This is a genomic window from Amycolatopsis sp. M39 (assembly GCF_001651785.1).
Lineage (GTDB): Bacteria > Actinomycetota > Actinomycetes > Mycobacteriales > Pseudonocardiaceae > Amycolatopsis > Amycolatopsis rubida.
This window is the reverse complement of the sequence record NZ_LWSF01000019.1, coordinates 1-50,890: the sequence shown is the minus strand read 5'-3', so window position 1 is coordinate 50,890 and position 50,890 is coordinate 1. Positions and strand designations below refer to the sequence as shown.

Here is a 50,890-nt window from a genome sequence, read left to right as displayed (position 1 = left end):
CGACCGATCTTGGCATTCCGCTCGACTGGGTGCCCGGCTATCAGCCGCCCGATCCGGGACGCCGCCGCGGCCGTGCGCGCCGGACCGATCCGGACGCGCTCGCGTGGCTGCCGTGGTGCCTGCGCAACGGGTTCACTTCGTTCGCCGACGTCCGGGTGGAGCACGTCGAGCAGTGGCTGGACGAGCTGGCGCGGGCCGGGTACCGAGACGCGACGCGCGGGCGGATGCTGTCGGCGGTGTCCGCGTTCTACCGCAAGTACCTGCTGCGCGAAGGCTTGGCCGGGCACAATCCGGCGGCGCTCGTGGACCGGCGGGCGCAGCATCTCAACCGGCCGTCCGGCGTTCCGTCGCAGACCGCGCGCTGGTCGTTCGACGCGTGCCGGGCGTTGCTGCTCGCGGCGTGGCTGCTGGCCGACCTCAGCCGGAACGGCCCGCGCGACCGGGCGATGGTCGAGATCCTGGTCGGCACCGGGGTGCGCGCGGAGGAACTCGTCGGCGTCGATCTGGGCGACTACCGGCGGCCGGCCGCGGGCGGCATCGGCGTGCTTCGCGTGCACGGCAAGGGATCCAAGGACCGCGAGGTCGCGCTGGCCGCACCAGTGGCCGACGCGCTCGACGCCTACCTGGCCGAGCGGTCTGCGCCGCAGGTCCCGGCGCTGCGCGGGCAGGTAGGCGCGAAGCGAGCGGAGCCGCTGTTCGTCACAAGCACCGGCGCGCGCGTGCACGTTTCGCATGTGACGGCGTTGCTGCGCCGGTTGTGTGCGACGTTCTGCCAGCCGCCCAAGACCGCGCGTCTGCAGGAGGTGCTCGACACCGCCGAGGCCCGGTTCGTCGCGACGCACCTGCAACCGTTGTGCGACACCATCCATCCGCATTCGGCGCGCCATTCTTATGCGACGCACGCGATCGAGCGAGGGGTCCCGCCGCGCCAGGTGCAGCGCGACCTCGGGCACGCCGCGTTGTCGACCACCGAGGGCTATCTGCACGACGAGAACGCCATCCGCGATTCGGCCGCGCACGAACTGGCCCCGGCGCTGCATCGCGGCTGGCTCGGCTGATCAGCCGAGCCAGGCGGCCTGTCCCCGGTGCAGATCGCCTGGCCGTTCCCAGCCGGGCTTGGCCGACGGGCCGATCCGCGGGTCGTCGCGCAGGGCGTGCACGTACGCGCGGTCCAGGTCGATCCGCGCGCGAATCTGATCCGCCCCGACGGACCCGTGGCCGGGGACTTCGACGTCGCCCGCCACGGCTTCGAGCGCCCGCAATCCGGCGGGATAATCCCCGATCGGGCCGGCGGCGTCGCCGAACATCGGGACGAGCACGTCGGAAAGCATGTCTCCGGCGACGAGAACCCCGCGTTCCTCGATGAGCAGCGCCGCGTGTCCCGGGGCGTGCGCCGGATGTTCGGCGATCCGGGCGCGCGGGCCCTCCCAGGGGAGGTACTCCGTTCCAGCGGGCAGGCCGGTGATGCGGGCGAACAGTTCCATCGGCACGTCGTCGGCGAGCTCCGGCGGCAATCCTTCGACAACCAGGGTTTTCCAGTCCGCCTTCGCCAGCAGGTCCCGCGAGGAGGCCGCGCACCGGGCCGTGCCGTAGCGGGGAGCGTCGCCGAATTCCGCGTGCCAGAGCACGTGATCCCCATCCGGGTGCGTCGCGAAGCCGGCCACGACCGGCTGGCCGAGTTCGCGCAGATCGGGGGCGAGGCAGGCCAGTTCGCCGGTGGTGAGCCCGGGATCGACGAGCAGTCACCATCCCCGCCCCGCACGACGACCGCGTTGTTCTCCAGCACCTCGCTCCGGTGGACCAGCACGCCCTCCGCCGCCTGGCTCAGCACGGCGACGCCCTTCGCTCGTGATGCGCGACCGCAGCCCGAAGTGATAGCAAAGTGCAAGCACTTGGCATTTCCGGAGCAGCGGTCAGGCTTCGATGAACGGCTCGGCGCACAGCGTGCAGGTGATCGGCCCCAGCTCCAGGATCGACCGGGCAGCGCGGATCCGGCGCGGGGGTTCGCAGCGGCAGATCGCCGCGACGTAATTCGGTCCGCCGCGGTGCGCGCCGCGGCCGTCGACCGGGGCGATCACCACCGGCGGCGCGAGCGGTTCGGCCGCCTCGTCCGGCGCATCGGGATCGTCCGGCGGGGCCGCGACGGCGAGTCGGGCGACCTCCTGTTCGGTGTGCCGCCACACGGTCAGCGCGGCTTCGAGCCGGGAGAGTTCTCCTTGATAGGCATCGAGAGTCGCGGGAAGCGCGGTGGTCGAGGACCAGCCGATCCGGTCCGCCTGTTCGGCCCGCAGGCCGAGTTCGGCGGCGAGCGCGGCGAAGCGTTTGTTGTGGTAGCGGCCGTCGCTGACGTCGACGATGTCGCGGGTGGCGGCGAGCCCGTGCGCGGCCTCGTGAAGCGTGGTGGAGAGGATCTCGGCCGCACTGCGCCGGAGGCCTTCGGCGCCGAGGAAGAACTCGGCGCGCGGTTCGACGCCGGTGCCGACGTGCCAGCGGGACCGGGCGAAGTGGCCGTGGATCTCGGTGGTGGTGCCCATCGTTCCCGACGCCAGCACCAGGATCGCTTCGGGAACGTCCGCGTGCCGCCGCCGGATTTCGGCCCAGAGCTGTTCCATCGCGTGCATGACCCGGGTCGTCGGCCCGAGCGCGGCGGTGTCCATGCGGCCATCTTGCCGCTTAAGCGGTAACTAGCCGAGGGTGAGTCCGGAAAGCACCCGCTCGAGGCCGGCGGCGAAGACGGCGTCGCCGTCCGGGTGGACAGCGTCGCGGGCGGTGCGGAACAGGGTGGGGTAGCGGCCGGAGTCGAACATCCGCTGGAGGTAGGGGCCGGCCGCGCGCTGCCAGGCTTCCTCGTCGAGACCGGTGTCGCTGATGAGCCGGCGCTCGCGGATCTCGCTGCGCACCGCGCCGGTGACGTAGGAGTGGACGGTGAACACGGTGATCATGGCGTCCTCGATCGGGCCCGGACCGGCCGCGGCGGCGAGCGACGCCTCCAGGTACGCGAGCGCGTTCGGGCCGAGGCCGGGCCGTCCGCCGATCAGGTCGGCGAACCATTCGTGCCGCTGGACGGCGGCGCGGCAGCCGTGGGCGAGCGCGCGCAGCGCGGCCACGCCTTCGGTGTCCGGGTCCGGCAGCGGGATCTCGCCGTAGACGGCGTCGGTCATCAGGTCGAGCAGTTCTTCTTTGGTGTCGAGGTAGCCGTACAGCCGCATCGGCCCGGCGCCGAGAGCGGCCGCGACTTTGCGCAGCGACACCGCTTCCAGTCCGCCTTCGTCGGCGAGCGCACAGGCGGTCTCGACGATGCGGGCGCGGCTCAGCGGCGCCGGTGCCGCGCGCGCCGGCGGTTCGGGCCGTTCCCACACCAGTTCGTCCATGCTCGCTCCTTTTCGGGTGACAGTACCGGGGCGGTTCCGATACAGTGTATTTTGTCAATACAGTGTATCGAGGGGATGGCATCATGCGAATCGTGATCGCCGGTGGCGGGCTCGGCGGGCTCACCTGTGCGCGGGTGTTGCGCGCGCACGACATCGACGCCGTGGTCTGCGAACGCGACGCAAGCCGGGAAGCGCGAGTCCAAGGCGGCACGCTGGACCTGACCGTCGACGAGGGCCAGTGGGCGCTGCGCCAGGCCGGTCTGGAGGCCGGTTATCGCGCGATCGCCCGTCCGGAGGGCCAGGACATGGTCCTTTACGATTCCGCGGGAACCTTGCTGCGGCGGGAAGCCACCCCGGACGAGGGCGAAGAACGCTGGGGCCGTCCCGAGGCGGACCGGCCCGCGTTGCGGAAACTGCTGCTCGACGCGCTTCCGGAGGAGACTGTCCGCTGGGGACACGCGGTGACCCGGGCGGAGCCGCTCGGCGACGGACGCCACCGCGTTCACCTCTCCGGCGGCGAAACCCTGGACTGCGATTTCCTCGTCGGCGCGGACGGCGCCCGGTCGAGGATCCGGCCGCTGCTCACCGACACGGAACCGGCGTACTGCGGCGTGCACGGGATGGAGCTGGTCATCCATGACGCGGACCGGGCGCATCCGGCGGCGTCGGCGCTGGTCGGGCGCGGCAGCTTCTCCGCGATCGGGAATCAGCAGACGCTTTCCGCGCAACGCAACGGAGACGGCACGATCCGGGTCCACCTGGCGCTGCGGTGCGACGAAGACTGGCCGAGCGCCTCGGGGATTCCGTTCGACCAGCCGGATCGTGCTCGCGCCGCACTGAAGGAGCTGTACGCCGCGTGGCCGGCGGAATTCCTGGCCCTGGTGGATGCCGCGTCCGGGCCGGTGCTGGTTTATCCGTTGAACGCGTTGCCGGTCGGCTTGCGGTGGGACGCCGCTCCTGGCGTGACGCTGATCGGGGACGCGGCGCACTTGATGTCGCCCTTCGCCGGGCAGGGCGCGAACCTCGCGATGCGCGACGGGGCCGAGCTTGCGCTGGTTCTGGCTGAAGGCGGGGACGTGCGGAAGTTCGAGCAGGCGATGCTCGAACGCGCGGAACCGGCGGCGCGGATGTCGGCGGACAACCTGGAGCTGTTCCTGTCCGACGGCGCGGCGGAGAAGGTGCGGCACCTGTTCGCGAAGATGTTCGGGGAGGAGGACTGACGCTTCCAGCGGGCGCGCCGGATGTTCAGGCGGGTTCGCGCAGGCGGTAGTGCTGCGGGCTGCGCCCGTACTCCCGTTTGAACGCGGCGCTCAGCGTGAAGGGGCTGCGGTAGCCGACCTGCCGGGCGATCGCGGTGAGCGTCGCGTCCGGCTGCTGGCGCAGGAGATCGGCGGCGAGGGCGAGCCGCCAGGTGGCGAGGTAGGTCATCGGCGGTTCGCCGACCGCGTCGGTGAACCGCCTCGCGAGCGCGGCGCGGGAAACACCGGTCGCGCTCGCGAGACCGGCGACCGTCCACGGGTGCTCGGGCTGGTCCTGCAGCAAGCGCAGCGCCTGCCCGGCCACCGGATCGCCGTGGGCGCGGTACCAGGCCGGCGCGGCGGGGCGGTCGAGCCATTCCCGCAGGACGCGGACGAGCAGGAGGTCCAGCACCCGGTCCAGGACGGCTTCCTGCCCGGGGACGTCGCGCTCGATTTCGTCGGCGAGCATCGCGACGAGCGGATCCGGGCTGGACCCGGCGCGAGCGGTGACGACGCTCGGCACGGCGGCGAGCAAGCGGCGCGAAACCTCGCCCACCGTCGGGTAGGTGCCGGTGAGCAGCACAGTCGGACCGTCGGCGGCGCCGCCCCAGGTGCGCACGCCGAACTCGGTCAGGTCGGTGAGATGCCCGCCCTCCGGCGTGACGCACTCCTGTCCCGGGCGGATCACGGCCTGCGGCGGCGTCCCCGGATCGTCGGCGACGAGATACGGAGCGGGTCCTCGCACGACGGCCACGTCGCCCGCGTCCAGCCGGACGGCTTCGGCGCCGCCGGGCACCAGCCAGGCGTCGCCGCGGACCACGGCGAGCACGGTCAGCGGCGCTTCGTCCTCGATCCGCAACGACCACGGCGGGCGCAGCACGGACCGGAGCAGGAACGCGCCGTGCGCGCGGGGTCCTTCGAGCAACGCGGTGAGCGGGTCCACCTGGCCGAGACTAGCGCCGAGGCAAGGGAAAACCTGGTGTTTTCGGGTTTCCCTTGCCTCGCCGAGCTTCCTTCCGCCCGGCGGCGCGCACAGTCGTCCGAGTGCCGACCCGGTGCCGAGGAGCCCGCTGTTTCCCCGCTGCCAAGGAAATCCCGCGAGGCCGAGCAACCGTTGAGTGCGGGCCCTGGCGCGCCCGGGAATCAGTCCGGCACGGCGAGAAAACCGGCCTACCGTCCCGCGGCGCTCGGTGTCAGGCGGCGAGCATCGCCGCGGCGACCTCTTCGGCGGCAGCGTCCGGAATCGCGCTCGCGGCGTCGTCCAGGACGACCAGCCGCGCTCCGGGGATCTCGCGGGCGAGGGCTTCGCCGTTGCCCGCCGGGAAAAACACGTCCCGGCGGCCGTGCAGCACCACCGTCGGGACCGCGAGCTCCGGCAGGCGTTCACGCCAGCGCGGCGTGCAGTCGAGTTTGGAGAACACCATGCCCAGCTGGTTGGCCATCTGCACGACCGGTTCCGTGCTGGCCGCGCGGTCGAAGACGCGGGCCGCGACGATTCGGGCCGTATCGGGGTCGTTGCCGAGGATTGCGGCGCCGGCGGCGGCCCAGTCGGCGACGGCGGCGCGGTCCGACCAGTCCGGCATCGGCAGCGCGAACAGCTCGCGCATGGCTTTCGCGTCGTGATCGGGCAGGTCCGCGTCGACGGGACCGGGGGCGACGGGGCGGGTTCCGTACAGCGTGAGGGCGGAGAACGCCTCGGGGTGGTCGAGGGCGGCGACTTGGGCGACCATCCCGCTGACGCCGACGCCGGCCAGGTGGGCGGGCCGGTCGTCGAGTTCGCGGGCGAGCGCGGCCGCGTCTGCGGCGAGGTCGCGCAGGGTGTAGGCCGGGGCGTTCGGGTCAATCGTGGTCGAGGTGCCTGCGTCGCGGAGGTCGTAGCGCACGACATGCCGGCCGCCGCGCGAAAGGGCTTCGCACAAGGCGTCGGGCCAGGACAGCATCGTGGTGCCGCCGGCGAGCAGGACCAGCGGCGCGGCCGGGTCGCCGAAGTGCTCGGCGCCGAGAGCGACGCCGTGGGGGAGCGTGTGCTGCATGAGGTCTCCTAGCGAGACGATGACGTATGGCTTCGAGCGGACAAGCGATGGATCGTCTCGTTGTCTGCGGGTTGACTGGGGTGCGTTGGGGACAAGACGAAAGGCAAGACGATGGTGATCGTTTCCAAGGCGGTGCTCGTGGCGGCGGTGGTCGCGGCCGGGCTGATCGCGGGGTTGTTCTACGCGTACACGGTGTCGGTGATGCCCGGCCTCGCCCATGCCGACGACCACACGTTCGTGACCGCGATGCGCCGCATCAACGAGGCCATCCTCAACGGCTGGTTCATGCTGTCGTTCCTGGGCGCGCCGCTGCTCGCCGTCGCGGCCGTGGTCCTGCACTTCACCAGCGGCGCGCAAGGCGGGCTGCTCTGGCTCGTCGCGGGCGCCGCGCTCCTGGTGGCGATGATGCTGGTGACCGGCGCGATCAACGTGCCGATGAACAACGCCCTCACCGCGGATACGGTCGACTTCGCCGCGTTGCGGGCCCGGTTCGAGCAGCCGTGGGTGCGCTGGAACCTGGTGCGGACGGTGCTGTCCGCGACCGGGTTCGGGTGCCTGGTCGGTGCCGTGGTGTCCCGGGGCGCGTGACCCCGGGACCACCGGCGGGTCAGTCGGCGAGCCGGAAGCAGAGGTCTGTGTCCCAGTTGTTCGCGTCCGGCTCGATCCGCGGGTTGGTGCGGTAGATCTCGAGCCGGGCGGCCCAGTGCTCGCCGTCGGCCTCGACGGTGCGGTCCCAGCGCACGTCCTCCTTTTCGCCCCAGGCGAGCAGGTCGGCGGTGGCGGCGAAGAGACCGCTCGGCGCTCCGTGGTGGGTGACCTGCGCCTATTTCCCGGCGGGCAGGACGCCGTTGGAGTATTCGTCGCCGAGGTCGAGGGGCTCCGCGACCGGGACTCCGACCTCGACGGTGACGGTCTTCATGTCCGTGCCGAGCACCAGGTACCGGAAGAACGGCGCGCAGGCGGGTTCGAGCCCGCGTTCGGCGAGAGCTCCGATGATCGCGGCGATCCGGTGCGCGACCTCGGCCATGCTGTCGGGTCCGACCGTCGCGCGGCAGCCGACGTAGCGCTGTTCGTTTCTGTCCACAATGGAGGGCAAGGGCGTTCCTTTCCGGGGCGGATGCGGGAGTCAGCCGAGCAGCGGGCGGACTTCGATGGTGCCGTAGGAGGCGGCCGGATGCCGGGACGCGTGTTCGACGGCCTCGTCGAGGTCGGCGCATTCGAGCACGGCGTAGCCGCCGATCTGGTCTTTGGTCTCGGCGAAGGGCCCGTCGGTGAGCAGGACCTCGCCGTCGCGCACGCGCACGGTGGTTGCTGTCGCGGGCGGGTGCAGTCCGCCGCCGCCGACGAGGATGCCGCGGTGGAGCAGGTCCTCGGACCAGCCGCCGCAGCCGATCGCGAGCTGTTCGGCGGTCGGCTCTTCGGATCCGGCGATCATCAGCAGGTAGCGCATCAGTTCTCCGCGTTGAGGGTTTCGGCGAGGCGGACGGCGAACGCCTCGGGTTCGGCGGCGAAGCCACCGTGGTCGCCCGGGAAGAGGACCGGCTCGCTGCCGAGCGCGCGGGCCAGGCCGACGCCCGCCTCGTAGGCCGGGGTCCCGGCCGCGTCGCCGACCGCGACGACGATCCGGGTATCCGCGGCGGCGAGCGCTTCGAGATCGGGTTCCCATGCGCCGATGGCGCCCATCAGCCTGCCGAAGAACACTTCGAAGTTGCCGCGCATCCGCTTGCCCTGCTCGATCTCCTCGGCGGTGGGGTGCTCGGGCGGCGGGGGGATCTCGAATCCGCTGGCGGCCATGAACGCTCCGACCGCCGCGTCGACGCCCTGCTCCCGGTAGATCGCCGGGATGTCCGGGAAATCGGCCAGCAGGTCGCCGAGGTAGCGGCTGACCGGCGGTTCGTGCGCGACGAGCGTCCGCACCGCACCCGGGTAGCGGGTGGCGTGTTCGAGCATGGTGATCGCGCCGCCGCTGTTGGCCAGCACCGAGACCGGTCCGGCGTCCAGTTCGGTCAGCAGCCGCTGGACGTCCTCGGCGTGCTGGCCGACCAGGTCGTCGTCGAGATCGGTGGTCCGGCTGCGGGAGATGCCGCGCGGGTCGAAGGTGACGACGGTGTAGCGGCCGGCAAGGCACGGGCGCAGTGCGGCGAACGCGGTGGCGTCCGCGGGGCCGCCGGGCACCAGGAGCAGCAGCGGTCCGGAGCCGGCGACGTCGTAGTGGATCTGTGCGCCGGGCGCGCGGAGGGTTTTGGTGATCATGGCTGTCCTTCCGGAGTCGGTTGTGCCTTCCCGACGAACGGAGGAGGCGGAGACAGACACCTCCGGCGAAGAAATTTCCGAAAGCCTTCTCCGGAGGTAGCTGCGTTCGGCTCCGGTGGGGGCCAGTGCGAGCGCCTCGGTGTAGGCGACCTGGGCTTCTTCGGTGCGGCCGAGCCTGCGGAGGAAGTCCGCGCGGGTGGCGGGCAGCAGGTGGTAGCCCGTCAGGTCTTCGGCCAGCCGGTCGGCGAGGGCGAGCCCGGCTTCCGGTCCGACGGCCATGCCGACCGCGACCGCGCGGTTCAGTTCGGCCACCGGCCCCGGCCGGTAACGCCGCAACTGGAGGTAGAGCCCGGCGATCTGCGCCCAGTCGGTGTCCTCGGCGCGCGCGGCGCCGGCGTGGCACGCGGCGATCGCGGCCTGCACTTGGTACGGCCCGGGGCTGCGCCGCCGCAACGCGCCTTCCAGCAGCGCGGTGCCCTCGGTGATCGCCGCGGCGTCCCACTGGCCGCGGTCTTGTTCTTCGAGCGGGATCAACTCGCCATCAGAGCCGTTTCGCGTGCCGCGGCGGGCGTGCTGTAGCAGGAGCAGCGCGAGCAGGCCGGTTGCCTCGGATTCGTCCGGCATCAAGGAATGCAGCAGCCGGGCCAGCCGGATCGCTTCGGCCGCCAGGCCGGGACGCTGGAGGTCGTCTCCTTCGCTGGCCGAGTAGCCCTCGTTGAACAGCAGGTACAGCACGCCGAGCACGGCGGCGGTGCGCTCGGGCAGCAGCTGCGCGGGCGGCACGCGGTACGGGATCCCGGCGGCGCGGATCTTGCGTTTCACCCGGACGAGGCGCTGCGACATCGTCGATTCGGACACGAGGAACGCGCGGGCGATCTCCGCGGTGCTGAGCCCGACGAGCGTGCGCAGCGCGAGCGCCACCTGCGCTTCGAAGGCGAGCGCGGGATGGCAGCAGGTGAAGATGAGCCGGAGCCGGTCGTCGTCGAGTGCGCCGACTCCGCTGTGTCCGGCTGCCGGTTCGTCCGGGACGGCCAGCAGTGCGGCCTCCCGGACCTTGTCCGCTCCCGCCGACGCGCGCCGGAGCCGGTCGACGGCACGGTTGCGGGCGGCGGTGGTGAGCCACGCTCCGGGCCGGTCGGGAACGCCGTCGCGCGGCCAGGTGCGCACGGCGAGCGCGAACGCCTCCTGGGCGCATTCCTCGGCAAGGTCCCAGTCGCCGGTGACGCGGATGAGCGTGGCCACGACGGCACTCCACTCGTCGCGGAACGCCTGCGCGAGCGCGGCTTCGGCCGCGTCGTGCTGCCCGGCCGCGTCGTGCTGCCCGGTCACTGCGTGCCCCTCCCGGTCCGTGCCGGCGAACGGTTTCCGCCGGGACTCTCCGAACGGTAGACCGGGGCCCCGACAATTTCGCGCGGTCAGGCTCCGGCGAGCTGGCCGATCCCGTCGAGGATGCGGTCGAGCCCGAACCGGAAATGGTGTTCGGGATCCGAGGAACCCCCGTAGGTCTGTCCCGCGGTGGTGCCGACCCGGCTCGCGCGCGGGAAGTGCGCCGGATCGGCCGCCGGGATCCCGGCGAGCACCGGCGCGGAGCGGTTCCACCAGTCGACGTCGCTCATCCCGCTGCGCCGCGCGGCGCGGGCCGCGTCCACCGAACCGCGCGCCGCGCCGGCGACCAGTCCGTTGAGCAGGCTGACGATCGCGTCGAGCTGGACGTCGTCGAGATCGAGTTCGTCCATCGCGGCCAGTTCGCGCTCGTATTTGGCGAAGGTGTGCGGGCCCAGCGTCGGGCGGCCGGCGCGGATCTCCAGCAGCCACGGATGCCGGTGGTAGAGCCGCCACAGGTCCCCGGCGACCGCGGCGAGCCCGGCCCGCCAGCCCTCCGGCAGCTCGCCGGGGAGTTCGCCGTGCGCGTGGTCGAGCATCAGCTCCAGCAGCTCGTCGCGGCCGGGCACGTAGGTGTAGAGCGACATCGTCGCGACGCCCAGTTCGTCGGCGATCCGGCGCATGGTGACCGCGTCCAGCCCGTCCGCGTCCGCGACCCGGACCCCGGCGAACACCACGTGCTCGACCGACAGCTTCGGCTTCGGGCCGCGGCGCGGGGGACCGGGCACGCCCCACAGCAGTTCGATGGTCCGCCGCGGATCGCCCGGCTCCTCGGTGTCCATTTCGCTCCTTGTACGCAGTACAGAGTTTTCCGGTAGACTATCTCGCAGAGGCCAGCCAGGGGAGGGCGGAGCACTGAATTCAGTTGTGGTGGAGCCGGGCCGGGTCGTGTTCTGGAGACCCGACGGCGCGGAGCCGGACGGCCCCGGGGCGCCCGGGACCGTCGAGGTCGTGCTGCCGGACGGGGCGCGCACGGTGCCCGCGCTGCGGTTGCCGGCCGCGGACGCGGTGCCGGTGCTGCGGGCGCTGGCTGATCCGTCCGCGCGGTTCTGGGCGCTGGCCGCCGAAGCCGCGGAACGGCTCGCGTCGGCCGGGTGGACCGGGCCTCTCGACCCCGGCGAGGAAGCCTGGCTGCGCCGGCTCGCCGACGCGATGCCGCCGCACGCCCACGCCACGCCGATCCCGGGCGATCCGGCGCGGGTGCCGGAGCCGTATCCGCTGCTGATGCGGTTCCTCGGCGACGTCGCCGGAGTGGAGCCCGCGCTGCGGGTGTCGCTGCGGATCGAGTCCGACGACCTGGCGGGCGGCCGGTTCCGCGCGGTCGTCCAGGTGCACGGCGGGACCGAGCCGCTGGTCGACGCGGAAGAGCTGTGGCGCACCGGCGGCCAGGAGGCGCGGCACGAGGTCCTGCTCACCTTGCGGCACGGGGCCGAGGTGTGGCCCGCGCTGGCTCCGCTGCTGTCGGCGGCGGTTCCGTCGTCGGTCGCGCTGGGAGACCGCGAGATCGCCGAACTGCTCGCCGGCGCGCTCGACGCCGCGGAGCTGGCGGTGCATTGGCCCGCGGAGCTGACCGGCCTGGCCGCGCGAGCGGTCGTCCGGCCGGGCGACGCGCCGTCCGAGGAGCGGTCGTTCTTCGGCGGGTACCGGGTGCTGCAGTTCGACTGGCAGCTCGCGCTCGGCGACAGCGAGCTGAGCGTCGCGGAGCTCGACGCGCTCGCCGAGGCCCAGCGTCCGGTCGTCCGCCTGCGCGACCGGTGGGTGCTGCTGGACCGCAAGACCGCCGACCGCGCCCGGGACCGCACGCTCAAGCCGCTCACCGCGATCGAAGCGCTGGGCGTCGCGCTCACCGGCCGCACCGAGGTCGACGGCGACCGGGTGGAGGTTCGCACCGACGGCTGGCTGGAGGAGCTGCGCGAGCGGCTGTCGGCCGATCCGGTGCCGGCGCCGCAGCCGGCCGGGCTGGCCGCGACCCTGCGCGACTACCAGTTGCGCGGCCTGCACTGGCTCGGCACCGTCACCGGCCTTGGTCTCGGCGGCTGCCTCGCCGACGACATGGGGCTTGGCAAAACCGTCACGCTCATCGCCCTGCACCTGCACCGCGGCACCGGGCCGACGCTGGTCGTGTGCCCGGCTTCGCTGCTGGGCACGTGGGAAACCGAGATCCGCCGGTTCGCGCCCGGGACGCCGGTGCGGCGGTTCCACGGCACGGCGCGGTCGCTGGACGATCTGGCCGGCGGGTTCGTCCTGACCACCTACGGCACGCTGCGCACCGACCCCGCGCCGCTGGCCGGGGTCAGCTGGGATCTGCTGGTCGCCGACGAGGCCCAGCACGTGAAGAACCACCGCTCCGACACGGCGAAAGCGTTGCGGCTGCTGCCTTCCGCGGCGAAGGTCGCGCTCACCGGCACGCCGGTGGAGAACACGCTCACCGAACTGTGGGCGATCCTCGACTGGACCACGCCCGGACTGCTCGGCCCGCTCGCCGATTTCCGCCGTCACTGGGGGAAACCGGTCGAATCCGGGGGCGACCCGGCGGTCGCCGAGCAGCTGTCCCGGCTGCTGCGGCCGTTTCTGTTGCGCCGCCGCAAATCCGACCCGGGCATCGCGCCCGAGCTGCCCGCCAAGACCGAGACCGATCGGCCGGTGTCGCTCACCGCCGAGCAGGCCGCGCTGTACGAGGCGACCGTGCGCGAGCTGATGGCGGACATCGCCGCGAGCGACGGCATGGCCCGCCGCGGCCGCGTGGTCAAACTGCTCACCGCGCTCAAACAGATCTGCAACCACCCCGCGCAGTTCCTCGGCGAGCCCGAGGACGGCACGCTCGCCGGCCGGTCCGGCAAACTCGAGCTGCTCGACGAACTGCTCGACACGATCCTCGCCGAGGACGGCGCGGTGCTGGTGTTCACCCAGTACGTGGTGATGGCGCGGCTGCTCGAACGGCACCTCGCCGCGCGCGGCATCCCCTCGCGGCTGCTGCACGGCGGCACCCCGGTCGCCCGGCGCGAGGAACTCGTCCGCGGCTTCCAGAACGGCGACGTGCCGGTGTTCCTGCTGTCGCTCAAGGCCGCGGGCACCGGGCTCACCCTCACGCGCGCCGACCACGTCGTGCACTACGACCGGTGGTGGAACCCGGCAGTCGAGGACCAGGCGACCGACCGCGCGTACCGGATCGGGCAGACCCGGCCGGTGCAGGTCCACCGGCTGGTCGCGGAAGGCACGGTCGAGGACCGGATCGCCGCGATGCTGCGGGAGAAACGCGCGCTCGCCGACGCGGTGCTCGCCTCGGGCGAGGCCGCGCTCACCGAACTCACCGACGCCGAGCTGGCCGAGCTCGTGACCCTCCGGAGGCAGCGATGACCGACCGGGTCCGCGGATTCCCCGCGTTCCCCGCCCGCACCGGCCGCGGCCCGTTCGCCCGCACCTGGTGGGGCCGCGCGTGGCTGCAGGCGATGGAGGACACCGCGCTCGACCTGCGGCAGCTGAAGAAAGGCCGGAGCTACGCCGCGGCCGGCCTGGTCGGCCCGATCACGGTCAGCCCGGGCCTGATCACCGCGACCACCGAGGACGCCGACGACGGCCCGTACCGCACCGGCGTGCACCTGGCCGAACTGTCCGCAACGGACTGGGAACTGCTGCTCGACCGCGCCGCCGACCACTCCGGCCACCTCGCCGCGCTGCTCGACCGGCACCTGCCGCCCGAGCTGGCCGAGGTCGTCCCGCTGCTGCCCGGCATCGGCGACCTCGACCCGGACTGCGACTGCCCCGGCTGGGAACTCCCGTGCCGGCACGCCGCCGCGCTGTCGTTCCAGGTCGCGTGGCTGCTCGACGCCGACCCGTTCCTGCTGCTGCTCGCCCGCGGCCGGACCGAGCAGGAGATCCTCGACGAGCTCGGCCGCCGCACCGCCACCCGGGTCACCACCGGAGTGCTGGCCGCGGACGCGTATGCCCGCGAGGTGCCGCCGCTGCCGGACCTCGCGGAGTTCACGCCGCGCGTCCGCTGACCCGCGCTCGCGGAGCCGGGGTTCCTGCCGCACGCGGGAAAGCTACAGCTGACCAGCCGAACTCGCGAGACCGGCCGATGCCCTGCCCGCACGGGTCACAGGGCGCCTCAGAGGGCGTCTGGGAACTGATGTCACTGGTGTGGGTTGCGGGTGAGTCGTTGGGGCATGGTCATGATCATGGCGATGTGGATCATGGCTTCGTGGTGTTCGGGGAGGGTTTCGTAGTCGCGGGCGCAGCGGCGGTGTTTGACGATCCAGCCGAGTGTGCGTTCGACGACCCGTCTGCGGGGCAGGAGGACGAATCCGGTGGTCTTGTCGGTGCGTGTGACGATCTCGACGGTGAGGGCGAGGACCTGCTGGGCCCAGGCGGCCAGGCGTCCGGTGTAGCCGCCGTCGGCCCAGACGCAGGCGACGGCGGAGAAGCGGGCGCGCAGTGCTGTCAGCAGCCGGTGGGCGCCGTCGCGGTCCTGGATGTCGGCCCGGGTGACCACGACGGCCGGCAGCGGCCCGAGGGTGTCCACCGCGATGTGGCGTTTGCGTCCCCTGGTTTTCTTCCCGGCGTCGTAGCCCGCGCCGGCGGGGGGCACGGTGTCGGCCCCGCGCACGGTCTGGGCGTCGATGACCGCGGCGGTGGGCAGCGGGTCACGACCGGCGCGCGCTCGGACCCGGTCGCGCAAAGCGTCGTGAACCCGTTGCCACGCACCTTTTCTGGCCCAGCGGCGGAATTGTCGTAGACCGTCATCGCGGGCGGGAAGTCGCTGGGCATCTGACGCCACGCGATCCCGCCACGGGCCAGATAGAACATCGCGTCCAGCACGAGACGCCGCGGATGCTTCTCGGGCCGGCCGCCCTTGTCCGTGGCGTTGCCCGGCGGCAGCAGCGGCCCGGCGAGCGCCCACTGGGCGTCGGTCATCGAGGAAGACGGGTAGAACGGGCACGACGAGCAGCTTGCCGTGGGCCGGGCACGACAAACACTGGCACGTAGGCGACACTGACACACGGACTCCTGGTGAGGACCGGTTGGCGTAGGAACCACCAGTCCTACCGGGAGCCCACCCCATTCCAGGACATCACCACGCCCACCGCCCTACCCAGTTCTCAGACGCCCTCTCAGGAGAGCCGGGACCTCGGCGGTCCGTCGGCGGCCGGGAGCAGGCCGTGGAGGAGGGCGTCGACGATGCGTGCGGGCAGGTCCGGATCGAGCGGCTCGCGGGTGAGCACGATTCTGAAGTGCGGCGGCGCGACAAGCAGCTCCAGCACGAAACGCGGATCGGTGGCCTCGGGCAGCTCTCCGCGCTTGACCGCCCACGCGGCGATCTGGCCGGGCTGGGCGTAGCGGGCGTCCCAGTACTGGTCGCGCAGCTGCTGGGTGATCGGGTCGTCGCCGGCGGAGGCCAACGTTCGATCGAGGGCGTTGCCTGCGGGCGAGGTCAGGTATTTCGCGAGCGAGGTGGCGTAGGCGAGCAGATCGTCGCGCAAAGTCCCGCTGTCGGGCACCGGAAGCTGTTCGGCACTCTCGGCCCCGTGCTGGTCACCCCGGACGAACTGGCCGACCGCGAAAGCGACGGCCGGTACGACCTCGCCATGGAGGTCTTCGTCAACGACACCCGCGTCGGCGGCGACACGCTCGCCACCATGGCCTGGACCTTCGCCTACGCCAGCCGCGGCACCTGGGTCCGGCCTGGCGACGTGCTCGGCTCCGGAATCTGCGGCAGCGGCTGCCTCGCCGAACTGTGGGGATGGCACGGCGACCGGCAACCGCCGCCGCTGCGCATCGGCGACACCGTCCGCATGACCGTGCACGGGATCGGCACCGTCCGCAACACCGTGGTCGCGGGCCCGCCTTCCCCCTGCACGCCGGGGGAGCAGCCCGGCTTGAGGCATTCGCGGCGGGTCACCCGATCCGGTGGACTCGGATCCGGTGCCGATGCCGCCCGGCCAGCGGCATCGGCGAACGCCCGGCTCGTGGGCGATCATGCTTTCAGCAGGATTTCATCGCTCCTCCGTAGCGTTCCGAACGCGTTCAGTAACGTGCTGACCATTCGACGCGGAGGGGACCCGATGAGGAAGAAAGCCAGAAGGATCGCGCTGATCGGCGCGGTCGTCGCCACGCTCGGCGCGGGATTCGCCAGCGCCACACCGGCATCCGCCGACGGCGCGCACTACTACCTCCTGATCGGCGGCACCTGCGACGGGAAGGCGTCGGTCTACCGTCCGGAGTGGCTGCGAGGCGGCATCGCCCGGATCGTGGACTATCCCGCCGGAGCGGCCGGCGCGCCCAACTGCGACCAGACGCCGATGGACCAGAGCGTCGCGATCGGACACGACCGCGGCCGCCAGGTCGTCCAGGACGCCTACCGCGAGAACCCGGACGCCGAGCTCACCGTCGTCGGCTACTCCCAGGGCGCGATCGTGGCGAACCTGGTCCTCAACGACATCGCCGACGGCCGGCTCGGCGTCGACAAGGCCAGGTTCAGCGCCAAACTCTTCGCCGACCCGATGCAGCCGCCCGGCCCGGCCGGAACCGGGATCAGCGCGACGCTCCCGCCGGGCACCGGCCTGCCCTCGCCGTTCGGCGGATACGTGTCCTTCGGCGCGGGCCGCCCGGACTTCGCCGGCGTCCGGTCCATCCGCTACTGCATCCAGACCGACGGGATCTGCGATTTCGACCCGATCCAGGCGGCGGGCGGCTACTTCGCCCAGCACTGGTGCTACCAGTGGCCGCGCCCGACGGACCAGCGGTCGATCATGCAGGACACCATCGCCGACGGCGTCTACACCAGCACGTCCGTGCGGCTGGGCAAACAGGACTGCTGGGGCGGCCCGGTGCATCCCTGACCGCGGCGGGTTTCCCGGCACCCCCAGGGCAGCCGGGAAACCCGCCCGGCTACGTCCTCATCGCTTCGCGCCGAACCAGTGCAACAAGTGCTGCTCCAGCTCCCGCTGATCCTCGCCGGTCCAGACCACGTGCCCGTCCGGTCGCAGCAGCGCGGCCGGCACGTCGAGGTCCTCGCTCACGTCCACGACCCGGTCGACCCGGTCCGCCCAGCCTTCGGCCGAAAGCCGCCCGTTCTGGTCCAGCAGCAGCCCGCGGCCCTGGTGCGTCAGCTCGTACAGCCGTCCTCGCCGCCTGAGCGCCAGGTCCGGCATCCGCCGCCCCAGCAGCCGGTGCCCGTCGCCGAAGTCGTAGCGGATGTCGAGCGCGAGCACCTTCTCCAGCAGCAGCCGGTTGACCTCCTCGAAGGCCATCAGCTCGGTCATCAGCCGCCGCACGGCGCGCCCGTCCGGGTCGGGCGACATCACCACGGCCTGCGCGCGGACGTTGTCCAGCACTGCGTCCGCGACCGGGTGCCGTTCGGCCTCGTAGGTGTCGAGCAGTCCCTCCGGAGCCCAGCCGTTGACCTCGGCGGCGAGCTTCCAGCCGAGGTTGAACGCGTCCTGGATCCCGAGGTTGAGCCCCTGCCCGCCCAGCGGCGGGTGGACGTGCGCCGCGTCCCCGGCGAGCAGCACCCGGCCGACGCGGTAGTGCTCGGCCTGCCGGGTCGCGTCCCCGAACCGCGAGAGCCAGCGAGGGGAGTGGACGCCGAAGTCCGTTCCGGCGTACTCGCGCAGCTGGTGTTTGACCTCGTCCAGCGTCGGCGCCCGCGGGTGTCGGTCCTCGACGACTCCGGCCGCGGGCACGACCACGCGGAACATCCCGTCGCGCAGCGGCCCGACCCCGAACCACAGCTGCGTTTTGCGGATTTCCATCACCAGCGCGGTGATTTCGGCGGGATCCGCGGTCGCCTCCATTTCGCCCAGCAGCACTTCACGCCGTGCGGGCTCGCCCGGGAACGCGACGCCGAGCGCCTTGCGCACCGTGCTCCGCCCGCCGTCGCAGCCGACCAGGTAGCGCGCCCGCAGTTCGCTGCCGTCGGCCAGCGCGACCGTCACCCCGTCCTCGTCCTGGCTCAGCCCCACGACCTCGCATCCGCGCCGGATCTCCGCGCCCGCCTTGACCGCGTGCTCGGCCAGCAGCCGGTCGGTGATCGGCTGCGGAAGCCCCAGCACGTACGGATGCGAGGTGTCCAGCCGTTCCGGAGCGGGGCGCGTGATCCCCGCGAAGAAACCCCCGGCCGGGTGCGTCGAACCGGCGGCGAGGAACGGCTCCAGCATCCCCCGCTGGTCCAAGACCTCCATGCTGCGCGAGTGCATCCCCAGCGCGCGCACGTACTCCGGCGGTTCCGCGTCCTTTTCCAGCACGACCACGCGCACCCCGTGCAGCCGCAGCTCCGCGGCCAGCATGACGCCCGCCGGCCCGGCCCCCACCACGATCACGTCCACCATGAACTTTTCGTCCCCTGTACCGGAGCCGACTCCCGCCGGCGGCGTTTCCGCAGGCAGAGGCTCCGGCGGACGATTGTGGAGCACCACCCGGGCCTTGCCGCAAGCCCCGGGGTGCGCTATAAGGTGAAGGGGGCGGGGAGAAGTCCTTGCCCCCTTCTGTCCCCAGTGGACTTTCCTCAGCCCTCCTTGCGGGCCATCAGGTACGCCTGGTCCGTCGCCTCGTAGCTCGGGCCCGGCTTGCGCACCAGACGCGCGTCCACCACGAAACCGGCGTCGGCCAGCAACCGCGCGACGAAGTCCGGATCCAGCCGGTACGCGTCGGCCGCGATGTCGTGGCCGTAGGCGTTTTCGATGCGGCGACGCTGGTTGTCGCCCACCTGGAACGCGGTCAGCAGCCAGCCCCCGGGCCGCAGCACCCGTGCGAGTTCCTTGGCCAGCACCGGAAGTTCCTCAGGCGGCGTGTGGATCAGCGAATACCACGCGAGCGCCCCGGCGAGCGAGCCGTCGGCGATGTCCAGCGCGGCGAGCGAGTCGACCGCGAAGCGCAGGTGCGGATGCGTCCGGCGGGCGACCTCGACCATCGTGGGCGACAGGTCGACGCCGAAGACGTCCAAGCCCAGCGAGGCGAGGTACCCGGTGAGACGGCCGGGCCCGCAGCCGAGGTCGCCCACCGGTCCCTCGCCGGTCAGCTCCGCGAACGCGCCGAGCATCGTCCGGTCCCACGTGCTCGACTCGAGGAAATCCTTCAGCATTTCGGCGTACGACTCGGCGACGGTGTCGTACGCGCTGCGCGTCTCGGTTACGTAAACAGGTTCGGTCACGGGCAGGGACAGTAGCCCTCGCCGCCGCGGCCTGTCCGGCGAAACGCGCGGACTAGCCGCGAGCGCGGGCGATGATCGCGGAAGTGTCGGTTCCAGCGGGCAAAGTGCCGAAAGCCAGGCCCCAGTCGCCGCCGAACCGCGTGCCGCAGAACGCGTCCGCCACCGCGCGCGGCGCGTGCCGCACGAGCAGCGAACCCTGCAGCACCAACGCCATCGTCTCGACGACGCGGCGCGCCCTGAACTCCAGATCGTCCACATCGGACAGATCCTTCTTGAGCCGGTCGACCGCGTCGTCGAGCCGCGCGTCCGCGCCCGCGGCCTGCTCGACCTCGGCGAAGAACGCGGCCACCGACTCCGGCTGCCGCCCCATCGCGCGCAACGCGTCGAGCGCGGCGACGTTGCCCGACCCCTCCCAGATCGACATCAGCGGTGCCTCCCGGTACAGCCGCGGCATGCCCGATTCCTCGACGTACCCGTTGCCGCCCAAGCATTCCAGCGCCTCGGCCGCGTGCGTCGGAGCCCGCTTGCACACCCAGTACTTGGTCACCGCGAGCCCGAGACGGCGGAACGCCTGCTCCTGCTCGTCGTCGCGCCGGTCGCCCGCCGCCGCGAGCCGCATCGACGCCGCCACCGCCGCTTCCGCCTCGATCACCAGGTCCGCCAGCACATTCGCCATCAGCGGCTGGTCCACGAGCGCCTTGCCGAACGCGTACCGGTGCGTCGCGTGGTGCACCGCGCGGACCGCGCCCAGCCGCATCCCCGACGAACTGCCGAGCGCGCAGTCGAGCCGGGTGTTGTTGACCATCTCGATGATCGTCTGGACCCCGCGGCCCTCCTCGCCGACGAGCCAGCCCACCGCGTCGTCGTACTCGATCTCCGACGACGCGTTCGACCGGTTGCCGAGCTTGTCCTTCAACCGCTGCAACCGGATCGGGTTCCGGCTGCCGTCCGGGAGCACCCGGGGGAGCAGGAAGCAGGACAGCCCGCCGGGCGCCTGCGCGAGCGTGAGGAACAGGTCCGACATCGGCGCGCTGGTGAACCACTTGTGCCCGACCAGCCGATAGCTGCCGTCACCGGCGGGCCGCGCCGCGGTGGTGTTGGCGCGGACATCCGAACCGCCCTGCTTCTCGGTCATCGACATGCCCGCGATCAGCCCGCGCTTCGTGCCCGGCTCGCGCAACCCGAAGTCGTACTCGGTCGACGCCAGCAGCGGCTCGTACTTCTCGGTCAGCTCCGGATTGGCGCGCAACGCCGGAACCGCCGCGTACGTCATCGAAATCGGGCAGGTGTGCCCGGCCTCGGACTGGCTCCAGACATAGAACTTCGCCGCCCGCGCCGCGTGCGCCCCCGGCCGCTCGTCCCGCCACGGCGCGGCCTGCAGCCCGTGCGACACCGCGACATTCATCAGGTCGTGCCAATGCGGATGGAACTCGACCTCGTCGACCCGGTGCCCGAAACGGTCGTGCGTGCGCAGCACCGGCTCGTTCTCGTTGACCAGCCGGCTCCACTCCTGCACCTGCTCGCTGCCCGCCAGCCGCCCCAGCTCGTGCAGCTCGCCGACGACCCACGACGCCTCGGTGCGCCCGACCGCCTCCGCCAGCGCCGGATCGGCCGCGACGTCGTGCTCCAGCGGCGGAACCTGATTGACGACCTCATGCGTTGCGGGCATCCGAACCTCCCAGTGACCGCACGACGAACGTGCTCAACTCGCTGACCTCCGCCGACCCGCCGCTGGTCAGCGGGCCGATCAACACCTCTGCCGCGGCGCCGACCAAGGCCGCCGCACTGACCGACGCGTCCTGCGCGGGCAACACCCCGGTCCGCACGCCTTCGGCGACGTGCTCGGCCACGACGTCACGGAACACCCGCCGGAACTCGAGCCGCTCGGCGTCGATCACCGCGTCCACCGGCTCGGCCAGCAGCGCATACGCCAGCCGCGGCGCCTTCAACGCCCGCACCGCGAACGTCTCGAACACCGCCACGACGCGCGCCACCGGATCGGCCGGCCCCGCCGCCGCCGACCGCACGGCCTCGACCTCGCGCGAGACGACCTGCCGGAAGACCCGCACGACCAGATCCGCCTTGGTGGGGAAGTGCCGGTACACCGTGCCCACGGCAACGCCCGCCCTCTCCGCGACGGCGGCTACCGAGCAGCCGGAGTAGCCGTGCTCGGCGAGCTGCTGCACGGTGGCGTCGAGGATGGTGTCCCGGAGCGCGTCGAGCCGCTCCTGGACTTTGGGCGTTCTGCGGTAGGCCACGGCAAGAAGTGAACCACCGATTCACAACTTGAGTCAACGGTGGGGATCCGGGCGCGCCGGGTGCGAAGCGGATGAACTGGACGGCCGCGCGTCTCCGAGGCGTGCGCTGCGGTAGGTTCGGAACCTTGGTGCCGGGCGGTATTTCTGCCGTCCCTCAAAGCAGCGACCCTCAAATTGGCGACAAGTACGAGGCCGAAATGTCTCGTAGACTGGCATCCATTGGCTGATCCGTGGTAGCCGGCCCGGCGGGCAAACCGGGAAACCAGACAAATCGCGGGATGCGCCGATATCACACACTGGGGCAGGGGGACACGCCGGTCGTCTGCCGTGTTTCAAGCTGCGGATCGTCTTTTTCTCGACGCCGGCCGGGTTTCCGGCCGACGGGACAGTGCCCGCTCGCCGGGAGTGGGGGAACCTGACGCAGAGTGGAGGCATGCCCGATGCGGGTCAACATCCTGGGGCCGATGGTAGTCGAGCGGGGATCCAGCATTGTCACTCCGACCGCGCCGAAAGTTCGGCAGGTGCTCGCATTGCTGGCGTTGAAGGCCAACAGCATCGTCCGCACCGATCAGCTCGTCGAAGAGCTGTGGGGCGAACGTCCGCCGCGCAGTGCGGCCACGACCTTGCAGACCTACATCTACCAGCTGCGCGAGCGATACCTGCTGCGGGACCGGGCGGCTGCTTCGTTGCGGACGGTGTCGAGCGGCTACGTCCTGGATCTCGACGAGGACTGCGTCGACGTCGAGAGGTTCGCGCGGGCGGCTGAGCGCGGACGGGCCGAGTACGACGCGGGGGAGGTCGAGTCGGCGGCCGAAACGCTCCGCGAGGCCTTGCGCTTGTGGCGCGGGCCCGCCCTTTTCGACGTCAGCGTCGGGCCGGTGTTGCGGGTGTTCTCAGTGTGGCTGCAGGAGCTGGGCCGCAACACCCTCGAGCTAAGGATAGACGTCGACCTGACGCTCGGCCTGCACGCGGATCTCGTAGGCGAACTGGCCGCGCTGGTCGCGGACGGCCCGACGCACGAAGGGTTCCAAGCCCGGCTGATCCTCGCCCTCTACCGTTCCGGTCGCCGGGCGGACGCGCTTCGGGCGTTCGAGCTGGCACGCGAGGCGCTCGACCGGGAACTGGGCGTCGACCCGTCGCCGCGTCTGTGGGAACTGCGGCGCGGCATTCTCAACACCGATCCCAAGCTGGACACCGTGGCTGAGCTGCCGGCGCGGGCCAGGACCAGTCATGGGGTGGTGACGAGTTCCGCGCGGCTGCGATGACCGGCCGGCGCGATCTGCCGGGTCGCAGGTCGCGCCGGCCGGAAGCGCCCGGGGCCAACGCTAGATCTGCCAGCAGCTCGCGACGCCGACCGGCAGCTGGCGCTTGTCCTGACGGCCGGCGTCGCGGGCGGGCGGCTCCGGAACGTCCGCCGGACCGCGGGCGTGGCGAGAAGGCTCGCCGAGGTCTGCTTCGACGTGACCGAGAATGGTCGCCCGGGTCAAATCGGCTTTGTTTCCGAGCCGGAATTTGGAGCGGGCTCGTTTCACATAGGTGTTCACCGTGTGCACGCTGATGCCGAGTGCGCTGGCGATCTGCGCATGGGTGTCTCCCATCGAGATGTGTTCGAGCACCTGCCGTTCCCGAGGGGACAGTGCCGCAACGTTATGCCGTCCCGGACAGCCGGCGACGTGCGCGTTTGCCCAATAGCATCCGCCGGAGGATATCTTGTGCACGGCGGTCACTATTTCCGCGGGTTCCGACAGAGCGCTCAGCATGCCGCGCACGCTCAATTCCGCCAGGTTCGGCAGGGGGCTCGCGCGAGCAGCGTGGTCGAGCAACAGAACAGGTGTTTTCCCGACGCATCTCTGCGTGAGGCGCACGTCGTTGCTCGCGGTTTCCTGATCGATGATGAACAGATCCACCGAGGCCTTCGTATTCCGTTTTCGCATGGATCGCGTGGCAGTCACCTCGAATCCGGCGCTGGCGAGGACGCTGGTGAGCCCGAGCAGGAACACCGGTCTGCTCTCGATGATTTCGAGCGGCGTCATCAACACCCTCCCTGCATGACGAATCGCGGTCCGGGTGGAGGGCGACGATGAAGGCCCGCGGTTCGTGCGCGGCGCGCTGCTTTCGCCGGGAAGTCTCCGAACGCGACCGTGAATTGCGCCGCCTCCGGATGGTCCGTTTTGCCCCAGTCGCGGAAATAGCTCCGCGAAAATTCGTAATGGCCGTTTCGTCCAGTCCGTGTCCAAGAATCCCGCCGGTCGGCTGCCGGCTGGTGCGACTAGAGCATGACCAGCGAGTTTACCCTCCTCTAACCCATCACCAGATGATGCCCTGGCCGGGGACGGCGACGCAAGTTTCTTGAAATGCGGAGCCCGCGCTGCGTTTGCCGCCGGATCGGTGCCGTGCTTCGTTCCGCGACCAGGTGGCGGATATCCCGTTGCTCCCGCCGGAGCGGGCTCGCCTCAAGGGCGAGTCGAGGTGGTGCGGCCATTGTTTGCGGACGACGCCGGAAATGCGGAGCACTGCCGGTGCTGAAGGAGGGGACCCTGTGGCGAGAGACGAGTACGGCGACCGACGCGTGGCGATCACGGGTATCGGGGTGGTCGCCCCTGGCGACCCGGGGAGAAAAGCGTTCTGGGAGCTAATGACCGCGGGGCGCTCGGCCACCCGCCCGATTTCTCTGTTCGACGCGTCGAGGTTCCGGTCGCAGATCGCCGCGGAATGCGACTTCGACCCGATCGCGGCCGGGCTGAGCCGGCAGCAGGTCCGCAAATGGGACCGGACGACCCAGATCGCGATGACGGCGACCGGCGAAGCGCTGGAGGACAGCGGCATCGCGGGAGAAGCGGACCCGCTGCGCACTGGCGCGATGGTCGGCACGGCGTGCGGCATGACGATCAGCCTGGACAGCGAGTACGCGGTGGTCAGCGACGAGGGCGCGCACTGGCTGGTCGACCAGGCCCACGCGGCGCCGTACCTGTACGACTACTTCGTTCCCTCCTCCATGGCGGCGGAGATTGCCTTGGCCGCCGAGGCTTTGGGTCCGGTGGGCGTCATCTCGAGCGGCTGCACGTCCGGCATCGACGTCCTCGGCCACGCGGCTTCCCTCATCGAGGACGGTTCAGCCGACGTAATGGTGGCGGGCGCCTCCGACGCCGCGATCTCGCCGATCACGGTGGCTTGTTTCGACGCCATCAAGGCGACGTCGCCGCGCAACGACTCGCCGGAGACGGCATCCCGGCCCTTCGATCGCACCCGCGACGGCTTCGTGCTGGGCGAAGGGGCGGCGATGCTGGTCCTGGAGGAAGAGCGACATGCCCGGCGGCGGGGAGCGCACATCTACGCGCGCGTCGCCGCACACGCTTCGCGGTGCAACGCCTATCACATGACCGGCTTGCGCTCGGACGGCGCGGAGATGGCCGACGCGATCCGGGCGGCGCTGGACCGGGCGCGGCTGGACCCGAGCGCGGTCGACTATGTCAACGCGCACGGATCGTCCACGACGCAGAACGACCGGCACGAAACCGCGGCGTACAAGGCGAGTCTCGGCCATCACGCCTACCGGACCCCGGTCAGCTCGATCAAGTCCATGATCGGGCATTCCCTCGGCGCGATCTGCGCGCTCGAGGTCGCGGCGTGCGCGCTGGCGATCGAGCATTCGGTGGTCCCGCCGACGGCGAATCTGCACCACCGGGATCCCGAATGCGATCTCGACTACGTGCCGCTGACCGCCCGGGAGCAGCCGTTGTCCACGGTGCTGAGCGTGGCCAGCGGCTTCGGCGGCTTCCAGAGCGCCATGATCCTGACGAAACCGAACTGATGACCGCGCGGACGCGGACAAACCGGCCGGTCGTCACCGGGCTCGGGATCGTCGCGCCGACCGGGCTGGACGCCGGGGCCTACTGGGCGGCGACGACTCACGGGCGCAGCGGGATCGCGAGGATCACCCGGTTCGACCCGTCGGCCTACACCGCGACGGTGGCGGGGCAGACCGATCTCGACGCCGCGTCGCGGGTGCCGAACCGGCTGCTGCCGCAAACGGATCCGATGACCAGGCTCGCGCTGGTGGCGGCTGAGGAGGCGCTCGCCGACGCCGAGGTCGATCCCCGGGCTCTGCCCGCCTTCTCGGCGGGAGTGTTCACCGCCGCCTCGGCCGGCGGATTCGATTTCGGCCAGCGCGAACTGGAGGCGCTGTGGAGCAAGGGCGGCGAGTACGTCAGCGCCTATCAGTCGTTCGCGTGGTTCTATCCGGTCAACACGGGGCAGATCTCGATCCGCCACCAGCTGCGCGGACCCGGCGGCGCGGTGGTCGCCGATCAGGCGGGCGGGCTCGACGCGGTGGCGAAGGCGAGCCGCACCGTGCAGAACGGCACTCCCCTCATGGTCACCGGCGGAGTCGACGGCTCGTTGTGCCCGTGGGCGTGGATCTGCCTGATCGCCTCGGGGCGGGTCAGCCGCGAGGACCGTCCCGAGCTTGCCTATCTGCCGTTCGACGCGGCCGCTTCCGGCCACGTGCCCGGCGAAGGGGGCGCGATCCTGATCGTCGAGGACCCGGTCGCCGCCGCGGATCGCGGAGCCAGGGCATACGGCGAGATCTCCGGGCACGCGTCGACGTTCGACGGCAAGGCCGGTCCCGGCGGCGACGGTCTGCGGCGGGCGATTCTGGGCGCGCTCGACCAGGCAGAGGCACGGCCCGGCGAAATCGACGTGGTGTTCGCCGACGCCGCCGGGGTGCCCGAGCTCGACGCGGTCGAGTCGGCGGTGCTCGCGGAGATCTTCGGACGGCGCGCGGTTCCGGTGACCGCGCCCAAGAGCATGGTCGGGCGGCTGCTCGCCGGCGCGGGTCCGCTGGACCTCGCGGCCGCCCTGCTTTCCCTGCGGGACGGCGTGATCCCTCCGACGGTGAACGTCACCCAGCCCGCCTACGCGCACGCGATCGACCTGGTCCGTGAGGCTCCGCGCGCCGCGGACCTCGCCAGCGCGCTGGTCGTGGCGCGCGGGCACGGCGGATTCAACTCCGCGATGGTCCTGCACGCCGTCGGAGGGGGACCGGAGCGCACAGCCAGTGATTCCCCGAACGGAAGGGATTACCGATGACCGACCAGCTGACCCTCGCTCGTCTCGCCGACCTGCTGCGCGAATGCGCCGGCGTCGACGAGGAGGTGGACTTGTCCGGCGACATCAGCGAGGTCGCGTTCGACGACCTCGGCTACGACTCGCTGGCGCTGCTGAACACCGCGGGCCGGATCGAGCGCGAACTGTCGATCAAGCTGCCCGACGGGGCGCTGCCCGAGGCCAAGACCCCCGGCCAGTTGCTCGAGACCGTCAACGCCCTGGTGAACCAGGGCTCCCGGAACGGAAGGTAGCGCGGAAGTGTGCGGAATTTGCGGGTGGGCAGACTTCGGCCGCGACCTGTCCGGCGAGTCCGCGATCGCCGACGCGATGACTGACACCCTGTGCTGCAGAGGCCCGGACGCGCGGGGCACGTGGCTCGACCCGCACGCCGTGCTCGGGCATCGCCGCCTCGCTGTCATCGATCTCGAGGGCGGTCGTCAGCCGATGGCCCGCGTCCGCGGCGGCCGGACCCAGGCCGTGCTGAGTTTCTGCGGCGAGGTCTACAACTTCCAGGAATTGCGCCGGGAGCTGGCCGCTCGCGGACACGTCTTCGACACCCGCAGCGACACCGAGGTCGTGCTTGCCTCGTATCTGGAGTGGGGAGCCGGCTTCCCCGGACACCTGCGGGGGATGTTCGCCGTCGCGGTCTGGGACCCACGCCGCCGCGAACTGCTGCTCGCCCGGGACCGCCTGGGCGTCAAGCCGCTCTACTACCAGCGCACCGCCGAGGGGCTGGTGTTCGGGTCCGAGCCGAAGGCGATCCTCGCCCATCCGCTCGGCTCGCGCCGCGTGTCGGCGGAGGGGCTGTGCGAGATCCTGGAAATGGTGAAGACTCCGGAGCGCACCGCTTACTCCGGGATGAACGAGGTGCGTCCCGGGCAGCTCGTCCGGCTGACCGAGTCCGGACTGCGGACGAGCCGGTACTGGGAACTGACGGCTCACGAGCACGTCGACGATCTGCCCGCGACCGTCGACACGGTCCGGGGGCTGCTGGAGCAGACCGTCTCCGAGCAGATGGTCACCGACGTCCCGTTGTGCTCGCTGTTGTCGGGCGGCCTCGATTCGTCGGTCATCACGGCGCTGGCAGCGAGCCGGACCGGCCTGGCCGGACTCGGCCCGCTGCGGACGTTCTCGGTCGATTTCGGGAATCCGTCGGCCGGCTTCAGCCCGGACGCGGTGCGCGGCGAGCCGGACACCCCGTTCGCCCGCGACCTCGTCGCCAAGGTCGGAGCCCGGCATGCCGAGGTCGTCCTGGACAGCGCGGAGTTGTCGCGTCCCGGCGTGCGCGCCGCTGTGCTCGGCGCGGTCGACCAGCCCCCGGGCTACTGGGGCGACATGTGGGCGTCGCTGTACCTGCTGTTCCGCGAGGTGCGCCGCACGTCCACGGTCGCGCTGTCGGGAGAGTCGGCCGACGAGCTTTTCGGCGGGTACCAGTGGTTCCGGAACCCCAGCGCGGTCACCGCGCACACGTTTCCCTGGCTGACCTCGGGGTCGGTCCGCTACTTCGGCGGCGCCGGGCTGCTGGACCGGGGCCTGCTGGAGAAGCTCGACCTCGCCGGCTACCGCGCGGACCGGTACCAGGAGGCGGTGTCCGAGGCTCCGGAGCTGCCCGGCGAATCCGCGGTCGAGCGCCGGATGCGGCAGATCACCTACCTCAACCTGACCCGTTTCGTGCAGACCCTGCTCGATCGCAAGGACCGGATGAGCATGGCCGTCGGGCTGGAGGTGCGGGTGCCGTTCTGCGATCACCGGCTGGTCGACTACGTCTTCAACGTGCCGTGGGCGATGAAGAGTTTCGACGGCCGGGAGAAGAGCCTGCTCCGCGCGGCGTTCGAGGACATCCTGCCCGCGTCGATCGTCCGGCGGGTCAAGACCCCGTATCCGGCGGTCCAGGACCCGGGCTACGAACGGGCACTGCGCGCGGGTCTGGCGGAAGTGGTCGCCGACCGGGCCGCACCGGTGCGGCCGCTGCTCGACATGGACCGCGCCCGGCGAGCCGCGGCCCGGCGCGTGGGCGAGGTCAGCAGGCCCTACGACCGCGGCGGGCTGGAAATGGCGTTGTGGCTCAACGACTGGCTCGCCCGGTACGACATCGCCCTGGACCTGTGATCAGCCGGGTCCTTCCTCAGCGCGACGAAAGGAAACTTCTCATGCGCGGCAGTGCGGATTACCAGGTGCTCGTGGTCGGTGCGGGCCCGGTCGGGATGACGGCGGCGCACGAACTGGTCCGCCGCGGGGTGGCGGTCCGCCTGATCGACAAGGCGGCCGGGCCCGCGACGACGAGCCGCGCGACCGCGAACCACGCTCGCAACCTCGAGGTCTATCACCAGATGGGCTTGCTCGACCGGGCACTGGAACGAGGACAGCGGGCGGAGAATTTCTCGATCCACCGCAACGGGCGCATGCTGGTGCGGTTCGGCACCGACTACACGCGGCTGCCGACGCGGTTTCCGTTCACGTTGCAGCTCGACCAGATCCACACCGAGGAGATCCTGCGCGACCGGCTGGCGGATTTCGGGGTCCGCGTCGAATGGGGCGTCGAAATCGGCGGGCTGACGCAGGATCCGCGGCGGGTGCGGGCCGAGCTGCGCGCACGCGGCGAGACGGAACGGGTCGAGGTGCCGTGGCTGATCGGCGCGGACGGCGCGCACAGCTTCGTGCGCAAGAGCCTCGGCCTGTCGATGATCGGCGATTCGATGGAGGAGTGGACGGTCGCCGACGCCCGGCTCGACGTCGATCTCAGCCGCGACAGCCTGCACCTGGTCCACGTGGACGGGGGCACCGTGCTGCTCGTGCCGTTCCCCACGCCGCGCAAGTGGCGGCTGCTGGACACCTCCGAGGTGCACGAGGCGGACGGTGAGGAGGACTACGCGCGGGTCGGCGAGAGATTCGAGCGCAAGCTCGGCAAAGCCCTGCGCAGGAAGGTCGCGGTGGAGACGCCGAGCTGGGTGTCCACCTTCACGATCCAGCAGCGGATGATCCCGCGGATGCAGGTGGCCCGGTGCTTCGTCGCGGGCGACGCGGCGCACGTCCACAGCCCGGCCTCGGGACAGGGCATGAACACGGGGATGCAGGACGCGCACAATCTGGGCTGGAAACTCGCTGACGTGATCCGCGGGGTCGCGTCGCCGGAACTGCTGGAGAGCTACAGCGCCGAGCGTGTGCCGGTCGGGGAGACCCTGCTCGGCTCGACCAAGCGGGCGACCGCGCTGATCGCGTTGCGCAACCTTGCCGCCCCGGTGGTGCTGCCGATCGGGCTGGGCCTGGTGAACGCGGTCAAACCGGTGAAGAAGAAGATCGAACGCAAGATCCTTCGGGGGATGTCCGGGCTGGCGCTGCATTACGAGAGCAGCCCGCTCGCCTTGCCCGCGCGCGACGGAACGGCGGGGATCCGGCCCGGCCACCGCGTCGGGTGCTCCGCCGAGCAGGAGCGGGCCTTCCCCGGCTGGCGGGAGCTGGTGGGCGAACTGACCGACCCGCGGTGGACCTTGCTCGGTTTCGCCGGGCCGGGCGAGCGCGGGGACCGGATCCGCGAAGCGCTGCGGTTCGCGGAGAAGCACTACGGGCGCGCAGTCTCCGTTCGCACGGTGTCGGCGAACGCCGACGATGCCCAGATCGGCGTTCTGGTGGACTCCGCCGGCGTCCTGGCCGAAGGATTCGGCGCCCGGGAAGGCGACTACGTCCTGGTCCGCCCGGACGGCTACCTGGCCGGGAAGGGAAGCGCCGGGGAATGCACGGTTTCGCTTTTCGAGCGGCTTTTCTTTCGCGCCGGCGAGCGGGAAAACAATCCGGGCGAGCAGCCGGATGAGCGATCGTAGGCATGGGCAGGCTCAAGGTCTTTTCGAGGCAAGGCTGTTTCACTTCGACGCTATGAAAACAAACAGCCCGCAGGGCGCGGAAAGGGTCGGCGCCTACCAGCCGTTGATGTCGGCGGAACGCGCGGAACGCATGTGGAAGCTGCACCTGGACCTGCTGGACCTCACCACGGCCACGGAAACCGAGACGTCGGCGCTGCTCGGCCTGACCTTCGTGGTTCCGCCCGAGGTGAAGCGGATCGGACCGCTCGCCCAGTTGCTCGGCGAAGCGGTGCTGGACGAGGTCGAAGCAGGAGACCGGGTACTGGAAATGGGCGCCGGCTGCGGCGTGAACGCCCTGATCGCCGCGACCAAAGCCAGCGAAGTGCTCGCCGTCGACATCAATCCGGCCGCGGTGGAGAACGCGAAGGACAATGCGCTTCGCAACGGTCTCGACGACCGGGTCGAGGTGCGCCGCAGCGATATTTTCAGCGACGTCGACGGCGTGTTCGACCTGATCGTCTTCAATCCGCCGTTCAGCTGGTTCACCCCGCGGAACATGCTGGAAGCGGCGACGGCGGACGAAAACTACGGTGCGCTGACGAGGTTCTTCCGCGAAGCCCGCGAACACCTGTCGGAGAAGGGCCGGTTGATCGTTTTCTTCGGCAACGCGGGCGACCTCGCCTACCTGCAGCAGCTCATCGACGACGAGGGATTCCGCCAGGAGGTTGTTGCCCAGCACAGCCGCCTCGTCGCGGGCACGGCGGTCAACTTCTTCGTGTACCGCCTGTCGTAGGCCGTTCCCGGCGCGCACATCCGTGAGACCGCCAACCGACTGACAGGGGAGCGAATGCCATGATGGGAGCGGGAATCGCAGAGGTCGCCCTCGACCTGGACGCACTGCACGCCAGCGTCGGGAACCCGGTGCTGGACTCGATGCGGCTGCTGAGCGAGACGTCGTTCCGGTATCCGGAAGCGATTTCGTTCGCCTCCGGCCGGCCGTACGAGGGGCTTTTCCGGATCGACAGCCTGCACCGCTATCTGGACCGCTACGTGGCCGATCTGCGCGCGAAGGGGCAGTCCGAGGAGCGGATCACGAAGGCGGTCTTCCAATACGGGCCGACCCACGGGCTGCTGCGCGACGCGGTCGCGCGAATGCTGGCGAACGACGAAGACATCCGCGTGGCGCCGGAGTCGGTGCTCATCACGCACGGGGCGCAGGAAGCGATGCTGATCGCCTTGCGCGGGCTGTTCGCGGGTCCGGACGACGTCCTGCTCACCGTGTCGCCCTGCTACGTAGGCATTTCCGGTGCGGCGACGCTGCTCGGAATCCCGCTCGAACCGGTTCCTGAGCGCGAGGACGGGCTGCGGCCCGCTGACGTCGCCGAAGCCGCGCGGCGCGTGCGTTCCTCCGGGCGACGGCCGGTGGCCTGCTATGTGACGGCCGACTTCGCCAATCCGTCCGGCTGCTCGATGTCGCTCGCGGCGCGCAGGGACCTGCTGAAGGTCGCCGCCGAGGAGGACCTGCTGCTGTTGGAGGACAATCCTTACGGCCTCTTCGGCCGTGCGGGCGAGGAACTGCCGACGATGAAATCGCTCGACTCCGCTCGCCGGGTGATTTATCTGGGCACCTTCGCCAAGAGCGCGTTCCCCGGAGCGAGAGTCGGCTACCTCGTGGCCGACCAGCCGGTGACCGGCGGCGCGGGCGAGATACGCCCGCTGGCCGAGGAACTGGCGAAAGTGAAGAGCATGGTCACCGTGCACACCGCGGGGATTTCCCAGGCGGTGATCGGCGGCCTGCTCGCCGAGCACGACTACAGCCTGCGCCGCGCGAACCGGGATCTCGCGGATCTCTACGTCCGGCACTTGGAGCTGACCCTGTGCTGCCTGGAGGAACACTTCCCCCGGAGTCGCGTCGCCGACCACGGCGTGCGCTGGAACAACCCGGGCGGGGGCTTCTTCCTTCTGGTGGAAGTTCCGTTCCGGGTCGACCTCGCCGAGCTTGAGCGGTGCGCGCGCGACTACGGCGTCGCCTGGGCTCCGATGAGCATGTTCTACGTCGGCGACGGCGGCCACAACGTGCTCCGGCTCGGTTTCAGTTCCCTGACGGCGGAGGAACTCGCCGAAGGAATCAGGCGGCTCGCCGACTACATCAGGGCAACACCGGCAGTTTCCGCGCCGCGCGGGTGAGTGCGGCCCGGCGGTCTCGTTCGCAATCGCGGTGCGAATGCGACGCACCGCACGACATTCCTGTGGGAGGTCCTCGGTGAAAGAAGAGCATGAACCCGGTGCCGCGGTCGTCGCCGGCCCGCCGCTCGCGGTGCTCGACGACCTCCACAACGGACCGCGGTTCGACGATCTCCTGCGTCGGGCCGCGGCTGGAGCCCCGGGGCGGATCGCGCTGCGCACGCCGGAGGAGGAGCTGACCTACGGGGAATTCGACCGGCGGGTCAGCGGTTTCGCCGCAGCGCTGCGGCAGCTGGCCGGAGCGGACGCAGTGGTCGCGCTGGCGATGGAATTGTCCCTGTCCTATCCGGTCGCGCTGTACGGGATCTCGCGCGCCGGAGCGGTCAGTGCCCTGATCAACCCGCTGCTCCCCGCCGACCGGCTCGTCGCCTTGCTGCACCGCGCGGACGCCGCGGCGGTCGTCGTCGCCCCGGATCTCGCCGTCGAGCTGCGCGACCAGTTTCCCGCCCAGTACGTCCTGACCCACCGCGACCCGGACATCGACACCGGCGCGCTGCCGACCGTGCACGAGATGACCGTCCGCGCTGACGACCCGGTTCCGGCGGCGTCCGAGGGGGTGTTCGACACGGCGGCCTGCCTGCAGTTCACCAGCGGCACGACCGGGGACCCGAAGATCTGCCGGCTCAGCCACCGAAACCTCGTCGTCAACGCGGCGCAGACCGCCTACGCGCACCGGCTCGGCGGGTCTTCGGTCGTTTTCAATTTCCTGCCGACGTTCCACTCCATGCACCTGCACATCAGTGTCACCGCGGCCGCGACCCACGTGCTCTGGCCGGACCCGGACATCCTCGGCGCCGTCGCCGGGGCGCACCGGAACAGCGCCACGCACTTCTACAGCCTTCCGGTGCGGTTGATGCGGCTGGCCGCCGACCCGGCGCTCGGCGAGACGAAGGCGGATGCGCTGCGAGCGATCCTCTCCGGAGGCTCGGCCATGTCGGCCGGCGCGATCGCGGACCTGTCGGCGCACTTCGGCGTGCCGGTCGTGCAGGGCTACGGCCTCGCCGAGACAGCGCCGTCGGTATTCCTCGGCAATCTCGACGACCCGCGGCCCGGCTCGTGCGGGATTCCCGTGCCCGGCGCGGAATGCCGGATCGTCGACGTCGAGACCCGCGCGGTCCAGCGCGTCGGTGCGAAAGGCGAGATCCAGGTGCGCGGCCCGCAGCTGATGCTCGGGTACCTCGGCCGTCCGCTCGGCGCCGATGTCGACGCCGGCGGCTGGTTCTCCACCGGCGACATCGGCTTCCTCGACGCCGAGGGCTACCTGTTCGTCGTGGACCGGCTCAAAGACGTCTTCAAGGTCGACAACTGGCTGGTCGCGCCGAGCGAGATCGAAGAGGTGCTCCGGCAGCACCCGGGCGTGGCCGACTGCGTCGTGGTCGACCGGCCGGACGAGTTCAGCGGCGCCGCGGCGCACGGACTGGTCGTGGCGAAGGACCCGGGGGCCGATCCGGCCGGGTTCGCCGAGTTCGTGAACGCGCGGGTGCCGTACTACGAGCGGCTGCGCACTGTCGAACTCGTCGACCGGATCCCGCGCTCGCCGATCGGCAAGATCCAGCGGCGCGCTGTCCGCGAACGTCTTCCGGGTCCGCAGTGCAGCACGACACCTGAGGAGAAGACATGTTCTACACCGTCAACCGGTACACCGTGAGCGGCGACGCCGAAGAGTTCGACCGGCTGCTGCGGGAAGTCAACCGGCACATGTCCGCCCAGCCGGGATTCCACGTCTACCGGCTGTACCGGTCGGAAAGCGAACCGAAGGTGTATCTCGAAACGTCCCAATGGGAAACAGCCGAGCAGCATCGCGCGGCGATGACACAGGACGGTTTCTGGGGCCCGGTGAAGAAAATCGGGGAAATCGCCGCCGTGGAGCCCGGATCGTTCCAGCTGGTCCGGGAAAATCGCGCGGCGGAGGTGCGGCAGCCGTGACCGCCGAGAAATCCGCTGTCTCGATTTCGGTGGAGGCATCGGCCGGATTCGTGTTCAGTCTGGTGACCGACGCCCCGAAATGGCCGTGGATATTCCCCTGGATCCTGCACACCGAATGCTCCGACCGCGGTGGTGCCGACGACGTGTTCACCTGCTGGGGGCTGACGCCCGAGGGGACGACCCGGATCTTCAGCTCCCGGCGGCACATCGACCGGGACCGCCTGGTCATGGACTTCGAGCAGCGGGAGCCGGTCGGCGACGTGCGGCGGCTGAGCGGCCGGTGGACGTGCGTTCCGGACGGCGAACGCCGCATGACGCTGCGGCAAGAGCACACCTTCGAAGTCGCCGGCGACGATCCGGAGTCGGCGGCCAAGGCCCGCGCCATGTTCGCCCGGCACGGCAGCGCGCAGCTGAACGCGCTGAAAGAGCGCGCGGAGGGGTTCTCCGACGTCTCGGCTCGGACCCTGGCCCTCACCGACTCCGTCCAGGTCAAGAGCGACCTCGCGTCGGTGTACGAGGCGTTCCGGGACGCTTCGTCGTGGCCGAAGTTCGTCTCCCGGGTCGACCGGGCCGTCGTCGCCGAGACTCCGCAGAACGTCCAGTTCGTCGAACTCAGCGTCCGCGACGGGCACTCGGTGCACACGACCCGGTCCGCGAGAGTCGGGTTCCCGCGGACGAAGATCGTGTACAAGCAGACGGAGCCCTCGGACCTGTTCGAGCTGCGTGCCGGCTACTGGAGTTTCGCGGAGGAGGACGCCGGGGTCGTGGTCACGGCGGGGCACACCGCGATCGTGACCGGTTCGGCGTCGCTGGCCTCCGCGGACGCACCGGCCGAGGCCCGGCGTTTCCTGCGCGGAGCGATGTCGGCACACCTGCACGAGGCCAAGAAATTCGTCGAAAACCAGTGAACCACGAAGCGGTGCCTGCCCGGTTCCCCGGGCAGGCACCGCTTCGTGTCGTCCGCGATGTCCGGTCAGAACCCGGCCCGCTCCTCCGCGTAGGCCTTGGCCAGCTGCAGGTTGCCCATGCTGTTGGCGGTCAGCACCCGCCGCAGATGGTTCCGCGCGTCCTGGACGGTGGTTCCTTCGCCGAGGATCGAGACCATGTCCGGTTTGATCCTCGCGGTGTGCCGCGTGCTGGCGACGACGCCTTCGGGGGTCTGCGCGAACGCCCAGTGGCCGGTGTGGGCGGCGAGCATGGTCGGCAGCTGGATCTGCTTGTAGACGATCTTCCGGTGCGGCAGGCAGATGCGGACGGAGCGGGTGCTGTGCGAGGAGCCGTCCGGGGACAGCGACACCATGTCGAAGAACTGGATGCCCGGAACGGTCTCCTCCAGCTCCAGCTTCGCGACGTGCGGGATCCGGTCCGGCCACTTGTCCGCCTCGTACAGATAGGCGTAGACGTCCTCGATCGAACCGGCGATGAAGAGCGGGTCGTCGAAGGTGAGGATCAGTTCGGCGAGTTCGTCTCGTTCCTCGGCCGCCGACTTCAGCGACGCCAGGTACTCGGCGCTCTCGGCTCGTACCGTGTCGGCGACAGTCGCGTCACTGGTCCGGAACTCCCAGCGGAGCGTGACAAGGGTGTCCTCGTCACGCTCTTCGAACGTCCACGAGCCGTTCGCGTCGACGTAGGGCAGCTCAGCGGACTCGACAACGGCGGTGATGGTGTCGGCACCGAACCGGCGTTGTTCGGTCCAGGTCCGGACGGTGCGGTCGTCGGTCACCGCCCAGTGCCGGATACGAGCGCTGGTCTCGCTGCGCTCGAGGTACTCGGCATGCACGGCCGGGCGGTGCAGGGCCGGCCAGCGGTCCACGTCGAGCACCAGGTCCCGCAGGACTTTCGCCGGTGCGTGCACGAGGATTTCCTTCTCGACGGTTTTTGCTTGAGGCATCGAACGAATCCCTTCGAGCTGGCGGTTTCTCGGGTTTCACTGTCGACGCACCGCCTCGATTCTTCTTCGAACCGGTGCCGCCTCTCGCCGGGTCGAGCGTGGTTCGAATGCGACCGGGCACGCTGATGCGGTCACCACCGGAAAAGGAACGGGGAAATCATGACCGCACAGTCCGAAGCTCCCGTCGCCGACGAGACTTTCCACCGGATTTACGCCGAGGTTCTGCAGTTCTACGCCCGTACGATGCAATTGCTGGACGCGGGCCGGGCCGCCGATTGGGCGGAGTCGTTCACCGAGGACGCGACCTTCGCGATGCCGTCGCGGCCGCAGCCAGTACGCGGCCGGGACGAGCTCACGGCCGTCGCGCGCGAGGGCGCCGCCGGACTGGCGAAAGCCGGCGAAGTGCACCGGCATTGGCACAGCATGGTTTCGGTGGAGCCCGGCTCGGACGCGACGCTCGCCGTCCGCTGCTACGCGCAGGTGGTCGCCACGAAGCTGGGCGGATCCTCGCGGCTGCACCGGATCTGCGTCTGCGAGGACGTTCTCGTGCGCGGCGGCGACGGCCGGTTGCGGGTCCGCTCCCGGCGGGTGACCAGGGACGACCTGGCCTGAGCCGGACGCTGCGGAAGGCCGCCTCGGGTCCTGGCCTTCCGCAGCGCGCGGAGTCAGTCTTCGACGTGGGCGACCGCCCGAGCCCAGCCCGCTCCCGCGCCCGCGATCTTCACCGGGAAGCACGAGACAGCGAATCCGGTCGCGGCGGGCAGCGCGCCGAGATTCGCGAGGCGTTCGATCTGGCAGTACGGCCGCTGCCGACCGGCGAAGTGGGCCGGCCACAGCACCTCCCGGTCGCCGGTGCGCTGGTAGTGCTCGAGCATCGCGACGAACGGGGCGTCGAGGCTGAAGGCGTCCGTCCCGATCACCCGGACCCCGAGGTCCAGCAGCAGGCCGGTGGCGCCCGCGTCGAGCCCGACGAAATCGGTGAAGTACTTCGGGGTCCCGTTCCACGCGTCCGCGCCGGTGCGCAGCAGGACGATCTCCAGCGCGTCCGGCCGGTGCCCGATCTCGGCGAACTTCCGTTCGAGACACCCCGCGTCCACGGCGGAGCCCATCGGCTCGGACGAGACGTCCAGCAGCACGCCCGGCGCGTGGAACCATTCCAGCGGAAGGCTTTCGACGGTCGGCGGCGGCCCGTACGAGGTGACCGTCCCGTAGTGCGCGGGCGCGTCCACGTGCGTCCCGGTGTGCGTGGTGAGGGTCAGGGTGTCGATCGAAAGCAATTCGCCGCAGGGCAGGTCCGCCGGGTCGAAGCCGATCCCGAACTGGCTCCGCATCTCGTCTGCCATGTGCCGGGCGCCCTCGGCGGGCGTCATGACCTCGTGCACGACCGGGTGCGGTTCCCACGCGGCCGCGTCGATCGGCGAGGACAGGTCGATGAGTCTCACGTCGTACCCTCATTCCGCCGCGGGAGCGGGAACCGTGCATGCGACGAGGTGCAAATAGGCGTCGACCGGCCGGGTCGCGTCGACCCGGAGGCCCGCCCGCCGGATCAGCTCGGTCAGCCCTTCGAGAGTGTGCTTGCCGCCGCCGACGTTGAGCAGCAGCAACAGGTCCATCGTGGTGCTGAACTTCGGCTGGAAGCTTTCGTCGATCAGGTTCTCGACGAGGTAGACGCGGGCTCCCGGCCCGGCGGCGCGCACCACGTTGCGCAGGGTCTTGACCGTGCTCTCGTCGTCCCAGTCGAGGATGCTCTTGAGCAGGTAGACGTCCTTGCCCGGCGGGATGTCGGCGCGGGCGTCGGCGGGGATGACTGTCGCCCGCGCCGCGAGCGCGCCGCCCGCGCGGAGCCGCTCGTCGACGTTGCGCAGCGCGTTCGGAAGATCGACGAGCGTGCCGTTCAGCCCGGGATGCCGCTCCAGCAAGGCCGCCAGCACGTGGCCCCGTCCGCCGGCGACATCAGCCACCGACCGCGCGCCGGACAGGTCGAGACTGTCGACGATCGCCTGGACCGACATGGTGCTCGACTGCATCATCGCCCGGTCCATGACAGCCGCGGACTCAGGCGCGGCGGAGTGCAGATACGGGAAGAAGTCCTTGCCGTGCAACGCGGTGAACACGGTGTCCCCGGTCCGGATGGCGTCGGCGAGATGCGGCCACAGCTCCCAGGTCCACGGCTCCGTGCTCCACAGGACGATGTACTTGATGCTGCCCGGCTCGTCCTCGCGCAGCAGCCGGGACTCCTCGGTGTGGACGTAGCAGCCGTCGTCGTCCTGTGCGAAAACCCCGTGGCACATGAGCGCGCGCAGCAATCTGGCCAGAGTCTCGGGCGGAGCGCCGACAAGCGTGGCGAGGTCGATGAGATTGGTCGGAGTGTCGCCGAGGGCTTCGGCGACACTCAGCTCGACGGCGGCCCGCAGCGCGGCCGCCCGGCCGCACGCGAGCGCGATGTCCCGCAGTCGCGCCACCGCGGGAGTATGGGTGACAACCGTTCCGGTCATGACGTCTGCCTTTCGTCCCGGAGTTCCGACAGCCGGGACTGTGGCCGAACCTCCTCGATTCCGCTTCGAAGCGGCCGCGCCCGCACCGGCTCGAGGTCTATTCGAGCGGCCAGCACCAGGATCCGGGCGTCCAGAACCGGGACGAACCGATCGTGCGGAGGTCGAGGTCCATGGCGCGGGAAGACGCGGATGTCCTGATCGTCGGAGGCGGCTCGGTAGGCCTCGCCGCCGCGGCTTTTCTCGGCTACCAGGGGATCGAATCGGTGATCGTGGAGGCTCGCGGCGCCTTGACCCACCATCCCCGGGCGACGTCGGTCGGGCCGCGAGCATGGGAAGCGCTGTTCGGCATCGGATTGCGGGACCGGGTCCTCGCCATCGCCGAGCGGCGCAGCCGCAGCCGCGGCCGCATCGAGACCCGGACACTGGCGGAGGCCGACCCCCGCGACCTCGACGCGAAACCCGACCCGTTCAAGTCGTTCGTCGATCCGATCGCCGGTTTCAGCCCGGCGTCCGACGTCGGCGGGCTGGGCCAGAACCAGCTCGACCCGTTGCTGCTGGACACCGCCAGCGCGTTCGGGGCCACCATGCGCTGGCGCACGAAAGCGGTCGGCTTCGCCCAGGACGAGAAAGCCGTCAAAATCGCCCTGTCGGGAGAAGACACCGGCGAGACGGTGTTCGAGGCGCGGTACGTCATCGCCGCGGACGGGGACGCCAGCCCCACACGCGACCTGCTGAACATCCCAGTCAGCGGCCCCGCCTCGCTCGGTGGCGGCCGCATCAACATCGTGTTCCGGGCCGACCTGAGCCGTCTGCTCCCCGGATCGGGGTTCGTGCTCGCCACGATCACCCATCCCGAAGCGAGCGGGATGCTGCATTCGATGGACGGCAACGAGAATCTCTGGTCCTACCACCTCGACGCCGACGGCGAGAACCTCCGCGAAGCCTACCCGCCCGAGCGCTGCGCCGAGCTGGTCCGCGTCGGCCTCGGCTGCCCGGACCAGGAACTGGACATCCTCAGCGCACTGCCGTGGCGGCCGACCGGGAGGCTGGCCGAACGCTACGTCGAAGGCCGGGTCGTGCTGATGGGCGACGCGGCGCACACGATGCCGCCCACCGGCGGATTCGGCCTCACCACCGGGATCGGAGACGCACAGAATCTCGCGTGGAAGCTGGCGATGGTGCTGCGCGGCGAAGCCGGCCCCGGCCTGCTCGACACCTACGACGCCGAGCGGCGGCCGCGCGCGAGATTCGCCCGCGATCAGGCAGTTCTCCGGCTTCGCAACCCCGAACTGCACTGGAACCCCGGCGCGACCGCCGAACGTGCCGCGACCGGCATCGTGGAACACGCGGTGGCCCACCTGTGCGAGCGATACGAATCCACCGCGGTCGTCGATCCGTCGACGCGTCCGCTCTCGTACGACGACGCGGCAGCGAACCTCGACGGCTCGCCGGGAACCCGGGTACCGCACGTCCGGGTACGCGCCGGCGGAAACGTGATCTCGACCCTCGACCTGGTCGAGCGGGGGTTCACCCTGGTCACCGGCAGCGCGGGGGAGGGCTGGGAGAGCGCGGCCCGCACGGTCTCCGCACGCATCGGCATTCCGCTGCGCGTCCGCGTCATCGCCGCCGACCGCGTCGTCGATGCCGAAGGCTGGGAAAAGCCCGCCGGGATCGAGCCGGACGGCGCCCTGCTGGTGCGACCAGACCAGGTGGTGGGCTGGCGGGCCGCTCGCCGGACCGCGCGATCGGCCGACGACCTCGAACAGGCGCTGCGGCTGATCCTGGCCCGCTGACCCCGACCAGGAGGGAGGTCTGGTCGACGCCGGCGAGCCAGGATCAGCCCGGATTCCCGGTTACCGCGAAACCGCCGCGCGGTTCCACTCGCGACGCCCGGGAAGGAACAGGGGAGGGACCAGCGCCAGCAACGCCAGTGCCAGCGCCCACCAGAACGCCGTGCGGAACGCCTGGTCGACCGCTCCGTGCAAGGTCACCTGCGTCTGCAGGACAATGGCGAGCACCGCGGTGCCCAGCGAACCGCCCACCTGCTGCAGGATGCGGCTGGCACTCGTCGCCGCGGCCATGTCGTCCTTCTCCACGTCCCGGTAGGTCGCGGTGATCGCCGCCAGCGGCACCGCGCCCAGGCCGACTCCGCCGACGAACTGGGCCGCGATCAGCAGCGATTCGTTGGTGTGCGGACCGGCGAGGGCGTACGGGACGGTCCCGATCGCGGCCAGGAGCATGCCGCCGAGGACCACCGCGCGGACCGCGCCGGTGCGGTCGATCAGCCGTCCGACACAGAACGACGAAACGCCGATTCCCAGCCCCTGCGGAGCCACCAGCAGCCCCGCTTCGACAGCGCTCGCTCCGTGCACCTGCTGGTAGTACAGCGGCAGCAGCAGCATCGACCCGAACAGCGACATCCCGAGGAAGAACAGCAGCGTCGACGACGACGCGAACGACCGCAGCCGGAACAGCCGCACGTCGATGATCGGCGGACGCCGGGTTTTCAGCGCATGCACCGCGTACGCCACGAGCAGCAACGCGCCCGCGACCACCGGGAAAAGCGCCTGCGGCGAGGCGAAGTCACCGTCGTTGCTGGCGACCGACAGCCCGTACACGACGGCCGCGAGGCCGACCGACAGCAGGAAGAGGCCGAGAAGATCCAGCGGGACGCGCGGGGGACGGTCGCTGTCGGACAGCATCCGCCACGCCAGGGTCAGTCCGACCACGCAAATCGGCACGTTGACGAAAAAGGCCCAGCGCCACGACAGCGCGCTGACCGCCAGCCCGCCGACCGCGGGCCCGAGCACCGGGGCGAAGCTGCCCGGCACCGCGACGAACACCATGACCCGGCCCATCCGCGACTGCCCGGCCATCGGGGCCAGGATCGTCCGGACGAGCGGCAGCAGCATCCCGCCGCCGGCGCCCTGAAGGACCCGGAACACGATCAGGCTTTCGATCGACCACGCCGCGCCGCACAGCACCGAGCCCAGCAGGAACAGGCCCAGCGCGGTCAGCCACATCCGCTTGGCTCCGAACCGGCCGACCGCCCAGCCGGTCAGCGGGATGACCATCGACAGCGACAGCAGGTAGCCGGTGCTGACCCACTGCATCGTGGCCACCGAACTGCCGAAATGCCGCTCCAGCGTATCGAGCGCCACGGTGACCACTGTCGTGTCGAGCATCGCCGCGAATGCCCCGAGCATGAGCACCAACGCGGTCCGGATCAGCTTCGGATCCAGCGGATCCAGCCGTTGTGCCGGGTCTGGCTTCGCCCGAAGGAGAGAACGCACCCCAGGACCTCCACTCTGTAATTATCATACTGGACGTTCTAGTATGATAATGAGGCTAGCCCATGCCGCCGCGCCCGCGCAATCACCCCACGGCGAGCGGGAGAGCCCGGAACTCCCGTGCGTTTGCCGACCGCCCGGCTCCGGATAGATTGGGGGACATGACCAGCAGCCTCACCCGCGGCAGGCCTCGCTCGTCCGCCAAGCGCACCGCGATCATCGACGCGGCGACCGACGTGTTCCTGCGCGAGGGATACGCCCGGGCCAGCGTCGACGCGATCGCCGCCGCGGCCGGGGTCAGCAAGCAGACCGTCTACACCAACTTCGGCAACAAAGAAGGCCTGTTCCTGGCCGTCGCCGAAAACGCGCGCACCGCCGCGGACGGCTCGCACCCGGTCACCGTCCAGGACACCGGAAACCTGCGCACGGACCTGATCGACTTCGGCGTCCGGCTGCTGCAAACCGTTCTCGCGCCGCAGGTGTCCGCCCTGCACCGGATGACGATCGCCGAACTCGTCCACCACCCCGAACTCCTGGAACTGTGGCGCGACAACGAAGGCTCCGCCGCCACCCAGCAAGCACTAGCCGACTACCTCGCCGAAAACGAACTGCCCAGTGCCGCCCTCCGCGCCCGCCAGTTCGTCATGCTGCTCGGCGTCGAAGGCCGGGTGCAGTCCGCGTACGGCTCGCAACCGCTCGAACGAAAGCAACTCCGCCAGATCGCCGCCGACACCACCGACCTGATCCTCGGAGCACCCCGCCCCTCCTGACCGCCGCGCTTATTCGCTTGCCGCGCCAGCGCTTCCGCCGGGACCATGCCCGGTATGCGCTTCTCGATCAACATCCCGAACTTCGGCGACTTCGCCGACGCCCGGACCGTAGCGAGCGTGGCGGCAGCGGCCGAACAAGAAGGCTGGGACGCGCTGTTCCTCTGGGACCACGTCGTCCACGACAAGGAAACCCGCCGCGGCCAGCCGTTCGGCGATCCCTGGATGCTGCTGACCGCGGCCGCGCTCGCGACCTCCACGCTCAAGCTCGGCACGCTGGTCACCGCGGTGCCCCGCCGCCGTCCCGAGCACCTCGCCCGCCAGGTCGCCACCCTCGACGCCCTCAGCGGCGGACGCGTCATCTTCGGCGCCGGCCTCGGCGGACCGATCCAGGACGAATTCGGCAGCTTCGGCGAACCCACCGACCCGGTCGTCCTCGCCGAACGTCTTGACGAAAGCCTCGGCCTACTCGACCGATACTGGTCCGGAAACCCCGTCGACCACAACGGCAAGCACTACCAAGCCCGCGACGTCACCCTCCTGCCCGCCACCGTCCAGCAGCCGCGCCCACCCGTCTGGCTGGCCGCCGTGTGGCCCAACCGCAGACCAGTACGCCGCGCCGCGCGCTGGGACGGCATCGCGCCGCTGTTCAAAAACGCCACCCACGGCGTCGTCCCGGCCGCCGAAGACGTCCGCGACGTCGTGTCCTACACTCGAAAGAGCGGCGCGGGGGAGAAGTTCGACTTCGTCGTCGGCGGCCGCACCCCAGGCGATCCCGCCCGAGCCCGCGACCTGATCGCCCCGCTCGCCGAAGCCGGCGCGACCTGGTGGGACGAACGGCAGCTGAGCACTACCAGCGATATCGACCGCCTCGAACCCACCCTGCGCCGCATCAGCCAAGGCCCGCCGAGGGGAGTGGACTAGACCTCGACTATCGGAAGTCTTTCGTCGCCATCACCGGCTACCGGTGCCACAAAAGGACTCGGCTACGAAACCGCCCGCCGCTTGGTTGCTGCCGGACACACCGTCTACGCCGCCCGAGGCCGACAGACCGCGAAGGAACTCGGCGCGCGGACCGTCCAGCTCGACGTTACCGGCGACGCGTCGGTGCTCGCCGCAGCGAAAACCGTTGAGGCTGACGGGGGACTGGACGTCCTTGTCAACAACGCAGGTATCGCCGTCGAACTGAAGAGCGACGGGGAACCGGTCGGAGCATCGGAGGTGACTGCCGACTTGATGCGGGAAACGTTCGAGACCAACGTCTTCGGCGTCGTGCGAGTGCTTCGTGCGTTTCTGCCGCTCCTGCAACGTTCATCCGCCCACGGCGTGGCGTACCCGGCGTCTAAGGCCGCGGTGAACATGGTGACTGTGCAGTACGCGAAGGCGTTCCCGGGGATTCGGATCAACGCCGTCGAACCTGGCTACACGCGAACAGACATCAACGGACGCCGAGGCGAACAGTCGGTCGAGCAAGGCGCGGAGATCATCGTCCGGATGGCCCAGCTGAAGACGGACCGACTGGCACCTACGCGGACATCAACGGTCCGTTGGTGTGGTGAGGGGTTTCGGCAGCCGGGGCAGCACGCTAAGCCGCTTACTTGACATAATGTACATTATCGGCGTTTGGCCGACCTGCTGATCAGCGGGTTGAGGAGAGGCTTCCTGAGCGCTCCGATGCGGTCTTGCGACTTGCCTCTGCACGTGTTCGGCAAGCCTTGGGCAGTCGGCTGGCGTCTCCTCAGAGCACGTCGTTGGCCGACCTGTCCGGCCAGGCCTTGAGGCGATTCCTTCGGAGCGCAACCCGAGATCCCCGACGGGAGCCGTCCCAGTCGTGCTTAATTCGTCACCGTGACGAATTAAGCACGACTGGCAGGACATTGAGGCTGGAGCGCAACAACTTTTCCGAACGCGCCGACACTGACTCAGGCAGCCTGAAGATCCACTCGACCAGATGAACGCGTCGCTGATCCAGCCCGGAGCCAGAGTTCAAGCTGCCGAAGCCGGTTCGAACACTGACTTTCCGGGCTGCGCAGGACGATTCAGGACTCGAACCGGCCAATCGGAAAGCGCTGTCCCCCAAGGGGATTCAGCCCCTTCTCGAACTCGGCAGAACCCCTCCCGCAGCCATGTTTCATGCATAATCGCTATTATGCATCATATATCAGACAACCGGTAGCGTCGAAATTGTCGGTGCTGTGCGGTACAAGATCAGTATGCTCGTTTCCGAGGCACAGCAAGCGTTCTTCGCGGCACGGCGGCCGCGCAAGGACTCGCCGCACACCACTGCCGCCTATCGGCGCGATCTCGCCGGGATCACCGCTCTCCTNGGCGGAGCTGGGTCGCGACGAGGTGGGCGTCGAAGAGCTGACAGCGCCGGTGCTGCGGGCTGCCTTCGGCGCGTTTGCCGACAACCACGCGAAAAGCTCGGTGTTGCGTGCGTGGTCGACGTGGAACCAGTTCCTCACCTTCTGCGTGTCGGACGGACTGCTCCCGGGCAATCCGATGGGAGCCGTCGCACGACCCAAGACTCCCCCGCTCACGCCGAAACCGTTGCGAGGCGAGGAAACTCCCGAGCAACTGCTCACTGCGGCGGCCGATGGCACCCGGCGCGCACGGGATCCCTGGCCGGAGCGGGACGTGCTGGTCCTGGCGCTGGGACTGGTAGCAGGCCTGCGGGCAGCGGAAATGCGCGCGCTCACCCCGCGATCGGTCGTCGGACGAGACGGCGAGCTGCGGCTGCACGTCCACGGCAAGGGCAGCCGGGACAGGTCGATCCCGGTGCAACCGGCGATGGCGAAACTGATCGAGGACTACCAGGCTTCGTGCCGCCGGCGGTTCCCCCGGCAACGGTTCCCGGCGAGCGACCCGCTGCTGCGGGACCGGGCGGGCGATCCGATCGGCCGCGGTGCGCTGGAGTACCTGGTGAAATCGTGCTACCGATGGGCGGGCCTGCACGACCGGGTGCCGACGGGCGCGAATCTGCACGCTTTGCGGCACACCTTCGCCACGCGGCTGGCCGAAGACGGCGCCACCGCGTCGGAGATCATGTCCTTGTTGGGGCACGCGAGCCTGGCGACGAGCCAGAACTACATCGAAGCGACCGGACGGGAACAGCGAGCGGCCGCCGCGAGCAACCGGACCTACCGGGCGCTCAACGGATTGGCTCGGGACGATGCTTCGCGAGAGGGCACTGCACGGGAGGCCGATGTGATTGCATGAGCGCGTGACTGACGAACCCTCGCGCGTCGTGCGCGCCAGCCGTGAGATCGCGGCCCCCGCCGAGCGGATTTTCGAGCTGATCGCCGACCCGTCGCAGCAGCCCAGCTGGGAAGGCAACGACAACCTGGCCGAGTCGGAGCCGGGCCAGCGCGTCCACGCGGTCGGCGACGTGTTCGCCACGACGCTGACGAACGGCTGGGTCCGGGAGAACCACATCGTGGAGTTCGAGGAGGCGCGCCGGGTGGCGTGGCGTCCGGCGGAACCGGGGCAGAAGCCTCCGGGGCATTTGTGGCGCTGGGAGCTGAACCCGCTGGGCGCGACGCGTACGGAGGTGACGCACACCTACGACTGGTCGAACCTCGATCCCGAAGACACGATGCGGAACGCCCGCGCTCGATCCATGACGGCGGAGAAGCTTGCGGCGTCGCTGGGGAACCTGGCGAAAGCGGCGGAACTTCCGCAGTCGTAGGCGGGGTTTCCGGCAGCCGCGGGGCTGCCTCGGAGCCGGTTGTGCTCCGGATGCGGTGGCCCGGTGAGAACGAGTCGCGCGGACGCTGTCCCGATTCTTTCTCGCTCGCTGGATGTGTCCGGGGCTGCGGGGTGTGTAGGGATCAGCTGCCAATCCCCTGCATCCGGCGCGCCTGAATCACCCCGCTCACGTGGCGGGACTGTCCTGCGTCCGGCCGCGTGCAGGTCGGTCCGGTGCGCGGGAAACCAACGCCGGACCGAGCGGAGCACCGCACGGTGATCGGGCACGCAGGGTGAGCGGGTGCCGCTGCCGGATGCTGGCGAGGTTGTCGCCGGGCTGCCGATTCCGCACGTCGACACGGATGACCCGGCTGCGGGTGTGCTCGCTACGACGACTGCGCTTGATCCGCATGAGGCGCGTTCGGAGTTGCGTCCGGCAGATGGCGCTCCGCCCACGTCGGCGATGCCTTGGCTCCGGGCCGACCGAGCATGTCCAGTTGCGCGCAGACCTCTCTCCCGGGCGGAGGTCCTCGACGGCAACCGCCTGCCGGAGTTGCTCAGGCCGCGCTCTGAGGGAAGTCCTTGCGTTTGGTCTTCGCCCGCCGCCCGTCCGGGTGGTGGAACGCGATACCCTCCGCTCGCGCAGTCCCTGGTAGCTGCGCGGGGCGTCCAGCGCCGCGGGCGCTTGGAAGTCGAACGCGAACGGCACGCACAAGCGATCCGGCAGCGCCAGCGGATTCCCTTGGATCCGCGGCCCTAGCGCCTCGCAGGGGTGCTCGCCGTCCGGTCATTCCGCGACATCGGTGTTTCCCGCGGCGAGGACCGGCACCGTGTTTCAGCGCCTTCTTCTCCTCCGGGGAGATCCAGGCGACGAGCCGGGGCCGCGGGGTCGGTCCATGGCGGGAACGCCGGGGTGCCAGCGGCGCTTGTGTCAATGGGCATAAACAGGCGCAAGGAAAACCTCAGCGAAGCTGTTCGAGATCCTTCGCCGCCGTGGCGATCTCCTCCGCGAGCTGCCGGAGTTCGCCCGCCGACGCGCCGTCCTGAGCAGCGGTCACGATGTCTTCCGCGGCGCACCGCAGCTGGAAGAGCCGGTCCTGCAAGGCGGCGATCTCGGTGTCCGACAGCACGACCGCGTCCTCGGGCAGGCCGCTGCGCTGCAGGGCGGTCCGGCGTTCGTAGGCGCGCTGGCGGCAGGACTGCCCGCAGTAGCGCCTGCGGCGTCCGACGTTGCCAGCTTCAGGCAGGCGGCGTCCGCACCAGCCGCAGTGTTTCGGGGCGTTCGTGCGGCGCGGCACGACGCGTTCGTCGCCGGTCAGGGCGTGTTCGGCCAGTTCCCTCACCCGGCGGACTCTAGCTGTCCATCACGTTCTCGCGACGGGGCCACACCGATGGCGCAGACTGGAAGCATGCGTCCACCGTTTCCGTACCTCGCCGACTCGCTTCCCCGCGCCTTCGCCCACCGCGGCTGGCACATCGGCGACCTGGAGGGGCTGGAGAATTCGCTGCCGGCCTTCCAGCGCGCGGCCGCCGAGGGGTACCGCTACCTCGAAACCGACGTGCACGCCACTTCCGACGGGGTGGTGGTGGTCCATCACGACGCGACGCTCGATCGCACGACCGACGGGCGCGGAGCGATCGCGACCCAGACCTGGGCGCAGCTCAAGGACGTCAAGATCGACGGCCGGGCGCCGTTGTCGCGGCTGGAGGATCTGCTTGAGGAGCTGCCGGACGCGTTTCTCAACATCGACGTGAAGGCCGACAGCGCGGTGGTCCCGTTCGTGCGGACGCTGCAGCGGACCGGCGCGGTGGAGCGGGTCGCCGCGGCGTCCTTTTCGGACTCGCGGCTGGCTCGGCTGCGGCGGNGCTGACCGCGATGGGGCCGCGGTCGGCGTTCCTGTTGTGGGCGAACGGCTGGGCTCCGCTGCTGCAGATCAGCCGGTTCTCGGCGGGCTGGCTCGCGCAGGTCCCGGTGCGGCAGGGGCCGTTGAAGGTGGTCGACCAGGCCTTCGTGAAGTCGGCGGTGCGGCGCGGGTTCGAGGTGCACACGTGGACGATCGACGACGCGGACGAGATGCGGATGCTGCTCGATCTCGGCGTGCACGGCATCGTCACCGACCGGCCCGACCTGCTGCGCGAGGTGTTGCGGGAGCGGGGTGCGTGGAAGTAGCGGACAGGATCTGACCGCTACCGCAGGCAGGATCGACGACGTGCCGAAGACCTCCGCGCGGCTGTTGTCGCTGCTTTCGTTGCTTCAGGCCCGGCGGGACTGGCCGGGTGCGCTGCTGGCCGAGCGGCTGGAGGTCAGTCCGCGCACGGTGCGCCGGGACGTTGATCGGTTGCGCGAGCTCGGCTATCCGATCGTCACGACGAAGGGACCGGACGGCGGTTACCGGCTGGACGCCGGTGCGCAGCTTCCGCCGTTGCTGTTCGACGACGACCAGGCTGTCGCGCTGGCGATCGCGTTGCAGGCGGCGACCGGGGCTGGGATCGAGGAGGCGGCCAAGCGGGCGTTGCAGACCGTGCGGCAGGTGATGCCCGCGCGGCTGCGGCATCGGGTGGACGCCTTGAGCTTCACCGCTGTCGAACGTCCGGCTCCCAGGGCGGATCCGCACACTCTCGTCGCGCTCAGCGCTGCCGTGCGTGCGCGGGAGGTGCTGCGGTTCGACTACGCCCCGGCGGATACCCCGCCCCGGCGCGTCGAGCCGCATCATCTCGTCACCTGGGGCCAGCGCTGGTACCTCGTCGCGTGGGATCTCGATCGCGAGGACTGGCGCATCTTCCGCGCGGACCGGATCACGCCGCGTACGCCCACCGGGCCAAGGTTCGCCGAGCGCGGGCTGTCCGACGTCGCCGCGTTCGTGGCCGCGCGGTTCCGCGGGACGGATCTGTCCGGCGAATGGCCGTGCCGCGGCGAGGTGATCCTGCGTCTCCCGGCGACGGAAGCGGCGAGCTACCTGGCCGACGGCGTCGTCGAGGCGCTCGGGCCGGACCGGTGCCGGGTGAGCCTCGGTGCTTGGTCGTGGCGGGGGCTGGCCGCCTCGTTCGGCCGGGTCGACGCCGACGTCGAAGTCGTCGGCCCGGCCGAACTGAAGGAAGCGTTCGGGCAGCTCGCCGCGCGCTACGCCGAGGCGGGGCGGGTCAGCGCGGAGCCTTCCCTTCCCACGCGGCCTTCCACGTCTTCGGACCGAGCCGGCCCGAATCGTTGATGCCGTTGGCGCGCTGCAGGTCGAGGACCGCGGTGCGGGTCTTGTCGTAGTAGCAGCCGGTGCCGCTGAAGCCGTAGCCGAAGGCGTTCATCCGCAGCTGGAACGTGCGCAGCGCGGGCGCGCAGTCGCCGTAGGCGTAGACGAGGCCGGGCCACGCGGGGGTCGCGCCGGGCGGTCCCGGCGGCGGGGCGGGCTGCGGCTTGGGTGCGGGCGGGGTCGGCTGTCCCCCGCCGCCGATGTAGGCGGCCTCTTCCCAGGAGGGGACGCGCTTGCTGCGGGCGTCGCCGTCGTTGGCGAGGCCGAGCATGCCGCCGCATTCCCAGGGCTGCCAGCCGCGCATCCGGTACAGGTAGAGCGCGCGGTAGTCCTGCTCGCGGGGGCTGGCCTGGTCGGGGCGGCCCTGGCCGCCGACGCTGCGCCAGGTGGGGAGATCGAACTGGTAGGCGCCGTAGTAGCCGTTGCCGGTGTTGATCGAGTAGCGGCCGCTCGACTCGCACATGCGGAGCTTGGCCCAGGTGCTCGAGGCGGGGTCCGCGGAGGCGGCGCCGGTGACGACGAGTTCCATGCCGAGGACGGCGACCACGAGCAGCAAGGCTCTTGCGGCGGCCCGTCTGGCAGTGCGAACGCGGTTGGTCATGTCACGCACACTAAGCACGCGACTCATGGACCACAAGAGTCACACCACGCCCAGCAGTCTCACATGACACGCCCGGATATCCCGGTAGCGACACGCGCGGCCCGGCGTGTCGCGTGTTCCGCCGCCCGGCGTGGCGGAACACGGAGGCGACGAACCG

The 50,890-nt window shown here is 70.6% G+C and carries 46 protein-coding genes and 6 pseudogenes; 27 read left to right on the top strand and 25 right to left on the bottom strand.

Translation table 11 applies throughout. The features are described 5' to 3' along the window. On the top strand, positions 1 to 1,058 hold a 1,058-nt coding region (locus tag A4R44_RS31320), incomplete at its 5' end, for a tyrosine-type recombinase/integrase (protein WP_067588934.1). Here the strand turns inward: A4R44_RS31320 and A4R44_RS31315 are convergent. The 3 genes from A4R44_RS31315 to A4R44_RS31305 form a co-directional block, all read right to left on the bottom strand. After that, positions 1,059 to 1,688: an MBL fold metallo-hydrolase gene (locus tag A4R44_RS31315; RefSeq protein WP_338080406.1), complete on the bottom strand. Its 630-nt coding sequence runs from the start codon at positions 1,686 to 1,688 to the stop codon at positions 1,059 to 1,061. Positions 1,689 to 1,913: 225 nt separating this feature from the next. Continuing rightward, positions 1,914 to 2,657, bottom strand: coding sequence for a hypothetical protein (locus tag A4R44_RS31310; protein WP_067588714.1), 744 nt, complete (start codon positions 2,655 to 2,657; stop codon positions 1,914 to 1,916). A 27-nt stretch (positions 2,658 to 2,684) separates the two neighbouring features. Then, positions 2,685 to 3,371, bottom strand: coding sequence for a TetR/AcrR family transcriptional regulator (locus A4R44_RS31305; protein WP_067588712.1), 687 nt, complete (start codon positions 3,369 to 3,371; stop codon positions 2,685 to 2,687). A gap of 83 nt (positions 3,372 to 3,454) precedes the next feature. Here A4R44_RS31305 and A4R44_RS31300 point away from each other — a divergent pair, with 83 nt between their 5' ends. Further along, on the top strand, positions 3,455 to 4,591 hold the full coding sequence (locus A4R44_RS31300) for an NAD(P)/FAD-dependent oxidoreductase (protein WP_067588710.1): 1,137 nt from the start codon (positions 3,455 to 3,457) through the stop codon (positions 4,589 to 4,591). Between the two features lie 25 nt (positions 4,592 to 4,616). Here the strand turns inward: A4R44_RS31300 and A4R44_RS31295 are convergent, their stop codons facing one another. Both A4R44_RS31295 and A4R44_RS31290 read right to left on the bottom strand, forming a co-directional pair. After that, a complete protein-coding gene (locus A4R44_RS31295) occupies positions 4,617 to 5,552 on the bottom strand; it encodes an AraC family transcriptional regulator (RefSeq protein ID WP_067588708.1) in 936 nt (311 codons plus the stop codon). Between the two features lie 250 nt (positions 5,553 to 5,802). Beyond that, positions 5,803 to 6,642, bottom strand: coding sequence for an alpha/beta fold hydrolase (locus A4R44_RS31290; RefSeq protein ID WP_067588706.1), 840 nt, complete (start codon positions 6,640 to 6,642; stop codon positions 5,803 to 5,805). A gap of 111 nt (positions 6,643 to 6,753) precedes the next feature. On the opposite strand from A4R44_RS31290, the gene A4R44_RS31285 reads away from it, so the two are divergent. Then, complete coding sequence (locus A4R44_RS31285; RefSeq protein ID WP_067588704.1) at positions 6,754 to 7,230, top strand: DUF1772 domain-containing protein; 477 nt, start codon at positions 6,754 to 6,756, stop codon at positions 7,228 to 7,230. A gap of 19 nt (positions 7,231 to 7,249) precedes the next feature. Here A4R44_RS31285 and A4R44_RS51890 read toward each other — a convergent pair whose 3' ends face one another. The 6 genes and pseudogenes from A4R44_RS51890 to A4R44_RS31265 all read right to left on the bottom strand — a co-directional run bounded on the left by A4R44_RS51890 (position 7,250) and on the right by A4R44_RS31265 (position 11,060). After that, positions 7,250 to 7,384 (bottom strand): hypothetical protein, encoded by a 135-nt coding sequence (locus A4R44_RS51890; RefSeq protein ID WP_255366203.1) that lies wholly within the window; start codon positions 7,382 to 7,384, stop codon positions 7,250 to 7,252. Between the two features lie 81 nt (positions 7,385 to 7,465). Beyond that, a complete protein-coding gene (locus A4R44_RS51010; protein WP_232791867.1) occupies positions 7,466 to 7,738 on the bottom strand; it encodes a GyrI-like domain-containing protein in 273 nt (90 codons plus the stop codon). Between the two features lie 30 nt (positions 7,739 to 7,768). Beyond that, positions 7,769 to 8,092, bottom strand: a complete 324-nt coding sequence (locus A4R44_RS31275; protein ID WP_067588702.1) for a YciI family protein — start codon at positions 8,090 to 8,092, stop codon at positions 7,769 to 7,771. Further along, positions 8,092 to 8,820 (bottom strand): annotated as a pseudogene (locus A4R44_RS46435) (alpha/beta fold hydrolase); the annotation flags it as partial. The gene A4R44_RS31275 and the pseudogene A4R44_RS46435, both read right to left, overlap by 1 nt. Before the next feature lie 144 nt (positions 8,821 to 8,964). After that, positions 8,965 to 10,224, bottom strand: a pseudogene (locus A4R44_RS31270) (RNA polymerase sigma factor); the annotation flags it as partial. Positions 10,225 to 10,310: 86 nt separating this feature from the next. Beyond that, positions 10,311 to 11,060 carry a TetR/AcrR family transcriptional regulator gene (locus A4R44_RS31265; RefSeq protein ID WP_067588700.1) on the bottom strand — a complete coding sequence of 250 codons (750 nt, stop codon included), beginning with the start codon at positions 11,058 to 11,060 and terminating at the stop codon, positions 10,311 to 10,313. Positions 11,061 to 11,166: 106 nt separating this feature from the next. On the opposite strand from A4R44_RS31265, the gene A4R44_RS31260 reads away from it, so the two are divergent. Both A4R44_RS31260 and A4R44_RS31255 read left to right on the top strand, forming a co-directional pair. After that, complete coding sequence (locus A4R44_RS31260; RefSeq protein ID WP_232791866.1) at positions 11,167 to 13,635, top strand: DEAD/DEAH box helicase; 2,469 nt, start codon at positions 11,167 to 11,169, stop codon at positions 13,633 to 13,635. Then, positions 13,632 to 14,279 carry an SWIM zinc finger family protein gene (locus A4R44_RS31255; protein ID WP_067588698.1) on the top strand — a complete coding sequence of 216 codons (648 nt, stop codon included), beginning with the start codon at positions 13,632 to 13,634 and terminating at the stop codon, positions 14,277 to 14,279. Before A4R44_RS31260 ends, A4R44_RS31255 begins: the two co-directional genes overlap by 4 nt. 131 nt (positions 14,280 to 14,410) lie before the next feature. On the opposite strand, the gene A4R44_RS31250 is transcribed toward A4R44_RS31255, so the two are convergent. The 3 genes and pseudogenes from A4R44_RS31250 to A4R44_RS31245 all read right to left on the bottom strand — a co-directional run bounded on the left by A4R44_RS31250 (position 14,411) and on the right by A4R44_RS31245 (position 15,776). Then, positions 14,411 to 15,055, bottom strand: coding sequence for an IS5 family transposase (locus tag A4R44_RS31250; RefSeq protein WP_198545508.1), 645 nt, complete (start codon positions 15,053 to 15,055; stop codon positions 14,411 to 14,413). Continuing rightward, a pseudogene (locus A4R44_RS52710) lies at positions 15,019 to 15,192 on the bottom strand (transposase); the annotation flags it as partial. The pseudogene A4R44_RS52710 and the gene A4R44_RS31250, both read right to left, overlap by 37 nt. Positions 15,193 to 15,389: 197 nt before the next feature. Then, positions 15,390 to 15,776 carry a TetR-like C-terminal domain-containing protein gene (locus tag A4R44_RS31245; RefSeq protein ID WP_095213765.1) on the bottom strand — a complete coding sequence of 129 codons (387 nt, stop codon included), beginning with the start codon at positions 15,774 to 15,776 and terminating at the stop codon, positions 15,390 to 15,392. A gap of 27 nt (positions 15,777 to 15,803) precedes the next feature. On the opposite strand from A4R44_RS31245, the gene A4R44_RS52705 reads away from it, so the two are divergent. Next, positions 15,804 to 17,117: a PE-PPE domain-containing protein gene (locus tag A4R44_RS52705; protein ID WP_369805968.1), complete on the top strand. Its 1,314-nt coding sequence runs from the start codon at positions 15,804 to 15,806 to the stop codon at positions 17,115 to 17,117. A gap of 57 nt (positions 17,118 to 17,174) precedes the next feature. Here A4R44_RS52705 and rox read toward each other — a convergent pair whose 3' ends face one another. The 4 genes from rox to A4R44_RS31215 form a co-directional block, all read right to left on the bottom strand. Then, positions 17,175 to 18,605 carry a rifampin monooxygenase gene (gene rox, locus A4R44_RS31230; RefSeq protein ID WP_067588696.1) on the bottom strand — a complete coding sequence of 477 codons (1,431 nt, stop codon included), beginning with the start codon at positions 18,603 to 18,605 and terminating at the stop codon, positions 17,175 to 17,177. A gap of 176 nt (positions 18,606 to 18,781) precedes the next feature. After that, the gene (locus A4R44_RS31225) at positions 18,782 to 19,426 is read right to left on the bottom strand and encodes a class I SAM-dependent methyltransferase (protein WP_067588693.1); all 645 of its coding nucleotides are present in this window, start codon (positions 19,424 to 19,426) and stop codon (positions 18,782 to 18,784) included. Between the two features lie 52 nt (positions 19,427 to 19,478). Further along, the gene (locus A4R44_RS31220; RefSeq protein ID WP_067588691.1) at positions 19,479 to 21,095 is read right to left on the bottom strand and encodes an acyl-CoA dehydrogenase family protein; all 1,617 of its coding nucleotides are present in this window, start codon (positions 21,093 to 21,095) and stop codon (positions 19,479 to 19,481) included. Continuing rightward, positions 21,079 to 21,684, bottom strand: coding sequence for a TetR/AcrR family transcriptional regulator (locus A4R44_RS31215; RefSeq protein WP_067588689.1), 606 nt, complete (start codon positions 21,682 to 21,684; stop codon positions 21,079 to 21,081). Before A4R44_RS31215 ends, A4R44_RS31220 begins: the two co-directional genes overlap by 17 nt. 440 nt (positions 21,685 to 22,124) lie before the next feature. On the opposite strand from A4R44_RS31215, the gene A4R44_RS31210 reads away from it, so the two are divergent. Next, positions 22,125 to 22,949, top strand: a complete 825-nt coding sequence (locus tag A4R44_RS31210; protein ID WP_067588687.1) for an AfsR/SARP family transcriptional regulator — start codon at positions 22,125 to 22,127, stop codon at positions 22,947 to 22,949. Between the two features lie 60 nt (positions 22,950 to 23,009). Here the strand turns inward: A4R44_RS31210 and A4R44_RS31205 are convergent, their stop codons facing one another. Beyond that, positions 23,010 to 23,717, bottom strand: coding sequence for a LuxR C-terminal-related transcriptional regulator (locus tag A4R44_RS31205; protein ID WP_067588685.1), 708 nt, complete (start codon positions 23,715 to 23,717; stop codon positions 23,010 to 23,012). A gap of 506 nt (positions 23,718 to 24,223) precedes the next feature. Here A4R44_RS31205 and A4R44_RS31200 point away from each other — a divergent pair. The 10 genes from A4R44_RS31200 to A4R44_RS31155 all read left to right on the top strand — a co-directional run bounded on the left by A4R44_RS31200 (position 24,224) and on the right by A4R44_RS31155 (position 35,665). Further along, entirely contained in the window at positions 24,224 to 25,495 is a 1,272-nt protein-coding gene (locus A4R44_RS31200; protein ID WP_232791864.1) for a beta-ketoacyl synthase, read from the top strand. Continuing rightward, positions 25,495 to 26,772, top strand: a complete 1,278-nt coding sequence (locus A4R44_RS31195; protein WP_067588681.1) for a beta-ketoacyl synthase N-terminal-like domain-containing protein — start codon at positions 25,495 to 25,497, stop codon at positions 26,770 to 26,772. The genes A4R44_RS31200 and A4R44_RS31195 overlap by 1 nt, the downstream gene beginning before the upstream one ends. Beyond that, positions 26,769 to 27,041, top strand: a complete 273-nt coding sequence (locus A4R44_RS31190; RefSeq protein WP_067588679.1) for an acyl carrier protein — start codon at positions 26,769 to 26,771, stop codon at positions 27,039 to 27,041. Before A4R44_RS31195 ends, A4R44_RS31190 begins: the two co-directional genes overlap by 4 nt. Before the next feature lie 7 nt (positions 27,042 to 27,048). Next, the gene (gene asnB, locus A4R44_RS31185) at positions 27,049 to 28,899 is read left to right on the top strand and encodes an asparagine synthase (glutamine-hydrolyzing) (RefSeq protein WP_067588677.1); all 1,851 of its coding nucleotides are present in this window, start codon (positions 27,049 to 27,051) and stop codon (positions 28,897 to 28,899) included. Positions 28,900 to 28,940: 41 nt separating this feature from the next. Beyond that, the gene (locus tag A4R44_RS31180; protein WP_067588675.1) at positions 28,941 to 30,608 is read left to right on the top strand and encodes an FAD-dependent oxidoreductase; all 1,668 of its coding nucleotides are present in this window, start codon (positions 28,941 to 28,943) and stop codon (positions 30,606 to 30,608) included. Between the two features lie 52 nt (positions 30,609 to 30,660). Then, positions 30,661 to 31,380: a HemK2/MTQ2 family protein methyltransferase gene (locus A4R44_RS31175; protein WP_067588673.1), complete on the top strand. Its 720-nt coding sequence runs from the start codon at positions 30,661 to 30,663 to the stop codon at positions 31,378 to 31,380. A 59-nt stretch (positions 31,381 to 31,439) separates the two neighbouring features. After that, a complete protein-coding gene (locus tag A4R44_RS31170) occupies positions 31,440 to 32,774 on the top strand; it encodes a PLP-dependent aminotransferase family protein (RefSeq protein WP_067588671.1) in 1,335 nt (444 codons plus the stop codon). 76 nt (positions 32,775 to 32,850) lie between these two features. Further along, positions 32,851 to 34,479, top strand: a complete 1,629-nt coding sequence (locus A4R44_RS31165) for a class I adenylate-forming enzyme family protein (RefSeq protein ID WP_198545506.1) — start codon at positions 32,851 to 32,853, stop codon at positions 34,477 to 34,479. Next, complete coding sequence (locus A4R44_RS31160; protein ID WP_067588669.1) at positions 34,449 to 34,757, top strand: antibiotic biosynthesis monooxygenase; 309 nt, start codon at positions 34,449 to 34,451, stop codon at positions 34,755 to 34,757. Before A4R44_RS31165 ends, A4R44_RS31160 begins: the two co-directional genes overlap by 31 nt. After that, a complete protein-coding gene (locus A4R44_RS31155) occupies positions 34,754 to 35,665 on the top strand; it encodes an SRPBCC family protein (RefSeq protein ID WP_067588667.1) in 912 nt (303 codons plus the stop codon). Before A4R44_RS31160 ends, A4R44_RS31155 begins: the two co-directional genes overlap by 4 nt. 65 nt (positions 35,666 to 35,730) lie before the next feature. On the opposite strand, the gene A4R44_RS31150 is transcribed toward A4R44_RS31155, so the two are convergent. After that, positions 35,731 to 36,648 carry an SRPBCC family protein gene (locus tag A4R44_RS31150; RefSeq protein ID WP_067588665.1) on the bottom strand — a complete coding sequence of 306 codons (918 nt, stop codon included), beginning with the start codon at positions 36,646 to 36,648 and terminating at the stop codon, positions 35,731 to 35,733. A gap of 159 nt (positions 36,649 to 36,807) precedes the next feature. Between A4R44_RS31150 and A4R44_RS31145 the strand changes: the two genes are divergently transcribed. Then, the gene (locus tag A4R44_RS31145) at positions 36,808 to 37,260 is read left to right on the top strand and encodes a nuclear transport factor 2 family protein (protein WP_067588663.1); all 453 of its coding nucleotides are present in this window, start codon (positions 36,808 to 36,810) and stop codon (positions 37,258 to 37,260) included. Between the two features lie 53 nt (positions 37,261 to 37,313). On the opposite strand, the gene A4R44_RS31140 is transcribed toward A4R44_RS31145, so the two are convergent. Both A4R44_RS31140 and A4R44_RS31135 read right to left on the bottom strand, forming a co-directional pair. Further along, the gene (locus tag A4R44_RS31140; protein ID WP_067588661.1) at positions 37,314 to 38,090 is read right to left on the bottom strand and encodes a cyclase family protein; all 777 of its coding nucleotides are present in this window, start codon (positions 38,088 to 38,090) and stop codon (positions 37,314 to 37,316) included. Between the two features lie 9 nt (positions 38,091 to 38,099). Continuing rightward, positions 38,100 to 39,143: a methyltransferase gene (locus tag A4R44_RS31135; RefSeq protein ID WP_067588659.1), complete on the bottom strand. Its 1,044-nt coding sequence runs from the start codon at positions 39,141 to 39,143 to the stop codon at positions 38,100 to 38,102. A 170-nt stretch (positions 39,144 to 39,313) separates the two neighbouring features. On the opposite strand from A4R44_RS31135, the gene A4R44_RS31130 reads away from it, so the two are divergent. Further along, the gene (locus A4R44_RS31130) at positions 39,314 to 40,936 is read left to right on the top strand and encodes an FAD-dependent monooxygenase (protein WP_067588657.1); all 1,623 of its coding nucleotides are present in this window, start codon (positions 39,314 to 39,316) and stop codon (positions 40,934 to 40,936) included. A gap of 60 nt (positions 40,937 to 40,996) precedes the next feature. Here A4R44_RS31130 and A4R44_RS31125 read toward each other — a convergent pair whose 3' ends face one another. After that, positions 40,997 to 42,436 (bottom strand): MDR family MFS transporter, encoded by a 1,440-nt coding sequence (locus A4R44_RS31125; protein WP_095213750.1) that lies wholly within the window; start codon positions 42,434 to 42,436, stop codon positions 40,997 to 40,999. A gap of 158 nt (positions 42,437 to 42,594) precedes the next feature. Between A4R44_RS31125 and A4R44_RS31120 the strand changes: the two genes are divergently transcribed. The 6 genes and pseudogenes from A4R44_RS31120 to A4R44_RS52700 form a co-directional block, all read left to right on the top strand. Further along, positions 42,595 to 43,203 carry a TetR/AcrR family transcriptional regulator gene (locus tag A4R44_RS31120; RefSeq protein ID WP_067588655.1) on the top strand — a complete coding sequence of 203 codons (609 nt, stop codon included), beginning with the start codon at positions 42,595 to 42,597 and terminating at the stop codon, positions 43,201 to 43,203. A 54-nt stretch (positions 43,204 to 43,257) separates the two neighbouring features. Then, a complete protein-coding gene (locus A4R44_RS31115; protein WP_067588653.1) occupies positions 43,258 to 44,124 on the top strand; it encodes an LLM class flavin-dependent oxidoreductase in 867 nt (288 codons plus the stop codon). An 81-nt stretch (positions 44,125 to 44,205) separates the two neighbouring features. Next, positions 44,206 to 44,802, top strand: a complete 597-nt coding sequence (locus tag A4R44_RS31110; protein WP_338080539.1) for an SDR family NAD(P)-dependent oxidoreductase — start codon at positions 44,206 to 44,208, stop codon at positions 44,800 to 44,802. Positions 44,803 to 45,395: 593 nt separating this feature from the next. Then, positions 45,396 to 46,419, top strand: a pseudogene (locus tag A4R44_RS31105) (tyrosine-type recombinase/integrase). Positions 46,420 to 46,423: 4 nt separating this feature from the next. Beyond that, positions 46,424 to 46,888 carry an SRPBCC family protein gene (locus A4R44_RS31100; protein WP_067588651.1) on the top strand — a complete coding sequence of 155 codons (465 nt, stop codon included), beginning with the start codon at positions 46,424 to 46,426 and terminating at the stop codon, positions 46,886 to 46,888. Positions 46,889 to 47,179: 291 nt separating this feature from the next. Beyond that, positions 47,180 to 47,377: pseudogene (locus A4R44_RS52700) on the top strand (tetratricopeptide repeat protein); the annotation flags it as partial. A 472-nt stretch (positions 47,378 to 47,849) separates the two neighbouring features. On the opposite strand, the gene A4R44_RS31095 reads toward A4R44_RS52700, so the two are convergent. Beyond that, positions 47,850 to 48,230 carry a hypothetical protein gene (locus A4R44_RS31095; protein ID WP_067588650.1) on the bottom strand — a complete coding sequence of 127 codons (381 nt, stop codon included), beginning with the start codon at positions 48,228 to 48,230 and terminating at the stop codon, positions 47,850 to 47,852. Positions 48,231 to 48,296: 66 nt separating this feature from the next. Between A4R44_RS31095 and A4R44_RS31090 the strand changes: the two are divergent. Then, positions 48,297 to 49,057, top strand: a pseudogene (locus tag A4R44_RS31090) (glycerophosphodiester phosphodiesterase family protein). Between the two features lie 40 nt (positions 49,058 to 49,097). Beyond that, positions 49,098 to 50,096 (top strand): YafY family protein, encoded by a 999-nt coding sequence (locus A4R44_RS31085; protein WP_067588648.1) that lies wholly within the window; start codon positions 49,098 to 49,100, stop codon positions 50,094 to 50,096. On the opposite strand, the gene A4R44_RS31080 is transcribed toward A4R44_RS31085, so the two are convergent. After that, the gene (locus A4R44_RS31080) at positions 50,029 to 50,733 is read right to left on the bottom strand and encodes a transglycosylase family protein (RefSeq protein ID WP_067588646.1); all 705 of its coding nucleotides are present in this window, start codon (positions 50,731 to 50,733) and stop codon (positions 50,029 to 50,031) included. The two genes, A4R44_RS31085 and A4R44_RS31080, sit on opposite strands and share 68 nt — an antisense overlap. Positions 50,734 to 50,890: the final 157 nt, after the last annotated feature.

What these genes read in the sequence shown, in the direction of transcription:
- A4R44_RS31210 (WP_067588687.1), top strand. Translation starts at nt 22,125, where the DNA reads ATGCGGGTCAACATCCTGGGGCCGATGGTAGTCGAGCGGGGATCCAGC.
- A4R44_RS31290 (WP_067588706.1), bottom strand. Translation starts at nt 6,642, where the DNA reads ATGCAGCACACGCTCCCCCACGGCGTCGCTCTCGGCGCCGAGCACTTC.
- rox (WP_067588696.1), bottom strand. Translation starts at nt 18,605, where the DNA reads ATGGTGGACGTGATCGTGGTGGGGGCCGGGCCGGCGGGCGTCATGCTG.
- A4R44_RS31170 (WP_067588671.1), top strand. Translation starts at nt 31,440, where the DNA reads ATGATGGGAGCGGGAATCGCAGAGGTCGCCCTCGACCTGGACGCACTG.
- A4R44_RS31255 (WP_067588698.1), top strand. Translation starts at nt 13,632, where the DNA reads ATGACCGACCGGGTCCGCGGATTCCCCGCGTTCCCCGCCCGCACCGGC.
- A4R44_RS31120 (WP_067588655.1), top strand. Translation starts at nt 42,595, where the DNA reads ATGACCAGCAGCCTCACCCGCGGCAGGCCTCGCTCGTCCGCCAAGCGC.
- A4R44_RS31130 (WP_067588657.1), top strand. Translation starts at nt 39,314, where the DNA reads ATGGCGCGGGAAGACGCGGATGTCCTGATCGTCGGAGGCGGCTCGGTA.
- A4R44_RS31145 (WP_067588663.1), top strand. Translation starts at nt 36,808, where the DNA reads ATGACCGCACAGTCCGAAGCTCCCGTCGCCGACGAGACTTTCCACCGG.
- A4R44_RS31220 (WP_067588691.1), bottom strand. Translation starts at nt 21,095, where the DNA reads ATGCCCGCAACGCATGAGGTCGTCAATCAGGTTCCGCCGCTGGAGCAC.
- A4R44_RS31135 (WP_067588659.1), bottom strand. Translation starts at nt 39,143, where the DNA reads ATGACCGGAACGGTTGTCACCCATACTCCCGCGGTGGCGCGACTGCGG.
- A4R44_RS31265 (WP_067588700.1), bottom strand. Translation starts at nt 11,060, where the DNA reads ATGGACACCGAGGAGCCGGGCGATCCGCGGCGGACCATCGAACTGCTG.
- A4R44_RS31205 (WP_067588685.1), bottom strand. Translation starts at nt 23,717, where the DNA reads ATGACGCCGCTCGAAATCATCGAGAGCAGACCGGTGTTCCTGCTCGGG.
- A4R44_RS31275 (WP_067588702.1), bottom strand. Translation starts at nt 8,092, where the DNA reads ATGCGCTACCTGCTGATGATCGCCGGATCCGAAGAGCCGACCGCCGAA.
- A4R44_RS31080 (WP_067588646.1), bottom strand. Translation starts at nt 50,733, where the DNA reads ATGACCAACCGCGTTCGCACTGCCAGACGGGCCGCCGCAAGAGCCTTG.
- A4R44_RS31160 (WP_067588669.1), top strand. Translation starts at nt 34,449, where the DNA reads ATGTTCTACACCGTCAACCGGTACACCGTGAGCGGCGACGCCGAAGAG.
- A4R44_RS31310 (WP_067588714.1), bottom strand. Translation starts at nt 2,657, where the DNA reads ATGGACACCGCCGCGCTCGGGCCGACGACCCGGGTCATGCACGCGATG.
- A4R44_RS31195 (WP_067588681.1), top strand. Translation starts at nt 25,495, where the DNA reads ATGACCGCGCGGACGCGGACAAACCGGCCGGTCGTCACCGGGCTCGGG.
- A4R44_RS31300 (WP_067588710.1), top strand. Translation starts at nt 3,455, where the DNA reads ATGCGAATCGTGATCGCCGGTGGCGGGCTCGGCGGGCTCACCTGTGCG.
- A4R44_RS31285 (WP_067588704.1), top strand. Translation starts at nt 6,754, where the DNA reads ATGGTGATCGTTTCCAAGGCGGTGCTCGTGGCGGCGGTGGTCGCGGCC.
- A4R44_RS31305 (WP_067588712.1), bottom strand. Translation starts at nt 3,371, where the DNA reads ATGGACGAACTGGTGTGGGAACGGCCCGAACCGCCGGCGCGCGCGGCA.
- A4R44_RS31150 (WP_067588665.1), bottom strand. Translation starts at nt 36,648, where the DNA reads ATGCCTCAAGCAAAAACCGTCGAGAAGGAAATCCTCGTGCACGCACCG.
- A4R44_RS31115 (WP_067588653.1), top strand. Translation starts at nt 43,258, where the DNA reads ATGCGCTTCTCGATCAACATCCCGAACTTCGGCGACTTCGCCGACGCC.
- A4R44_RS31180 (WP_067588675.1), top strand. Translation starts at nt 28,941, where the DNA reads ATGCGCGGCAGTGCGGATTACCAGGTGCTCGTGGTCGGTGCGGGCCCG.
- A4R44_RS31175 (WP_067588673.1), top strand. Translation starts at nt 30,661, where the DNA reads ATGAAAACAAACAGCCCGCAGGGCGCGGAAAGGGTCGGCGCCTACCAG.
- A4R44_RS31190 (WP_067588679.1), top strand. Translation starts at nt 26,769, where the DNA reads ATGACCGACCAGCTGACCCTCGCTCGTCTCGCCGACCTGCTGCGCGAA.